56 protein-coding genes (2 of these 56 running past the window's edge) are annotated in these 57,671 nt (G+C 62.1%); 46 read left to right on the forward strand and 10 right to left on the reverse strand.

Features of this window, described 5'->3' with window-relative positions; genetic code table 11:
• The 9 genes from infB to ACBG85_RS12460 all read left to right on the forward strand — a co-directional run.
• Window positions 1-33 carry the 3' portion of a translation initiation factor IF-2 gene (infB, locus tag ACBG85_RS12420; protein ID WP_058038656.1) on the forward strand. The gene continues 2,922 nt to the left of window position 1, outside the view, so the window shows 33 of its 2,955 coding nt (coding positions 2,923-2,955); the start codon falls outside the window, past its left edge; its stop codon occupies window positions 31-33.
• A 113-nt stretch (window positions 34-146) separates the two neighbouring features.
• A complete protein-coding gene (locus tag ACBG85_RS12425; protein ID WP_003942205.1) occupies window positions 147-437 on the forward strand; it encodes a DUF503 domain-containing protein in 291 nt (96 codons plus the stop codon).
• 266 nt (window positions 438-703) lie between these two features.
• A complete protein-coding gene (gene rbfA, locus ACBG85_RS12430; RefSeq protein ID WP_003942248.1) occupies window positions 704-1,183 on the forward strand; it encodes a 30S ribosome-binding factor RbfA in 480 nt (159 codons plus the stop codon).
• A gap of 12 nt (window positions 1,184-1,195) precedes the next feature.
• A complete protein-coding gene (locus ACBG85_RS12435) occupies window positions 1,196-2,188 on the forward strand; it encodes a bifunctional oligoribonuclease/PAP phosphatase NrnA (protein ID WP_058038657.1) in 993 nt (330 codons plus the stop codon).
• 10 nt (window positions 2,189-2,198) lie between these two features.
• A complete protein-coding gene (locus ACBG85_RS12440; RefSeq protein ID WP_257216619.1) occupies window positions 2,199-3,602 on the forward strand; it encodes an MATE family efflux transporter in 1,404 nt (467 codons plus the stop codon).
• The gene (locus ACBG85_RS12445; protein ID WP_007735051.1) at window positions 3,587-4,510 is read left to right on the forward strand and encodes a metallophosphoesterase; all 924 of its coding nucleotides are present in this window, start codon (window positions 3,587-3,589) and stop codon (window positions 4,508-4,510) included. Before ACBG85_RS12440 ends, ACBG85_RS12445 begins: the two co-directional genes overlap by 16 nt.
• Window positions 4,511-4,523: 13 nt before the next feature.
• The gene (locus tag ACBG85_RS12450; protein ID WP_003942126.1) at window positions 4,524-5,183 is read left to right on the forward strand and encodes a 4'-phosphopantetheinyl transferase; all 660 of its coding nucleotides are present in this window, start codon (window positions 4,524-4,526) and stop codon (window positions 5,181-5,183) included.
• 24 nt (window positions 5,184-5,207) lie between these two features.
• Window positions 5,208-6,128, forward strand: a complete 921-nt coding sequence (truB, locus tag ACBG85_RS12455) for a tRNA pseudouridine(55) synthase TruB (protein WP_020907442.1) — start codon at window positions 5,208-5,210, stop codon at window positions 6,126-6,128.
• Window positions 6,125-6,601, forward strand: a complete 477-nt coding sequence (locus tag ACBG85_RS12460; RefSeq protein ID WP_372027608.1) for a GNAT family N-acetyltransferase — start codon at window positions 6,125-6,127, stop codon at window positions 6,599-6,601. The genes truB and ACBG85_RS12460 overlap by 4 nt, the downstream gene beginning before the upstream one ends.
• Before the next feature lie 9 nt (window positions 6,602-6,610).
• Here the strand turns inward: ACBG85_RS12460 and ACBG85_RS12465 are convergent, their stop codons facing one another.
• Complete coding sequence (locus tag ACBG85_RS12465) at window positions 6,611-7,357, reverse strand: metal-dependent transcriptional regulator (protein ID WP_030535607.1); 747 nt, start codon at window positions 7,355-7,357, stop codon at window positions 6,611-6,613.
• Window positions 7,358-7,474: 117 nt separating this feature from the next.
• Here ACBG85_RS12465 and ACBG85_RS12470 point away from each other — a divergent pair, with 117 nt between their 5' ends.
• The 23 genes from ACBG85_RS12470 to ACBG85_RS12580 all read left to right on the forward strand — a co-directional run bounded on the left by ACBG85_RS12470 (window position 7,475) and on the right by ACBG85_RS12580 (window position 32,426).
• Complete coding sequence (locus ACBG85_RS12470) at window positions 7,475-8,455, forward strand: bifunctional riboflavin kinase/FAD synthetase (protein ID WP_003942148.1); 981 nt, start codon at window positions 7,475-7,477, stop codon at window positions 8,453-8,455.
• A 159-nt stretch (window positions 8,456-8,614) separates the two neighbouring features.
• Window positions 8,615-8,884 carry a 30S ribosomal protein S15 gene (rpsO, locus tag ACBG85_RS12475; RefSeq protein WP_007735061.1) on the forward strand — a complete coding sequence of 90 codons (270 nt, stop codon included), beginning with the start codon at window positions 8,615-8,617 and terminating at the stop codon, window positions 8,882-8,884.
• 452 nt (window positions 8,885-9,336) lie between these two features.
• The gene (locus tag ACBG85_RS12480; RefSeq protein WP_003942275.1) at window positions 9,337-11,607 is read left to right on the forward strand and encodes a polyribonucleotide nucleotidyltransferase; all 2,271 of its coding nucleotides are present in this window, start codon (window positions 9,337-9,339) and stop codon (window positions 11,605-11,607) included.
• Between the two features lie 127 nt (window positions 11,608-11,734).
• Complete coding sequence (locus tag ACBG85_RS12485; RefSeq protein WP_063316552.1) at window positions 11,735-13,093, forward strand: pitrilysin family protein; 1,359 nt, start codon at window positions 11,735-11,737, stop codon at window positions 13,091-13,093.
• Window positions 13,094-13,121: 28 nt separating this feature from the next.
• A complete protein-coding gene (locus tag ACBG85_RS12490; protein ID WP_197487747.1) occupies window positions 13,122-14,234 on the forward strand; it encodes an alcohol dehydrogenase catalytic domain-containing protein in 1,113 nt (370 codons plus the stop codon).
• 181 nt (window positions 14,235-14,415) lie between these two features.
• Window positions 14,416-16,110, forward strand: coding sequence for a cutinase family protein (locus ACBG85_RS12495; RefSeq protein ID WP_063316550.1), 1,695 nt, complete (start codon window positions 14,416-14,418; stop codon window positions 16,108-16,110).
• 160 nt (window positions 16,111-16,270) lie between these two features.
• Complete coding sequence (gene hypA / locus ACBG85_RS12500; protein ID WP_073512368.1) at window positions 16,271-16,600, forward strand: hydrogenase maturation nickel metallochaperone HypA; 330 nt, start codon at window positions 16,271-16,273, stop codon at window positions 16,598-16,600.
• A 2-nt stretch (window positions 16,601-16,602) separates the two neighbouring features.
• The gene (gene hypB, locus ACBG85_RS12505) at window positions 16,603-17,415 is read left to right on the forward strand and encodes a hydrogenase nickel incorporation protein HypB (protein WP_058038664.1); all 813 of its coding nucleotides are present in this window, start codon (window positions 16,603-16,605) and stop codon (window positions 17,413-17,415) included.
• Between the two features lie 180 nt (window positions 17,416-17,595).
• Window positions 17,596-18,711 (forward strand): NiFe hydrogenase small subunit, encoded by a 1,116-nt coding sequence (locus ACBG85_RS12510; RefSeq protein WP_007735073.1) that lies wholly within the window; start codon window positions 17,596-17,598, stop codon window positions 18,709-18,711.
• Window positions 18,712-18,765: 54 nt separating this feature from the next.
• On the forward strand, window positions 18,766-20,559 hold the full coding sequence (locus ACBG85_RS12515) for a nickel-dependent hydrogenase large subunit (RefSeq protein WP_063316548.1): 1,794 nt from the start codon (window positions 18,766-18,768) through the stop codon (window positions 20,557-20,559).
• A 3-nt stretch (window positions 20,560-20,562) separates the two neighbouring features.
• Window positions 20,563-21,465, forward strand: coding sequence for a NifU family protein (locus ACBG85_RS12520; RefSeq protein ID WP_030535602.1), 903 nt, complete (start codon window positions 20,563-20,565; stop codon window positions 21,463-21,465).
• Window positions 21,466-21,484: 19 nt separating this feature from the next.
• Window positions 21,485-22,105 (forward strand): DUF5947 family protein, encoded by a 621-nt coding sequence (locus tag ACBG85_RS12525; protein WP_042922570.1) that lies wholly within the window; start codon window positions 21,485-21,487, stop codon window positions 22,103-22,105.
• Window positions 22,102-22,740: a DUF6084 family protein gene (locus ACBG85_RS12530; RefSeq protein WP_007735081.1), complete on the forward strand. Its 639-nt coding sequence runs from the start codon at window positions 22,102-22,104 to the stop codon at window positions 22,738-22,740. Before ACBG85_RS12525 ends, ACBG85_RS12530 begins: the two co-directional genes overlap by 4 nt.
• On the forward strand, window positions 22,737-24,098 hold the full coding sequence (locus ACBG85_RS12535) for a hypothetical protein (RefSeq protein WP_064444499.1): 1,362 nt from the start codon (window positions 22,737-22,739) through the stop codon (window positions 24,096-24,098). Before ACBG85_RS12530 ends, ACBG85_RS12535 begins: the two co-directional genes overlap by 4 nt.
• Window positions 24,099-24,146: 48 nt before the next feature.
• Window positions 24,147-24,266 (forward strand): hypothetical protein, encoded by a 120-nt coding sequence (locus ACBG85_RS12540; protein ID WP_003942178.1) that lies wholly within the window; start codon window positions 24,147-24,149, stop codon window positions 24,264-24,266.
• A 6-nt stretch (window positions 24,267-24,272) separates the two neighbouring features.
• Complete coding sequence (locus ACBG85_RS12545) at window positions 24,273-24,767, forward strand: hydrogenase maturation protease (RefSeq protein ID WP_047271381.1); 495 nt, start codon at window positions 24,273-24,275, stop codon at window positions 24,765-24,767.
• Window positions 24,768-24,770: 3 nt separating this feature from the next.
• Window positions 24,771-25,058, forward strand: coding sequence for a HypC/HybG/HupF family hydrogenase formation chaperone (locus ACBG85_RS12550; RefSeq protein WP_007735086.1), 288 nt, complete (start codon window positions 24,771-24,773; stop codon window positions 25,056-25,058).
• Window positions 25,055-27,343, forward strand: coding sequence for a carbamoyltransferase HypF (gene hypF / locus ACBG85_RS12555; protein ID WP_050655148.1), 2,289 nt, complete (start codon window positions 25,055-25,057; stop codon window positions 27,341-27,343). Before ACBG85_RS12550 ends, hypF begins: the two co-directional genes overlap by 4 nt.
• Window positions 27,344-27,359: 16 nt before the next feature.
• A complete protein-coding gene (locus tag ACBG85_RS12560) occupies window positions 27,360-27,659 on the forward strand; it encodes a HypC/HybG/HupF family hydrogenase formation chaperone (RefSeq protein ID WP_003942168.1) in 300 nt (99 codons plus the stop codon).
• On the forward strand, window positions 27,656-28,768 hold the full coding sequence (gene hypD / locus ACBG85_RS12565) for a hydrogenase formation protein HypD (RefSeq protein WP_042450712.1): 1,113 nt from the start codon (window positions 27,656-27,658) through the stop codon (window positions 28,766-28,768). The genes ACBG85_RS12560 and hypD overlap by 4 nt, the downstream gene beginning before the upstream one ends.
• The gene (gene hypE / locus ACBG85_RS12570) at window positions 28,758-29,828 is read left to right on the forward strand and encodes a hydrogenase expression/formation protein HypE (protein ID WP_058038669.1); all 1,071 of its coding nucleotides are present in this window, start codon (window positions 28,758-28,760) and stop codon (window positions 29,826-29,828) included. Before hypD ends, hypE begins: the two co-directional genes overlap by 11 nt.
• Complete coding sequence (locus tag ACBG85_RS12575) at window positions 29,828-30,577, forward strand: DUF6390 family protein (protein WP_372027615.1); 750 nt, start codon at window positions 29,828-29,830, stop codon at window positions 30,575-30,577. The genes hypE and ACBG85_RS12575 overlap by 1 nt, the downstream gene beginning before the upstream one ends.
• Window positions 30,578-30,608: 31 nt before the next feature.
• A complete protein-coding gene (locus ACBG85_RS12580) occupies window positions 30,609-32,426 on the forward strand; it encodes an ABC transporter ATP-binding protein/permease (RefSeq protein ID WP_372027617.1) in 1,818 nt (605 codons plus the stop codon).
• An 82-nt stretch (window positions 32,427-32,508) separates the two neighbouring features.
• On the opposite strand, the gene ACBG85_RS12585 is transcribed toward ACBG85_RS12580, so the two are convergent.
• A complete protein-coding gene (locus ACBG85_RS12585; protein ID WP_372027619.1) occupies window positions 32,509-34,914 on the reverse strand; it encodes a LuxR C-terminal-related transcriptional regulator in 2,406 nt (801 codons plus the stop codon).
• Window positions 34,915-35,067: 153 nt separating this feature from the next.
• Here ACBG85_RS12585 and ACBG85_RS12590 point away from each other — a divergent pair, with 153 nt between their 5' ends.
• From ACBG85_RS12590 to ACBG85_RS12600, 3 genes are all read left to right on the forward strand, one after another.
• Window positions 35,068-36,732 carry an alpha/beta-hydrolase family protein gene (locus tag ACBG85_RS12590; protein WP_063316543.1) on the forward strand — a complete coding sequence of 555 codons (1,665 nt, stop codon included), beginning with the start codon at window positions 35,068-35,070 and terminating at the stop codon, window positions 36,730-36,732.
• Window positions 36,733-36,835: 103 nt separating this feature from the next.
• Window positions 36,836-38,263: a hypothetical protein gene (locus tag ACBG85_RS12595; protein WP_372027621.1), complete on the forward strand. Its 1,428-nt coding sequence runs from the start codon at window positions 36,836-36,838 to the stop codon at window positions 38,261-38,263.
• Window positions 38,264-38,576: 313 nt separating this feature from the next.
• Window positions 38,577-39,239: a GAP family protein gene (locus ACBG85_RS12600; RefSeq protein ID WP_058038672.1), complete on the forward strand. Its 663-nt coding sequence runs from the start codon at window positions 38,577-38,579 to the stop codon at window positions 39,237-39,239.
• A 51-nt stretch (window positions 39,240-39,290) separates the two neighbouring features.
• Here the strand turns inward: ACBG85_RS12600 and ACBG85_RS12605 are convergent, their stop codons facing one another.
• A complete protein-coding gene (locus ACBG85_RS12605; RefSeq protein WP_065455650.1) occupies window positions 39,291-40,754 on the reverse strand; it encodes a glycoside hydrolase family 5 protein in 1,464 nt (487 codons plus the stop codon).
• A 176-nt stretch (window positions 40,755-40,930) separates the two neighbouring features.
• Between ACBG85_RS12605 and ACBG85_RS12610 the strand changes: the two genes are divergently transcribed.
• A complete protein-coding gene (locus tag ACBG85_RS12610; RefSeq protein ID WP_372027624.1) occupies window positions 40,931-41,851 on the forward strand; it encodes an alpha/beta hydrolase in 921 nt (306 codons plus the stop codon).
• 51 nt (window positions 41,852-41,902) lie between these two features.
• Here ACBG85_RS12610 and ACBG85_RS12615 read toward each other — a convergent pair whose 3' ends face one another.
• Window positions 41,903-43,066, reverse strand: a complete 1,164-nt coding sequence (locus tag ACBG85_RS12615) for a CdaR family transcriptional regulator (RefSeq protein WP_063316732.1) — start codon at window positions 43,064-43,066, stop codon at window positions 41,903-41,905.
• Window positions 43,067-43,262: 196 nt separating this feature from the next.
• Between ACBG85_RS12615 and ACBG85_RS12620 the strand changes: the two genes are divergently transcribed.
• The 5 genes from ACBG85_RS12620 (at window position 43,263) to ACBG85_RS12640 (ending at window position 47,827) form a co-directional block, all read left to right on the forward strand.
• Entirely contained in the window at window positions 43,263-43,520 is a 258-nt protein-coding gene (locus tag ACBG85_RS12620) for a DUF3311 domain-containing protein (RefSeq protein WP_372027628.1), read from the forward strand.
• Window positions 43,517-45,013, forward strand: coding sequence for a sodium:solute symporter (locus ACBG85_RS12625; protein WP_003942149.1), 1,497 nt, complete (start codon window positions 43,517-43,519; stop codon window positions 45,011-45,013). Before ACBG85_RS12620 ends, ACBG85_RS12625 begins: the two co-directional genes overlap by 4 nt.
• Complete coding sequence (locus ACBG85_RS12630; protein ID WP_063316540.1) at window positions 45,010-46,599, forward strand: amidohydrolase; 1,590 nt, start codon at window positions 45,010-45,012, stop codon at window positions 46,597-46,599. The genes ACBG85_RS12625 and ACBG85_RS12630 overlap by 4 nt, the downstream gene beginning before the upstream one ends.
• Before the next feature lie 50 nt (window positions 46,600-46,649).
• Complete coding sequence (locus ACBG85_RS12635) at window positions 46,650-46,805, forward strand: hypothetical protein (protein ID WP_155419219.1); 156 nt, start codon at window positions 46,650-46,652, stop codon at window positions 46,803-46,805.
• A 107-nt stretch (window positions 46,806-46,912) separates the two neighbouring features.
• Window positions 46,913-47,827: a tyrosine-protein phosphatase gene (locus tag ACBG85_RS12640; RefSeq protein WP_007735104.1), complete on the forward strand. Its 915-nt coding sequence runs from the start codon at window positions 46,913-46,915 to the stop codon at window positions 47,825-47,827.
• 174 nt (window positions 47,828-48,001) lie between these two features.
• Here the strand turns inward: ACBG85_RS12640 and ACBG85_RS12645 are convergent, their stop codons facing one another.
• The gene (locus tag ACBG85_RS12645; protein WP_030535586.1) at window positions 48,002-48,577 is read right to left on the reverse strand and encodes a TetR/AcrR family transcriptional regulator; all 576 of its coding nucleotides are present in this window, start codon (window positions 48,575-48,577) and stop codon (window positions 48,002-48,004) included.
• A 108-nt stretch (window positions 48,578-48,685) separates the two neighbouring features.
• On the opposite strand from ACBG85_RS12645, the gene ACBG85_RS12650 reads away from it, so the two are divergent.
• The 3 genes from ACBG85_RS12650 (at window position 48,686) to ACBG85_RS12660 (ending at window position 51,313) form a co-directional block, all read left to right on the forward strand.
• On the forward strand, window positions 48,686-49,867 hold the full coding sequence (locus tag ACBG85_RS12650; protein WP_030535585.1) for a GDSL-type esterase/lipase family protein: 1,182 nt from the start codon (window positions 48,686-48,688) through the stop codon (window positions 49,865-49,867).
• Between the two features lie 71 nt (window positions 49,868-49,938).
• Window positions 49,939-50,445: a glyoxalase/bleomycin resistance/dioxygenase family protein gene (locus tag ACBG85_RS12655; RefSeq protein ID WP_030535584.1), complete on the forward strand. Its 507-nt coding sequence runs from the start codon at window positions 49,939-49,941 to the stop codon at window positions 50,443-50,445.
• A 52-nt stretch (window positions 50,446-50,497) separates the two neighbouring features.
• Window positions 50,498-51,313 carry a MerR family transcriptional regulator gene (locus tag ACBG85_RS12660; protein ID WP_047271490.1) on the forward strand — a complete coding sequence of 272 codons (816 nt, stop codon included), beginning with the start codon at window positions 50,498-50,500 and terminating at the stop codon, window positions 51,311-51,313.
• 19 nt (window positions 51,314-51,332) lie between these two features.
• Here ACBG85_RS12660 and ACBG85_RS12665 read toward each other — a convergent pair whose 3' ends face one another.
• Window positions 51,333-51,488, reverse strand: coding sequence for a hypothetical protein (locus tag ACBG85_RS12665; RefSeq protein ID WP_165638325.1), 156 nt, complete (start codon window positions 51,486-51,488; stop codon window positions 51,333-51,335).
• 276 nt (window positions 51,489-51,764) lie between these two features.
• Between ACBG85_RS12665 and ACBG85_RS12670 the strand changes: the two genes are divergently transcribed.
• A complete protein-coding gene (locus tag ACBG85_RS12670; RefSeq protein ID WP_003942269.1) occupies window positions 51,765-52,814 on the forward strand; it encodes a biotin/lipoate A/B protein ligase family protein in 1,050 nt (349 codons plus the stop codon).
• A 45-nt stretch (window positions 52,815-52,859) separates the two neighbouring features.
• Here the strand turns inward: ACBG85_RS12670 and ACBG85_RS12675 are convergent, their stop codons facing one another.
• Entirely contained in the window at window positions 52,860-54,020 is a 1,161-nt protein-coding gene (locus ACBG85_RS12675) for a hypothetical protein (protein ID WP_058038677.1), read from the reverse strand.
• Window positions 54,020-54,967, reverse strand: a complete 948-nt coding sequence (locus ACBG85_RS12680) for a metal-dependent hydrolase (protein ID WP_030535581.1) — start codon at window positions 54,965-54,967, stop codon at window positions 54,020-54,022. Before ACBG85_RS12680 ends, ACBG85_RS12675 begins: the two co-directional genes overlap by 1 nt.
• 225 nt (window positions 54,968-55,192) lie before the next feature.
• Here ACBG85_RS12680 and ACBG85_RS12685 point away from each other — a divergent pair, with 225 nt between their 5' ends.
• The gene (locus ACBG85_RS12685) at window positions 55,193-55,849 is read left to right on the forward strand and encodes a TetR/AcrR family transcriptional regulator (RefSeq protein WP_007735111.1); all 657 of its coding nucleotides are present in this window, start codon (window positions 55,193-55,195) and stop codon (window positions 55,847-55,849) included.
• Here the strand turns inward: ACBG85_RS12685 and ACBG85_RS12690 are convergent.
• Window positions 55,815-56,549, reverse strand: a complete 735-nt coding sequence (locus tag ACBG85_RS12690; RefSeq protein ID WP_372027634.1) for an energy-coupling factor transporter transmembrane protein EcfT — start codon at window positions 56,547-56,549, stop codon at window positions 55,815-55,817. The two genes, ACBG85_RS12685 and ACBG85_RS12690, sit on opposite strands and share 35 nt — an antisense overlap.
• Window positions 56,546-57,671: the 3' portion of an ATP-binding cassette domain-containing protein gene (locus tag ACBG85_RS12695; protein WP_030535578.1), read on the reverse strand. 914 nt of this gene lie beyond the right edge of the window; the window shows 1,126 of its 2,040 coding nt (coding positions 915-2,040); its start codon lies off the right edge, out of view; the stop codon is at window positions 56,546-56,548. The genes ACBG85_RS12690 and ACBG85_RS12695 overlap by 4 nt, the downstream gene beginning before the upstream one ends.

Consider the following 57,671-nt stretch of genomic DNA (forward strand, 5'->3'; position numbering starts at 1 on the left):
TGCTACGAGCTTCGCGAGAAGCCGCGCGACTGATTATGTCGACACGGGCGTTGGGGCGGACGCACGTGAGTACTAGCTGACATGGACTCTCTCGGACTTGAACATACAAGTCCGAGAGAGTCCATTCGGCTCTGTATAGGGGGAAAATGTTTGTAGGGGCACTGGAGTTCGACATCCTTTTCGGCGATGTCCACTCACTCAAGGAAAAGCGTTCGATGCTGTCGCCGATCCTGACGGAACTCCGTCGATTCGGTGTGAGTGCAGCGGAGGCGGGGGAGCAGGGACGCCTGCGTCGTGCGCTCGTGGGCGTCGGTGTGGTCAGTTCGTCCGTCGATCACCTGCACGACGTTCTCGATCATTGTGAGCGGGCGGTCGCCGAGCGTCCGGAGATTCAGTTGCTGGCTGTGCGAAGGCGAATTTTCGGCCCGGAAGACTGAGCGTCATCGGGCGGTGTCGATGAGCCACTCTTCCAGACGCCGTAACGAATCGAGTTCGTCGGCAAGGGATTCGGTGGCTTCGGGACCAACTGTGGCGGTGTTTGTGCTCACGCTCGACACATGCGACAACTGATCTCTACCGATGGTGATTTGGTTGCCGGGTAGCCGATGGACGAGACTGTTGTCGGTAATAATTCTTGTTAACCAGAACTTTGATCGATCGAGTCACCTCGATTCGAGTGGCCAGGTAGAGGAGACTGACAGTCATGGTAGATCCAGCCCGGGCACGCAAGTTGGCAAAGCGTATTGGAACCATCGTCGCGACGGCGATCGATCACGAGATCAAGGATCCGCGACTCGCATTCGTGACCATCACGGACACCAAGGTCACCAACGATCTGCACGACGCGACGGTGTACTACACAGTCATGGGCGAGAAGGTCGATTCCGCACCCGATGTGGAAGCCGCCGCCGCAGGTCTCGAGAAGGCCAAGGGTGTTCTGCGCTCGAAGGTCGGTGCCGGAACCGGAGTTCGCTTCACACCGACTCTGACGTTTGTCGCCGATACCGTTCCCGACACCGCGCGTCATATGGAAGAACTGCTGGCCCGTGCCAAGGCCGCCGACGACGAGGTCGCCAAGGCGCGTGAGAATGCACAGCCGGCCGGAGATGCAGATCCGTACAAGGAGCCGCGAGTGGCTTCGGACGAAGACGAGGCGTCGCCAGATGTTCGTGAAGCCGACTGACGCGCACCGAGAATGACGATCACCGCACTTTCGGACGTCGACCCCTGCGAGGCGAAGTTCGCTCAGGTGGCCGAGGTTCTCGAATCGGCACACACGGTGACAATTCTCTGCCATGTGCAGCCGGATGCGGACACGATCGGCAGCGGACTTGCGCTCGGTCTCGTTCTCGAGCGTCGGGGCATTTCGGTGCAGGTCGCGTTCAGTCGGCCGTCGGCGCTGCCCGAGTCGATGCGCGATTTCCCCGGTCTCCACTTGCTCGTGGCGCCCACTGATGTTCGGGAAAGTGTCGATGTACTGGTGACGGTGGATGTCGGCAGCGAGGGCCGTCTCGGTGAGTTGTCGAGTCGACTCGCCGGCGCGAATCGCACGATCGTCCTTGATCACCATCGCTCCAATTCCGAATTCGGAAGCATCAACGTCGTCGACGAAACCGCGGCCTCGACGACGGCACTCATCGCACGATTCTTCGATGCGTGGGGAGTCGCGATCGATCGCGATATCGCGCACTGTCTCTATGCCGGACTGGTCACCGACACCGGCTCCTTCCGGTGGGGAGGTCCGCTTCCGCACGTGCTCGCGGCGCGTTTGCTGGCGACCGGCATCGACGGCGACGCGATTGCGCGAAAGCTGCTCGACACCCATCCATTCGGGTGGTTGCCGATGCTGGCTTCGGTACTCGGGTCCGCGGTGCTGGTCCCGGAAGCCGCGGACGGCCGTGGGCTGGTGTACGCGGTCATCCGACGCAGTGACATCGGCGATCTTCGCTCCGAGGAGATCGAGAGCGTCGTCGATATCGTGCGAACCACTTCGGAAGCCGAAGTTGCCGCAGTACTCAAAGAGTCGGTTTCCGGAAGCTGGTCGATCTCGTTGCGTGCAAAGTCGGCGATCGACGTGTCGGCGGTCGCTGAAAGTCTTGGTGGCGGCGGACATCGGCTGTCGGCCGGATACACGTCGACCAGTTCCAGCGACGAGATTGTTGCCGCGCTCGTCGCGGCACTCGGCTGAATCCGCGGCATTGAGCGAATCTGACGCCACATCGGCGGGATCTTCGGCAGCTGATTTCGACGTCACTGGGCGACGAATCTTTTCCCTGGCGTTTCCGGCACTCGGGGTGCTGGCAGCCGAACCCCTCTATCTGTTGTTCGACATCGCCGTGGTCGGCCGACTCGGGGCACTCCCGCTGGCCGGGTTGGCAGTCGGTGGTCTGATCCTGTCGTTGGTGAGTACGCAGCTGACCTTCTTGTCGTACGGCACCACGGCGCGGGCCGCACGGCTTCACGGGGCGGGCCGCGAGCGTGATGCGGTGGGCGAGGGTGTTCAGGCGACCTGGCTGGCGGCCGCGATCGGCTTGGCCTTGGTCGTGATCGTGCAGGTGATCGCCGGCCCGCTGACTTCGGCGGTGGCCGGGACTCCCGACATCGCCGCGGCTGCGGAAAGTTGGCTCCGGATAGCGGTGTTGGGTGTTCCGCTCATCCTGGTGGCCCTGGCCGGCAACGGCTGGATGCGCGGGGTTCAGAACACGGTGCGACCGCTGCGGTTCGTCCTTGTCGGCCTGGGTATTTCGGCGGTGTTGTGTCCGATTCTGGTGCACGGCTTGCTCGGTGCTCCGCGTCTGGAACTCGAAGGATCAGCTGTTGCGAATCTGGTGGGCCAGAGTGTTTCGGGTGTGCTGTTCGCCTGGGCGCTCTTTCGTGAACCGGTTTCGGCTCGACCACATTTTGCGATCATGCGGGCGCAGATGCTGATGGGCCGTGACCTGATTCTGCGCAGCCTCGCATTCCAAGCGTGTTTCGTTTCCGCGGCTGCAGTGGCGTCGAGGTTCGGTGCGGCTGTAGTCGGTGCCCACCAAGTTGTCCTCCAACTGTGGAACCTGGTTTCGCTCCTTCTCGATTCCTTGGCGATCGCAGCTCAGACGCTGATCGGAGCGGCGCTAGGCGGTGGATTCGCAGCCGCGGCGAAAAAGATGACCTGGCGGATCACCGCTTGGTCGACGGTATTTGCCGTGGTGCTCGCGATCTTCTTCGCCGCCGGCCACTCCGTGGTCCCCGGACTCTTCACGTCCGACGCCGAGGTGCTCGGTCAGATGTCGATCGCATGGTGGTTCTTCGTCGCGATCATGCCGGTGGCGGGAATCGTCTTCGCACTCGACGGTGTTCTACTCGGCGCCGGGGACGTGGTGTTTCTGCGCAACGCGACCATGCTGTGCGCAGTTCTCGGGTTTCTGCCCGCGATCTGGCTCTCTCTCGCCTACGACTGGGGGCTCGCCGGAATTTGGGCAGGGCTTACCGTGTTCGTAGTACTTCGGATGGTCGCGGTGTCGTGGCGAGCGTTTTCCGGCAAGTGGGCAGTGACAGGTCCGGCGACGGCGAAGCGCGGAAGTTCAACTGAGGAAGCAGAGGGATCGTGGCAGCAAAGCTGATGGCGGTGAGCGACATTCATGTCGGTCACAACGGCAACAAGCCGATGACGGAGGAACTGTTCCCGGATTCGCCTGACGACTGGCTCATTCTCGCCGGAGATGTTTCCGAGAAAACTGACGACATTCGGTGGGCGTTGAAGCTCCTTCGCAGCCGATTCGCAAAGGTCATCTGGATTCCGGGCAATCACGAACTGTGGACGACCGCCAAGGATCCGGTTCAGATTCACGGAGCGCCGCGCTACGAGTACCTGGTCAACATGTGCCGCGAACTCGACGTCATCACACCCGAGGACCCGTTCCCGGTGTGGGAGGGAGACGAGGGACCGGTCACGGTCGTCCCGATGTTTCTTCTCTACGACTACTCCTTCCTGCCGGAAGGTGCGCGAGACAAGGAACACGGGCTCGAGATCGCGCGTGACAAGAACGTCGTCGCCACCGACGAGTTCCTACTCTCACCGCAGCCGTATGCGACGCGCGACGCATGGTGCCGGGCGAGGATCGAGTACACCCAGGCGCGGTTGGATGCGCTTCCCGAAGGCACAAGAACCGTTCTCGTGAACCATTTCCCGATGGTCCGGCAGCCGACGGACGTGCTCATGTATCCGGAGTTCGCACTGTGGTGCGGAACCACCGCTACCGCCGACTGGCACGTGAAGTACAACGCGGTGTGCTCGGTGTACGGGCACCTGCACATCCCTCGAACCACGTACTACGACGGCGTCCGCTTCGAGGAAGTCTCACTCGGATACCCGCGCGAGTGGCGTCGGCGTGGACTGCCGGAGAAGTTGTTGCGTCAGATTCTTCCCGTTCCGGAGTACCCGCCGGGAACGCTCAACAAGTGGGGTGGCCACTTCAAGGTCACGCCGGAGCAGGAAGCCGAAGTCGAGCGCATGCGCGCCGCACGCTGAGAGGTATCGCTACGTGATCGAACAGATTCTTCCCGGTGGAGTTGCGACGGCCGAGGCCTTCGTCGATCCGCCCGGTCTGGTTCCGCACCCCAGTGAGGAAGCGTTGATCGGCCGCGCGGTCGAGAAGCGTCGTCGTGAGTTCGTGACCACCCGGCACCTTGCGCGTCAGGCGATGGGCAAGCTCGGTGTTCCGTCTGCCGCTGTCATGCGCGGTGAGCGTGGTGCGCCGCTCTGGCCGCAGGGAGTGGTCGGGAGCCTCGCCCATTGCGACGGCTACCGCGGCGCTGTCCTGGCGTACTCCATGCAGGTCCGCTCACTCGGTATCGACGCCGAACCGCACGGCCCGCTGCCGGACGGGGTATTGCCCGCGGTCAGCATCGAGGCGGAACGAACGTGGTTGGACACTCAGGAAACCGGCGGTCCGGTGCACTGGGATCGAGTGCTCTTCTGCGCGAAGGAAGCCACGTACAAGGCGTGGTTTCCACTCACCGGGCGCTGGTTGGGTTTCGAGGACGCCCACATCACGTTCGAGGCGGAGTCGGAAACGTCCGGCACTTTCAACTCGCGTCTGCTGGTCCCCGGTGAGGCGACGTCCGGTCCGCCGCTCACCTCTTTCGACGGCAGGTGGTTGGTGTCGGACGGACTCATCCTGACGGCAATTTCGGTGCAGTGAGCGCGACTGGCAGAATCGGCACACGTGTCAGCTCGTGAAAAGCCTTCCTCCGGTCTTGTCGGCGCCGGAATTCTGATTGTCGACAAAGAGGCGGGTATCACCAGCCACGACGTGGTCGCTCGGTGCCGCAAGTTGTTGAACACCCGGAAGGTGGGACACGCCGGGACGCTGGATCCCATGGCGACCGGTGTTCTCGTTCTCGGCGTCGAGCGTGCGACCAAGTTGCTCGGACTCCTGGCGCTGACAACCAAGGCGTACTCGGCGACCATTCGCCTCGGGGCAGCGACGGACACGGACGATGCCGAGGGGGAGGTCCTGACCTCCGCAGACGCTTCGCAGGTGACGGACGCGGAGATCGCGGCGATCGTGGCCACGCTGACCGGGGACATCAAGCAGATCCCGGCAAGCGTGAGCGCTATCAAGGTGGACGGTCAGCGCGCACATGCTCTGGTGCGTGCGGGAGAAACCGTCGAGCTGGCGCCGCGCCCGGTAACGGTGTCGACTTTCGAGGTTCTGGCTCGGCGAGATGTCCCGGGTGGCTTCGTCGATCTGGACGTCGACGTGGAGTGCTCGTCCGGTACGTACATCCGCTCGCTTGCCCGCGACCTCGGTCGTGAATTGGGCGTCGGCGGTCATTTGACGGCATTGCGCCGCACCCGCGTCGGGCCGTTCACTCTCGAACATGCGCGCACGCTCGAAGATCTCGCGGATCAGCCGGGTGTGAGCCTCGACATCGATCAGGCCGCGCAGACAGCCTTTCCGCATCGGCAGATCACGGCGGAGGAAGCCGAGGCGATCAGCCAAGGGCGCTGGCTCGAGCCGATCGGGATGAAAGGGATCTGTGCGGCGATCGATCCCACCGGTCACACGATTGCGCTCCTGCAGGAAAAGGGTCGACGCGCCAGTTCGGTGATGGTCGTGCGACCGGCAACGCTTCGCGGGTGATCGTCCGTGAGCGTGTCGACGGCGACCTCGACGGGTGCGTCGATGCGCTGGTACAGGTCCACGAGTGCGACGGATATCCGAACACGTGGCCGGAACACCCGCGCCGCTGGCTCAGTTCGCCCACGGTGGTGAAGGCGTGGGTCGGTGAGAGTGACGATCGTGTTGTCGGTCATGTGGCCGTCGACATCGAGGTCGCAGGTGCGCCCAGAACCGCGGGATCGATAGCCGTGTCGCGATTGTTCGTTCATCCTGGCTCACGTGGAAACGGCCTCAGCGATGCGCTACTCGACGCCGTGACGGATTTCGCAGCCGAGAGTCGGTTGGAACTGGTGCTCGACGTCGTCGACGACGCTCTGCCGGCGATCGCACTGTACGAGCGTCGAGGGTGGGTGTACGTCGACGAGAGGCTCGCCGACTGGACCCGGACCGACGGCGTCCGGCCCGTGGAACGCCGATACCGACTGCCGCTTTGACTACCTCGGCTAGACGAGCCAAATTGCTTGAGCGACTGGACTTCCCAAGTCGATGGTGTTGGGGCTGTCGCCGAGTCGAACGGACACTGTCCCGGCGAAATCGCGGCGCTCCTCGACGGTGATCTCGACATCGAGACTGACGCCGACGGAATCGAAGTACCGGAGCATTTCGGGATCGGAATCGGAGATCCGGGCAACGCGGCCCCGCTCACCGTTGGCGAAGTCGCTGAGCTGGCGGGCCGGGGGAGTCGGCACCGAACCGTCGGTGGCGGGAATGGGATCACCGTGCGGGTCACGTTCGGGGAAGCCCAGTTTGGCGTCCATCCGCGAGATCATCAGATCGGAAACGGCGTGTTCGAGGACTTCGGCCTCGTCGTGGACTTCGTCCCAGCCGTATCCGAGTTCCTGAACCAGATAGGTCTCGATCAACCGGTGGCGCCGGACCATGGAGACGGCGGCGGCGCGGCCGCTGTCGGTCAGGGCGATGGATCCGTAGCGGGCGTGATCGACCAGGCCCTGGTCCGAGAGTTTGCGGATCGCCTCGGAGACCGTCGAGGCCGAGACGCTCATTTTCTCGGACAGGAGCTTGGTGGAAACCCGCTCGTGGGACCATTCCTGGATAGTCCAGATGACCTTGAGGTAGTCCTGGGCCACCGACGAGAGTGCGAGCGTGTCGATTGCCGCGTCGTGCGCCGAAGTGCTGTCGCCGTCCGACGTCGATGATGCTTCCGAGGTTCCGGTCTTGTGAGCTGCCACAACGCTTAGCTTAGGCTACGAAATCCGGAACTTCCGTACGTGAGCGGCAGCACAGCGGTGATTCGCTGGGCGGGTCCGAACGTGACCCGCCGCCGGTGGACCCGTAGGCTGCCAATCGTGCTGAGATGGCGTGGTCTCGACGAAGTTCCGGCCGATTGGGGTCGTTGTGTGCTCACTATCGGTGTGTTCGACGGTGTGCATCGTGGGCATGCCCAATTGATAGCGAGAGCGGTTACCGCTGCCCGCAAACGTGGTGTTCCGAGCGTGTTGATGACGTTCGACCCGCATCCCATGGAGGTTGTGCGGCCGGGTAGTCATCCAGCCCAGTTGACGACGCTGCAACGGCGTGCGGAATTGGCTCAGGATCTGGGCATCGACGTGTTCTGCGTGATGCCGTTCACCGCTGATTTCATGAAGCTGACGCCGGAGCGCTACGTCCACGAGATTCTCGTCGAACGTCTACATGTCGCCGAGGTCGTGGTGGGGGACAACTTCACCTTCGGCAAGAAGGCGCTCGGCAATGTCGATCTTCTTCGTGAAATGGGCGCTCGCTTCGGCTTTGCCGTCGACGGCGTCCAGCTGCTCGCCGAGCATGCGGTGACGTTCTCGTCGACCTACATCCGCTCGTGCGTCGACGCAGGCGACATGGAAGCGGCTACCGAAGCTCTGGGCCGTCCACATCGTGTCGAAGGTGTGGTCGTCCACGGTGACAAGCGTGGACGCGAGTTGGGGTTCCCGACGGCCAACGTTGCACCGCCGATGTTTTCGGCGATTCCGGCCGACGGCGTGTACGCGGCGTGGTTCACGGTGCTCGGTGCCGGCGAGGAACTCGGAACCGTCGTTCCCGGTCGCCGATACCAAGCCGCGGTATCTGTGGGTACCAATCCGACCTTCTCCGGCCGGACCCGAACCGTCGAGGCATACGTTCTCGACACCGAAGCAGACCTGTACGGACAACACGTCGCGGTCGACCTGGTTTCGCGGATTCGCGGTATGGAGAAGTTCGACTCGATCGAGTCGCTCATCACGGCGATGAACCGAGATGTCGAACGCGCACGCCGGATTCTGAGTGAGGATGCAGAACGTAGCGTCGGTTGAGTTCCTCCTGTGTCAGTGGCGGCCGCCACATTCGCTCCAGGTGGGCGAGAGCGCCTCATTGCTGCTGGTAGGATCTTCTCTCGGTGCGTGCTGCGGTTTGCGGTGGCCGCGCCCGATCTAGTTCCTTTCACGCAAACGTCATCACAGGAGTGAATGCAAGTGGCATTGACCACGGAAGAAAAGAAGGCCGTTCTCGGCGAGTACGGCTTGCACGAGACCGACACGGGATCGCCTGAAGCTCAGGTGGCAATGCTCACCAAGCGCATCACCGATCTCACCGAGCACCTCAAGACCCACAAGCATGACCACCACTCGCGTCGTGGACTGCTCTTGATGGTCGGTCGCCGTCGTCGTCTGCTGAAGTACGTGGCAAAGACCGACGTCGCTCGCTACCGCACGCTCATCGAGCGTCTCGGCCTGCGTCGCTAGATTTTTCTCACGACGCTGATCGAAAGCAACACGGCATGCTTCGGTTTGCCGAACACTCCGTCAGCCGGCGAAGCCACGCATATACTGGGCTTCGCTGGCTTTCGGCGTTAGCTGCCGCAAGGCAGTTTCCGCTGTCGGCGCTATGCACAGTTGTCTATGCGCAGTTGTTTATGCGCAGTTGTGCAGTGCGCAGCCAGCACACCGTATGCACCAGAGAACGTGGTGTCGGTTGTCGGTAGTGGTTCTCCGGAACGGGCAAGTGCCCGAAAGCTCCGGCGGACTTCGATCGACGGCCGCCCGAACGTCGTGACGTCCCGAAGCAGAAATCGCTCGCATCGCAAGGAGCGTCTGCAATTCAAGAGGGGGACGTCCCTCGGTGCGCAGTTTCCACCAGGAGGGTGGAAGCGCCCGCGCGGGTACGGCGAAGACGAGAGGGAAGTGAAGAGAAAAGAATGACAGAGAATTCCGTAGTAGAGGTCGACGAAGGCGTGTTCGAATCCACCGCCGTGATCGACAACGGGTCCTTCGGTACCCGCACCATCCGTTTCGAGACCGGACGCCTTGCTCAGCAGGCCGCCGGCGCCGTCGTTGCTTACCTGGACGACGAGACCATGCTGCTGTCCGCCACGAGCGCCAGCAAGCACCCCAAGGAGCACTTCGACTTCTTCCCCCTGACGGTGGACGTCGAAGAGCGTATGTACGCAGCGGGCCGCATCCCCGGTTCGTTCTTCCGTCGTGAGGGACGCCCCTCCACCGACGCGATCCTGACTTGCCGCCTCATCGACCGGCCGCTGCGCCCGTCCTTCGTCGACGGTCTCCGTAACGAGATCCAGGTCGTCGTCACGGTCATGAGCCTCAACCCGCAGGATCTGTACGACGTCGTGGCCATCAACGCCGCTTCCGCGTCGACGCAGATCGCGGGCCTGCCGTTCTCCGGACCCGTCGGTGGCGTGCGCGTTGCACTCATCGTCTCGGACGAGAACAAGACCGGCCAGTGGGTTGCATTCCCGACGGTCGATCAGCTCGAGAACGCCGTCTTCGACATGGTCGTCGCCGGCCGCGTCGTTTCCGGTAGCGGTGACAACGCCGACGTCGCGATCATGATGGTCGAGGCCGAGGCCACCGACAACGTCATCGCGAAGATCGCCGACGGCGCTCAGGCACCGACCGAGGCCATTGTCGCCGAGGGCCTCGAGGCCGCCAAGCCGTTCATCGCACGCCTGTGCGCTGCACAGGCAGCACTTGCATCCAAGGCTGCAAAGCCCACGGGTGACTACCCGGTCTTCCCGGCGTACCAGGACGACGTTTTTGCTGCCGTCGAGGCTGCTGCGTCCGAAAAGCTCAATGCCGCACTGACAATCGCCGGCAAGCAGGAACGCGACGACAAGACCGACGAGGTCAAGGTCGAGGTTCTCGAGCAGGTTGCACCCAACTTCGAAGGCCGCGAGAAGGAACTGGGAGCAGCGTTCCGCTCGCTCACCAAGAAGCTGGTTCGCCAGCGCATCCTGCGCGATCAGTTCCGCATCGACGGCCGCGGCGTCACGGACATCCGTTCGCTGTCCGCCGAGGTTGCGATCATCCCGCGCGCACACGGCTCCGCACTGTTCGAGCGTGGCGAGACCCAGATCCTGGGTGTGACCACTCTCGACATGGTGAAGATGGCTCAGCAGGTCGACTCGCTCGGTCCCGAGACCACCAAGCGCTACATGCATCATTACAACTTCCCGCCGTACTCCACCGGTGAGACGGGCCGCGTCGGTTCGCCGAAGCGTCGCGAAATCGGTCACGGTGCACTCGCCGAGCGCGCTCTCATGCCGGTTCTGCCCAGCGTCGAAGAGTTCCCTTACGCGATTCGCCAGGTCTCCGAGGCTCTGAGCTCCAACGGTTCCACCTCGATGGGCTCGGTGTGCGCGTCCACGCTCGCACTGCTCAACGCCGGTGTGCCGCTTCGCGCTCCGGTTGCCGGTATCGCCATGGGTCTGGTTTCCGACCAGGTCGACGGCGAAACCCGCTACGTCGCGCTGACCGACATCCTCGGCGCCGAAGACGCCTTCGGCGACATGGACTTCAAGGTCGCAGGTACCAAGGACTTCGTCACGGCCCTGCAGCTGGACACGAAGCTCGACGGCATCCCGTCGCAGGTCCTTGCCGGTGCACTCTCGCAGGCCAAGGACGCACGGACCACGATCCTCGAGGTCATGGCGGAAGCCATCGACACCCCGGACGAGATGAGCCCGTTCGCTCCCCGCGTGACGGCCATCAAGGTCCCCGTCGACAAGATCGGTGAGGTCATCGGCCCCAAGGGCAAGATGATCAACTCCATCACCGAGCAGACCGGTGCCAACATCTCCATCGAAGACGACGGCACCGTGTTCGTCGGCGCCACCGATGGACCGTCTGCACAGGCCGCGATCGACATGATCAACGCCATTGCCAACCCGCAGCTCCCCAAGGTCGGCGAGCGGTTCCTGGGCACGGTCGTCAAGACCACCGCCTTCGGTGCCTTCGTTTCGCTCCTGCCGGGACGCGACGGACTGGTGCACATCTCGAAGCTGGGCAGCGGTAAGCGCATTGCCAAGGTCGAAGACGTGGTCAACGTCGGATCCAAGATCCGCGTCGAGATCGCCGACATCGATGCTCGCGGCAAGATCTCGCTGATCCCGGTCGAAGAGGGCAACGACGAGGCTGCCGCTCCGGCCGCCGACGAGGCTGCTTCCGAGTAGATCTCACTTCGTACTCTGATGCGGCCCCGCGCGGATTTCCGTGCGGGGCCGCATCTGTACTGTCTGTAGACACAGAGCCTGTAGATACCTGATTGACCACTTGCACCGAGGACTGCTGAACCTTTTCATGGCAAAGACCACTCCCAACACCACGCGCAGCCGCAGCGCTGTGCTGAAATCGCCGATCGATGCGACTCCCGAATCCGGAGTACAGCGTACGGTCCTTCCCGGCGGCCTGCGCGTCGTCACCGAGTTCATTCCCGGTGTGCGTTCCGCCTCCGTCGGTGTGTGGGTCGGAGTCGGCTCGCGCGACGAGCAGCCGAGTGTGGCCGGTGCCGCGCATTTTCTCGAGCACCTGCTGTTCAAGTCGACGCCGTCACGGACGGCGTTGGACATCGCGCAGGTAATGGATGGTGTGGGCGGCGAACTCAATGCATTCACGTCGAAGGAACACACCTGTTTCTACGCGCACGTGATCGACGACGACCTTCCGATGGCGGTTGACCTTGTCGCCGACGTCGTGCTGCGAGGGCGTTGCAGAACCGCGGACGTCGATGTCGAGCGGCAAGTAGTGCTCGAAGAGATCGCGATGCGTGACGACGATCCGGAAGACTTGCTCGGCGACGCGTTCCTGACCGCGTTGTTCGGCGATCATCCTGTCGGCCGTCCGATCATCGGTAGCGTCGAATCGATCGAGTCGATGTCGCGCAATCAGTTGCATTCCTTCCATGTTCGGCGTTACACACCGCAGCGGATGGTGCTGGCCGTAGCGGGAAACGTCGACCACAAGCAGGTTGTGACGCTCGCTCGCCGTGCATTTGCCGGACATCTCGAGCGCGGGGTCAAGCCGGCGCCGCGGCGCGAAGGCACTCTGCGTTTGCGAACGATGCCTGAACTGAGCTTGACCCACCGCGACAGCGAGCAGGTCCACCTTGCGCTCGGGGTACGCGCGTTCGGCCGGCACGAGGGCCATCGCTGGGCGCTGTCGGTGCTCAACGCCGCAGTGGGCGGTGGGCTGAGTTCTCGTCTGTTCCAAGAGATTCGGGAGAAGCGCGGGCTGGCGTACTCCGTCTATTCCGGCGTCGACACCTTCGCGGACAGCGGAGCGTTCTCCGTGTATGCAGGTTGCCAGCCGGAGAACCTCGGGGAGGTTGCCACGGTTATCCGCGAGGTACTCGCGAACGTGGCGACGGACGGAATCACCGATGCCGAGATCGCCCGCGCCAAGGGATCGCTGCGCGGCGGATTGGTTCTGGCACTGGAAGATTCAGGCTCACGCATGAACCGTATCGGTCGCAGCGAACTGAACTACGGCAACCATCGCAGTGTTGCGCAGACGCTCGCGACCATCGACGCAGTCACCTCCGAAGAGGTGCTCGAGGTGGCGCAGGTGCTCTTGACGAGGCCGTTTGCAGCCGCCGTCGTGGGTCCGTACAAGCGGGTTCGTGACCTCCCCGCGTCGGTACGCGGGATCGTGGGCAAGTAGTTCGAACTATCGAAATCGGGGTGTGCAGTTGAAGATCCGTGGTGCAGTGCTCGAAGAGATCGGCCGGAAGCGTCCCTTCGCAGAGTCGACTCCGATTTCGATTTCGGAACTCGACCTCGAATCCCCGGGCCCGGGTGAGATCCTGGTCAAGATCGAAGCTGCCGGGCTTTGTCACTCCGACCTCTCCGTGGTCGACGGCAATCGGGTACGACCCGTGCCGATGTTGTTGGGCCATGAGGCGGCAGGTCGAATCATCGAACTCGGCGACGGAGTTGATTCGTTGTCGGTGGGCACCCGCGTCGTGATGACTTTTCTTCCGCGGTGCGGTGAATGTGCGGGATGCGCCACTGACGGCCGGATGCCTTGCACGGTGGGTAGCGCTGCCAACAACGACGGCAGTTTGCTCGGCGGCGCGCATCGACTGCGGCGCTCCGGCGAGAACGTCAAACATCATCTCGGTGTTTCGGGTTTCGCGACGCATGCTGTGGTCAACGCCAAGTCGGTTGTTCCCGTCGACGACGACATCCCGGCCGAAATTGCAGCCGTACTCGGTTGTGCGGTGTTGACCGGTGGGGGAGCGCTCCTCAACGCGGCGAAGCCTCGCCCGGCAGACACCGTGATGGTGGTCGGCTTGGGTGGCGTCGGGATGGCCGCAATCCTGACGGCGAGGGCACTCGGGGTCGAGAACGTCATCGGTGTCGACGCACTGGAATCCAAGCTGGCTCAGGCGCTGGAACGGGGCGCGACCGAGGTCTTCACACCGTCCGGCCTGTCCGAGAGTGGCGTTCGCGCAGACATCGTCGTCGAGGCCGCGGGAAATGCTCGGGCCTTCGAGACAGCGGTGGCTGCGACGGCAGCGGGTGGCACGACCGTCACGGTCGGGTTGCCGGCGCCTGACGCGCGCTCGTCGATCTCACCTCTCGGACTGGTCGCCGAAGCGCGGACCATTATCGGCAGCTACCTGGGATCTGCGGTCCCGTCCCGCGACATCCCGATCTACGCGCAGTTGTGGCGCGACGGGAAGCTGCCGGTCGAGAAGCTCATTTCCTCGCGAATCGAATTGGCCGACATCAATTCGGGTATGGACGAACTCGCCGACGGAAAAGCAATCCGACAGGTCATTATCTTCGACGCGGAGTAGGAGCACGTCGGTGTTATGCAGCGGAAATGAGGCGTTTGCGCTCCCGATTCCCTCCCGAGTCGCCACGGAAAATCGTTACCCGTTGTAACGCTCCTCTCGTACTGGACGACTACTCGAATGACGTTGCGTGACGCCCCGGGGGTCGGTCGTACGTTTTCCAAAAGCTGATTGGGGAGAAGATATGCCGGTTCGTGGGTTCTTTTCGCGACATCGAATACTGGCGGGTGCAGTAGCGCCCGCAGCGCTCGGCGTGGCCGCACTGGTCGCGGTTGCGGTCGCTGTGGACTCTCCGGAGTCACGCACGATCGAGACACAATTGACGTCGTCGGTCACCGAGTGTCACGACATGGTCAGCATCGCGGTTGCCGGTCGACACGACACACCGGACGCTTCGACGGTGAAGATGTTGCTGGGAGCCGACGGGAAGCCGCTGCCGGCCGCCCTGTCCGGTGACTACAAGAGTGAACGCGTCGACCAGGTGATCAACCCGGCAGGCTCCGTCAACGCGAACAAGCCCGGCTCGTACGCGGCTGTGTACATCGCGTACCCGGCCAACATGGCGTCCTACGAGGATGCCGTCGCTGCCGGCGCTGCAAATACGCAGTCCGTGATGAGTGCCATCGCCAAGGAATGCCCGAAGACTCAGTTCTCGATCGTCGGGTACAGCGAAGGCGCCGATGTGGTGCGTCGCGTCGCGATGGACATCGGTACGCAGGAGAACAACGAGTTCGGGGTCGACCCGGACAAGGTTGTCGGTGTGGTCATGCTGGCGGATGCAGGCCGTGAAGCGGGCGACGGTACGTTCCTCGGTGCCAAGAATCCGTTCACGAACCCGGATAACTTCAATACGAAGTACCAGAACGGCACCTCCGCGACACCTGGCGAAGGTGTACTCCCCGGCACTGCCGGAGGTTTCGGCAAGCTGAACGGCAAGGTCGCGTCCTTCTGCTCGGACGGTGACTTCACCTGCTCGGCTCCCAGCAACATCTCTCTGTTGATCTTGGCGGCAAATGTCGGTCGGCAGTTGAACATCGACCAACTCGAAGCGCAGGGTCTGAACCCGGCCACCGGTCAGGACGTCGCGGTGGTGTTCGGCCAGATCGTCTTCGAGGCGTTCGCAGACATTTCGTCCAATCCCAACTGGATGCAGAGTGACGAGACATTCCTTCAGGTGATGCTCAAGGTCTCGGATCCGGAGTACAAGCCCGGAAAAACACCCGCGCCGGCGCCGGTAGCCGAGGGCGAGACGGTGTCCACCGACAAGGTGTCTCCGCTGGCATATCTGCCGCAGAAGCTTTTCAAGGAGATCGTCGGTCTGATTGCTACCAACCAGAACACGATTCCCGTGATCTTGAGCGACCCCTACCAGCAGACACTCGCTCCAGACGTCGGACACCACTTCGATTACTGGCGAGATGCGGATGCGGCCAACGGCAAGCCGTTGACTTCAGCTGAGTACGCAGCGGCCTGGCTCACCTACCTCGCCCAGCAGGCGAAGGAAGGAAAGCCCGTCGACACAACTGCGAAGCCGACCCCGGAACAGATCAGTGCTGCTGTCGATGCCTACATGGCTGACGGCAATGCTGAGGGCGACGCCGCGGTGGCTGAAGGCACCGGAACCGGTCAGGCACCGGCCGGGACCACTGGCTCCACGGGATCTGCTGGAGCGCCCGCAACCACGTCACAGGTGCCTGCGGCAGGATCGGCGTCGGTCACATCGGGAGCGGTTGCCACTCCGACGGGTTCGGCGGCAGTGACGCCGACGTCGACAGTTCCGACCACACCGGTAGCGGGAACGGATGCAACGACGGCGCCCCCGACTACGACAGTGACGTCGACGACCACGACGACGAAGGTGCCGGTTCCGAACCCGTAATCCTTCTCGCCGGCGTTCGTCACACGAATAACGCTGTCACAGGCTGCGATCCGCAATTAGTTGCGGATCGCAGCCTGTTTTCGTGTACGGGTTACGCACAGCGACCGTTGGTGCTTATCGTGGAAGGGAGGTTTCCGGATCACGAATCGTGGGTTTCACCGTGCACGAGCTGTCCATTGCGCAGAGTGTGGTCGAAGCCGTGTGTGAGCGTGCCGGCGAGCGACGAGTATCGAGCGTGCGGCTTGAAGTAGGGCAACTCTGCGCGGTGGTTCCACACTCTCTGCTGTTCTGCTTCGACGTCGTCACCGCGGGTACTCACGCCGAAGGTGCCAGCTTGCACATCGATGAGATTGCAACCAGCGCGCGATGCAAAAGCTGCGGCGTGATGTTCTCGCCGCCCGACATGTTCTTGCTGTGTGAATGCGGCAGTGCTGATGTCGAGGTGCTTGCCGGCCGAGAGTTACGGATCCTGTCGATGGAAGTGAGCTGAGCATGTGCGCGACGTGTGGGTGCGGGGACACCACAGGACCTCGGGTGTCGGTAGTCGCAGACGGAGAACACGAGCAGGAACACGACGATCATGGGCACGGTCATGGGCACGGTCACGAGCATGACCATGAGCGCGGCCACCCCGACCACACCGTGATTCTCGAGCAGCAGGTGCTCGCCAAGAACGACGGCATTGCGGTTCACAATCGTCAGTGGATGCGGAACCGCCGAATCACGGCGCTCAACATCATGAGTTCCCCCGGCGCGGGGAAGACGACATTGCTGGCGCGAACTATCCGGGAGCTCGGATGTCAGCGACCGATAGCCGTGATCGAAGGTGACCAGGAAACCCGGCTCGACGCCGAGCGGATCCGAGATACCGGCGCGTCGGTGGTGCAGGTGAATACCGGGGCCGGATGTCACCTCGATGCCGCGATGATCGACCGCGCACTGCGCGCCTTGGATCCCGCTGAAGAATCGCTGCTTCTGATCGAAAACGTCGGAAACCTGGTGTGCCCCGCGCTCTTCGACCTCGGCGAGGAAGGCAAGGTTGTCCTAATTTCGACGCCGGAGGGGGCAGACAAGCCGAAAAAGTACCCACACATCTTCGCTGTCGCGGACCTCGTGGTGATCAACAAGATCGACTTGCTCCCGTACGTCGAGTTCGACGTCGATGCCTGCGTCGAGCAGGCGAGAATACTCAATCCTGCTGTGCGCGTTGTTGTTTTGTCTGCCACGACAGGTGAGGGCATGGACGAGTGGTACGAGTGGATCGGTAGTCGTTCGGCGATTTCTCCGGTGGCCGTTGACAACTGATCTGCTCGGGTAGTTAATGAAATGAGTGGGTGCCACGCAAGTGGGCCGAGGTTCGACTCCGGTGGCGTCAGCGTTTCGGTGCCGCGGCAATTCGAGGCCACAGAGTCTTGAGGCCATAGCGTGTCAGGCCGGTGGCGGCGCCGAGAATCAGGCGCAAGTGCACCCGTGAAAGCGGCTGACATGGACACACAAAAATCGACTGCTGGCACCACGGCGGAACCTGCCTCCGAAAGCGCAGCTACCCCCGCAAGCGCAGCGGCCAAAGCGGAAGAAACTCTGATCCACGTGCTGTGGATCAATGCCGGTCTCAGTTGCGACGGAGATTCGGTGGCGCTCACTGCAGCCACACAACCCAGTATCGAGGAGATCGCGCTCGGCGCGTTGCCCGGCCTGCCTCAGGTAGCGGTTCATTGGCCGCTCATCGACTTCGAATGCGGACCGCAGGGTGGCGCTGACGATTTCCTGGAGTGGTTTTGGAAAGCCGACCGCGGAGAACTGGAACCCTTTGTTCTTGTCGTCGAAGGATCGATACCGAACGAGAAACTTCACGACGAGGGGTATTGGTGCGGCTTCGGGAACAATCGCGAAACCGGCCAACCGGTCACCACGAGCGAATGGCTCGACAAGCTGGCACCGAAAGCCACTGCGGTAGTTGCGGTCGGTACGTGTGCGACCTACGGCGGCATACATGCGATGGCCGGCAATCCGACCGGTGCGATGGGTGTGCCGGACTATCTCGGGTGGACCTGGAAATCGAAGGCGGGCATCCCGATCGTCTGCGTTCCCGGGTGTCCCATTCAGCCGGACAACCTCTCCGAGACCCTGACTTATCTTCTGTACATGGCCACTGACCAGGCGCCGATGATTCCCTTGGACGAATCCCTGCGCCCGCAGTGGCTTTTCGGTGCCACCGTTCACGAGGGCTGTGACCGTGGTGGGTACTACGAGCAGGGTGAGTTCGCGACGGAGTACGGGTCACCGAAGTGCATCGTCAAACTCGGATGTTGGGGACCGGTCGTGAAATGCAATGTCCCCAAACGTGGTTGGATCAACGGAGTCGGCGGGTGTCCCAACGTCGGCGGGATCTGTATCGGGTGCACGATGCCGGGGTTCCCCGACAAGTTCATGCCGTTCATGGATGAACCACCTGGCGGCAAACTCTCCACCAATGCGGTGGGAATGTACGGGTCCGTGATTCACAGTCTGCGCCGGATCACCGGTCACACGTTGGACAAGGAACCGCACTGGCGCGAGCGCGGGTCGAAATTACTCACCGGTGCAACGCGTACGTGGTGACCGACCGGATACATTCAAATCAGTTCGTGAGCAACGTCTCTGGGAGGCACTGCAATGACGGCCATCGTTCCCGAACCCACCTCGACTGCAGACCGCGACGGTCTTGTCGAGATGGCGTGGGACCCCATCACCCGAATCGTCGGCAGTCTGGGCATCTACACCAAGATCGACTTCGCCAATCGCGAAGTGGTGGAGTGCCACAGCACGTCGTCGATCTTTCGCGGGTATTCCCTGTTCATGAAGGGGAAGGACCCGCGCGACGCGCATTTCATCACCAGTCGTATCTGCGGCATCTGCGGTGACAATCACGCCACATGCTCGTGCTACGCACAGAACATGGCGTACGGCGTCAAGCCGCCGCATCTGGGCGAGTGGATCGTCAATCTCGGTGAGGCCGCCGAGTACATGTTCGACCACAACATCTTTCAAGAGAATCTTGTCGCCGTCGACTACTGCGAGAAGATGGTCTCCGAGACGAATCCCGGTGTGCTGGCGCAGGCAGAGAACACGCGCTGCCCGCACGAGGAGCAGCACGGGTATCGCACGATCGCGGACATCATGCGGACTCTCAATCCGTTCACGGGTGAGTTCTATCGCGAAGCGTTGCAAGTCTCGCGTTCGACTCGCGAAATGTTCTGCTTGATGGAGGGCAGGCACGTTCACCCGTCGACGCTCTATCCCGGCGGCGTCGGCACCGTCGCGACGATCGAACTGATGACGGACTACATGTCGCGGCTGATGCGGTACGTCGAATTCATGAAGAAGGTCGTGCCGATGCACGACGACCTGTTCGACTTCTTCTACCAGGCGCTGCCGGGTTACGAACAGGTTGGCCTGCGGCGGACCCTGCTGGGTTGTTGGGGATCGTTCCAAGACCCCGAGTACTGCAATTTCTCCTACAAGGACATGACCGACTGGGGCCGGAAGATGTTTGTCACTCCCGGTGTGGTTGTCGACGGAAAGTTGGTCACCACGGATCTGGTGGACATCAACCTCGGTATCCGAATCATGCTGGGCTCCTCGTATTACGAGGACTGGAGTGATCAGGAGATGTTCGTCAAAACCGATCCGCTGGGTAACCCGGTCGATCGCCGGCACCCGTGGAATCAGCACACCAACCCTCACCCGCAGAAGCGGAACCTCGAGGACAAGTACAGCTGGGTCATGTCACCGCGATGGTTCGACGGAAACGACAACCTTGCTCTGGATACGGGCGGGGGAGCATTGGCTCGTCTGTGGAGCACCGCTCTGGCCGGCCTGGTCGACATCGGATACCTGGAGTCGACCGGACACAGTGTGAAGATCAATCTTCCGAAAACAGCACTGAAGGGTCCTGTCTCGCTCGAGTGGAAGATTCCCGAACATGGCAGCAATACCCTCGAAAGAAACCGCGCGCGAACGTATTTCCAGGCATACGCAGCCGCGGCTGCCCTTCATTTCGCCGAGAAGGCGCTTGTCGAGATCCGGGCCGGCCGGACCAAGACGTGGGAGTCGTTCGAGGTCCCGGACGAGGGTATCGGTTGCGGATTCACCGAAGCCGTCCGCGGAGTTCTCTCACACCACATGGTGATTCGTGACGGAAAAATCGCGAACTATCACCCGTACCCACCGACACCGTGGAATGCGAGCCCGCGCGACAGCTACGGAACCCCCGGTCCGTACGAGGATGCCGTGCAGGGTCAGCCGATCTTCGAGGAGAACGATCGAGACCACTTCAAGGGCATCGACATCATGCGGACCGTGCGTAGTTTCGATCCCTGCCTGCCGTGTGGTGTTCACATGTATCTCGGCGGTGGCAAGACCCTGGAGAAGTTGCACTCTCCGACGCAGTCCGTGACCGGGGAGTGATCGATGGAGCAATCGGCCGACTACTGGCGCGGAGCAGGTGAGCGCATCGAGACGTTGTTGCAGGCCAATGCCGGCGCAGGCCCGGTGGCGAGAGATCGCGCCGAGCAACTGGTGCGTGAAGTCGTGCAGTTGTACGGCGCAGCACTCGAACGCACCGTCGCTCTGGCGGATCCGGCCACGATGGATGCGATGGTTCGCGACGATCTGGTGTCCAGCCTGCTACTGGTGCACGGACTTCACCCGCACGACGTGGAGACCCGCGTCCGCACTGCGCTCGACAGCGTGCGTCCGTACCTCGGTTCGCACGGAGGCGACGTCGAACTGATCGAGGTGGCGGACGGCGTGGTGCGACTACGGCTTCTCGGAAGCTGTAACAGTTGCCCTTCGTCCTCGGTGACCCTCGAAACCGCGGTCCAGGACGCGGTGCAGGCGGCGGCACCCGAGACCACCGGAATCGACGTCGAAACACCGGATTCGCACGAGCTGAAGTCGGGTGTGATTTCGGTCGAGTCCCTGTTCTCGCACGTTCACGCCGACGGGGGAGGTACGCACTGGGTGGAGGTCCCCGAATTCGCCGAAGTCGAGGTGGGAGAGGTCGCGGGCTTCCGCGTGTCGGGCACCGATCTGTTGGTCTGCCGCTCCGGTGACGATCTGTACGCGTATCGCGACCATTGTCCGGTGTGTGAGCACTCGATGGCGGGGGCTGTGCTCGAACGCATGATGGGCCGTCCTGCCCGAGACGCCGCTGTCCTCACCTGTCCGACGTGCTCTGCCCACTTCAGTGTGTACGGGGCGGGAGCGCGGGTGGGCACCGGCTCCGAGCACCTGGCGCCTGTGCCGGTGCTGATTCGCGACGGAGTGCTCTCGGTCGCGCTTGCTGACGAGTCTGTGATACCGGTGACCTAGCCGTGAACGCAGCCCCGTCATGAAAGTCACTGTGGGAGAGGTGCTCACACGAATCGCCTCGTCGCGTGTCGTTCCGACCGGACCGAGGTGTGAGATGTGTGCGGCGGGCATAGGCGACGAACACCAGCACGTCGTGGACGTACAGGTCCGGAGCCTGATGTGCGTGTGCCGACCGTGCTATCTACTCTTTGCGCCGGTCGACGCGGACCTTCGATACAAAGCGGTTCCCGATCGGTACCTCGAGTTTCCGGACTTCGACCTCGGCCCTGGCCGGTGGGAGTCTCTGGAAATCCCCGTCGGCCTGGCATTCTTCTTCCGCAACTCACTCCTCGACAAGTACATAGTCTTCTATCCGGGACCGGCCGGAGCTACCGAATCCGAGTTGCCCATCGACTCGTTCGAGACTGTGCTCGAGGAGAATCCGGGGCTCGCGCAGATGCGGGCCGACGTCGAGGCGTTGATCGTGTCGGTGCCCACGTCAGGACAATCGCCGAGATGCTTCGTTGTTCCCATCGACGCCTGTTACGAACTGGTGGGACGATTGCGCACCGTGTGGCGCGGATTCGACGGTGGCCAGGATGCCGCACGCGCAGTGGACGAGTTCTTCGGGCGCGTCGAGGCGCGAAGCAGGTCGGCATGACTGTTCTCGACTTCTCGATCGACAACATGGAGGTGGAACCGTACGCGGTTACGCCGAATCTGACGGTGAGATTGAGAATGTCGGAATCCACCGGCACGACCGTCCGTGCGGTGGCTCTGCGCGCGCAGGTACGAATCGAACCACACCGCCGACCGTACTCCGACGCCGAAGGCGAAGGTCTGCGCGATCTCTTCGGTCCGCGGGAGCGTTGGTCGAGTACGCTGCGCACCTTCCTGTGGATGGAATGTTCCACGGTCGTTCAAGGATTCACCGGAACAACGGTCGCGGCCTTGCCCATGGCGTGTACGTACGACTTCTCGGTGACGGCGTCGAAGTACATGCACGCACTCGGAGACGGAACGATTCCGATCGTGGTTCTACTGAGCGGCACGGTATTCACCGACGGACCGCGTGGTTTCTCCGTGCAGCAGATCCCGTGGGACAGATCTGCTGCCTACGAATTGCCGGTCGACGTGTGGAAACAGCTGATGGCTGCGCATTATCCGGCGTCTGGTTGGGTACGCCTCGACCATGAGACGATTGCCGATCTCGTGCGGTTCAAGGCAGCGCACGGCCTCACGGACCTCGATTCAGCCGTGCGGCAGTTGCTGACGGCGAGCCAGGTGCCGCGATGACTCGAACGGGGATGGATCACGACGTTCGGGCCGTGGCCGACGCCGTCCTGTACGAGGGATATCTTCTCTATCCCTACCGGGCCGGCTCGGCGAAGAATCAATCCCGTTGGCAGTTCGGGGTTCTCGGACCGCCCGGCGCCGCCGAGGTCGGAGTCGGCGAGGAACCGTCGATGTCCGCGCAATGTCTGCTCGGCGAATTCGAGCGGAACGGCGTCGAGGTTTCTGCGACTGTGAGATTTCTGCACCACCAGTCGCGGACGGTTGAACGACTCGGCGCCGGCGGGGCGTGGATCCCGGTCGATCGGTTGGTAGTCGGCGAGCGGGAGTCGATCTCGTGGGACGAAGCCACCGAGTCCGAGATCGTGTTGGGTCCGTGGGGTCTGGACGAACTCGAGGCCGGCGTCGAAGAAACCTTCTGTGCGGCCGGAGTTGTCGAAGGAGAGACTTTGTCGGACTCTCGGGGCAGGGTGGTCGGACGGATCGTTCGGACACGGCTTCCGGTGAATGGCCTCTTGGCAGTGAGCGCCTCCGCCGGGGACGGACGCACGGTGATTTCCGTGACGATCATGAACGCCACGAGCGTCGACGCACGGGACAAGGGCACGGCCACCGCGCAATCGATGCTGGGGACTCACGTCATTGTGAACTGCACAGGCTCGAGGTTCCTGTCGTTGTTCGAAGAAGCAGATCACTCGGAGCAGTTGCGGCAAAATCGCTGTTATCCGGTGCTTGCGGGGACCGAGGACCCCACTCACCCTGGCACATCTCCCACCGTTCTGGTGTCACCGATCATCCTGTACGACTTTCCCGAGATTGCGCCGCAGAGCGAGGGATCTCTCTTCGACTCGACCGAGATCGACGAAATTCTCACCCTGAGAATCCTTGCCATGACCGACGAGGAAAAGGCGCGGGCGCGAGCTACCGACTCCAGAGCTGCCGACATCATCGACCGATGTGAGCGATTGACGGACGACGATCTAGCCGGCCTGCACGGTGTGCTGCGAAATCCGCACGCCGGTTCTGATCTGATACCCGAGGTGCCTGACGGTGTGGACTGGTGGACCCCGGAAGCCGACACCAGTGTCCAACCACGCACCGACGCAGTTCTGATCAACGGCGTCCGTGTCTCTGGTGGAAGTACAGTTCGGCTCCACCCCTCACGCCGCGCTGATGCTCAGGACCTGTTCTTCGACGGCCGGATCGCCCACGTCGCCACCATTCATGAAGACGTGGACGGCGACATTCATGTTGGGGTGACACTGTTGGACGATCCGGCCGCCGATCTGCACAACTGGTACGGCCGCTACCTGTACTTCGCGCCGGACGAGATAGAGCCGATGCCGCGCGACAGCGCGTGACGTACTCACAGCTATCGAACTTCACAGCTATCGAGAGGAGAACTCGCCATGAGGAGCATGGGATTGCTGTCGACGGCACTTCTCGGCGCCACCGCGATCGCAGCCGCGATCGTCCTGGTGGTGTCGATGCCGGACATCCAGCGCTATCTGCGAATGCGAAAGATGTAAAGCGCTGTGCGCGTGCTGATTGCAGGTGTCGGAAACATATTTCTCGAAGACGACGGATTCGGCCCCGAAGTTGTTCGGGCGCTGCAGCATGAGAATCTCCCATCGGGAGCTCACCTGGTCGACTACGGGATTCGGGGCGTGCATCTGGCGTACGACTTGTTGGAGTCGTGGGACGCCCTGGTCCTGATCGATGCCTTACCGGCGACCGGAGTCCCGGGCAAGCTCGCGATCATCGAAGTGGACCCCGAAAGTGAAGGCCCGCAAGGAGGTTTCGACGCGCACTCGATGCATCCGAGTTCGGTGTTTGCCAGCCTGCAGGCCCTCGGCGGAACACTCCCGCGGACGTTCGTGGTGGGGGCACATGCGAAATCGATCGGCGACGGAATCGGATTGAGTGCGGAGATGCGTGATTCGGTAAGGCAAGCCGCTTCTGCGGTGCTGGCACTCGTCCGGTCCATCGACGTGGACTGTGATGCCACCACACTGGGGCCGGAGGTGTGAGTCATGTGTCTGGGGATTCCGGGACGGGTACGCGAACTACTGGACGGATACGGAGGTCAACTCGCTCTCGTCGACGTGGAGGGGGCACCACGCAAGGTCAACATCGGAATGCTCGACGAAGGCACCGTCACGGCAGGTGACTGGGTGGTGATCCACATGGGCTTTGCAGTCGAGAAGGTCGACGAGCAGGGAGCTCGCCATGCTCGGGCCGGCCTCGAACTGATGGGCCGTGGTGGCCACGACGGTGAGGTAGTCGACTCCGATACTGGTAACGGCGAGGTCGGGACATGAAGATCGCCTGCCGTGTCATCGTTCGTGGCGTAGTCCAGGGGGTGGGCTTCCGGCCGTTCGTCCATGCGACCGCCACCGAACTGGGACTGTCGGGTTCGGTGGGAAATTCTGCTCTCGGTGTCGTGATCGACGTCGAAGGCGACGGAGAGACAATCGATGCATTTGTCGCTCGGGTGCGAAACCGCCCCCCACCGCTGGCACGGGTGGAGTCGGTAGAGCGCGAGGACTCGCGGCCGGTTGGTCGTGAGGGGTTTCGCATAGTCGAGACGGATGCGGGGTCGGTCGGGCGAACCTTGGCGCCGGCGGATGTCGGGATCTGCGACGACTGCCTCCGGGAACTGACTGATCCGAGCGATCGGCGATATCGTCATCCATTCATCACCTGCACCAACTGCGGTCCGCGATTCACGATCATCGAATCGCTGCCCTACGACCGGGCCGCTACGACGATGAAGCGATTCCCGTTGTGCGCGAACTGTGCGGCGGAGTACGTGGATCCCGCCGACCGCCGGTTTCATGCGCAACCGATTGCCTGCCCGCAGTGCGGTCCAACGCTATCGTTCGTGGAAGGGGACGCGCCCGCCGTGACCGGTGAGGGTGCACTGCTACGAGCCCGATCCCTACTGCGAGACGGGAAGATTCTTGCTGTCAAGGGAATCGGAGGATTTCACCTGGCTTGTGATGCCCGCGACGACCGCGCGGTTCACGAGTTGCGTGAACGCAAGCATCGAGCAAGCAAGCCGTTGGCGGTGATGGTGCGCGATGTGCCAGAAGCCAGAGAGTTGGGTGTGGTCGGTGATGCCGAGGCTGATGCCATGTCCTCGCGCGAGCGCCCGATTGTGCTGGTTGCCAAAGCGTCTGGATACGCGCTTTCCCCCTTGATTGCCCCCGGCATTCCGGATATCGGAATCATGCTGGCCTACAACCCGATTCAGCATCTTCTTCTGGGTTTGGCCGGAGAAGAGGCGGGCCCAGCGGTGTTGGTCATGACATCGGCGAACATCGGCGGTGAGCCGATTCTGTACTCCGACAACGATCTCGAACGATTGGGTGACCTGGCCGACGGGGTATTGACCCACAACCGTCCGATCTTGATGCCGTGTGACGACTCGGTGATGCGAATAGTCGGCAGTGGAAGACAGTTGCTTCGTCGCTCGCGCGGATATGCTCCGCTGCCCGTCACCGCGCCGTTCGACGTACCGCCTACCTTGGCGGTCGGGGCCGACCTGAAGAACACCTTCTGTCTTGCCGAGGACGGATATGTGTGGCCGAGTCAGCACATCGGAGACATGGGCGACCTCGCTGTCATCGACAGTTTTGCTGCGTCGGAGAGTCACTTCGAATCGATCACGGGGGTGGTGCCGCACCAGATCGCCTGTGACGAGCATCCTCGGTATCGCTCGTCCTCGTGGGCTCGCAGTCGTAGTGGTGACCGACCGGTGCGCATCGTCGGGCATCACCACGCACATGTGGCTTCCGTGATGGGGGAGAACGGCCGGGACGGGAGCGAACCAGTTCTCGGAATAGCGTTCGACGGCACCGGCTACGGGGCGGACGGCGCAGTGTGGGGAGGGGAACTACTGCTGGCGACGTACAAGGGTTATCGCCGTCTCGCGCATCTGGGATACGTACTGCTGCCCGGTGGCGATGCCGGAGTGGAACGGCCGTACCGAATGGCGCTCGCCCACCTGTGGCATGCCGGGTTGGACTGGGAATCCGACCTCGCGCCCGTGGCAGCCTGTCCGCCCCGAGAGCAGTCGGTCCTACTTCACCAGATGGAAACCGGTTTCGGGTGCGTGGACACCTCGAGCATGGGGCGGTTGTTCGACGCAGTCTCCTCGCTGACCGGGGTCCGTCAGAGGGTCGACTACGAAGCGCAGGCTGCCATCGAGTTGGAGGGGGTGTCGAGGGGAGTCGACAGCGCCGGTTCGCGGTACACCTTCGATTGGACGCAGTCGGACGACGATTCGTGGACAGCAGATCCGCGGTCGGTCATTCGGGCTGTTGTCCGCGATCTCCGGGAGAAGTTGCCCGCTGAAGTGATCGGCGCCCGTTTCCACGAATCCGTAGCGCACCTGGTGCTCGAGTGGGCAATTCGTGGCCGGGAACTGGCGGGAGTGGACGAGGTAGTACTCACCGGAGGTGTCTTTCAGAACCCTCTACTGCTCGTTCGGGCGTGTGCTCTGCTCTCAGACGCTGGATTCACGCCGTTGACAGGACTGGAGTTGCCGCCGAACGACGGCGGTCTCGCCTACGGCCAAGTGCTGGTGGGGAGTTCGTCATGAGGTCAGGAGTTGTGTCATGTGCCTAGCCGTACCGGGACGTATCGAGTCCCTGGAGGAACGCGACGGAACGACGATGTCGGTGGTGAACTTCGGTGGCGTCCGAAAAGAAGTGTGCCTCGAGTACATTCCGGGCGCCCAAGTCGGCGAGTACGTCGTGGTGCACGTCGGATTTGCCATCCAGCGACTCGACGAGGAATCCGCTCGCAGCACGCTGGCGGAATTCGAGCACCTCGGCGTACTGGAAGAGGAATTCGGTGACGGGTTCGAAAGGGCTGCCCGGGCCGCGGGGATCGAACCGAAGGAGACGGAATCATGAAATATCTGGACGAGTTCTCCGATCCGGAACTGGCCGGCAAACTGCTGGATCAGATCCGTGCGCTGGCCACACGGCGATGGGCGATCATGGAAGTGTGTGGTGGTCAGACACATTCGATCATCAGACACGGCATCGATCAATTACTTCCCCAACAGATCGAGATGATCCACGGACCCGGATGCCCGGTCTGTGTCACCCCGCTCGAGATCATCGACAAAGCTCTCGAAATCGCGGCACGACCCGATGTCATTTTCTGCTCCTTCGGGGACATGTTGCGAGTTCCGGGGAGTTCGTCGGATCTGTTCCGCATCAAGAGCGCCGGCGGTGACGTGCGGGTGGTGTACTCACCGTTGGATGCACTGACTATCGCCAAGGAGAATCCGGACCGGCAAGTGGTGTTCTTCGGGATCGGATTCGAGACCACCGCGCCGGCCAACGCCATGACCGTCTATCAGGCCAATCGCCTGGGTATCGAGAACTTCTCGCTACTCGTCTCGCACGTTCTGGTCCCGCCGGCGATGGCCGCGATCATGGATTCGCCAGAGTGCCGCGTGCAGGCATTTCTGGCGGCCGGGCATGTGTGCAGTGTGATGGGAACGTCGGAGTACCCGGCGCTGGCCGAGAAGTACAAGGTCCCGATCGTCGTCACCGGATTCGAGCCGCTGGATCTGCTGGAGGGCATCCGAAAGACGGTGCTGCAGTTGGAATCGGGTCGATACGAGGTCGAAAATGCCTACGCCCGTGCCGTCACCGCGCAGGGCAACACCGCAGCGAAAGCGATGCTCGAGGATGTGTTCGCCGTGTCGGACCGGACGTGGCGCGGCATCGGATCGATCCCGGACAGCGGTTGGCAGCTGGCACCGAAGTATGCGTATTTTGATGCCGAAGAGCGTTTTTCGGTGACCGATATCCACACTGACGAGTCGAGCGTCTGCCGTTCCGGAGAAGTGTTGCAAGGTTTGATCAAGCCACACGAGTGCAGTGCCTTCGGGAAGGAATGCACTCCGCGGAATCCGCTCGGTGCCACGATGGTGTCGTCCGAGGGGGCGTGCGCCGCGTACTACCTGTACCGGCGCCTGGAACTTCAGGAGGCGGGTCATGCCGGCTGAGGAGACCGCTGTCGTGGACTTGTCGGCGTGGGTCTGCCCACTGCCGCTGCGTGATTCGCCGAACATCGTCATGGGGCACGGTGGTGGAGGAGCGATGTCCGCCGAGCTCATCGAGCACCTGTTCCTGCCCTCGTTCGGAAGCGCTGCCGATGCAGAACTCGGTGACTCGGCCGTATTCGACGTCGGCGGGGTGCGACTCGCGTTCTCGACCGACTCGTATGTCGTCAAACCCATGGTGTTTCCCGGCGGAACTATCGGCGATCTCGCTGTCAACGGAACGGTGAACGACCTGGCGATGACTGGAGCGCAGCCATTGGTGATGTCGACGGCATTCATCCTGGAAGAAGGGACGGCACTGACCGACATCGCGGGAATCGCGAAGGCGCTCGGTGAGGCCGCGCACGTTGCCGGCGTTCGGCTGGTGACAGGTGATACCAAGGTCGTCGATGCCGGTCACGGCGACGGAGTCTTCATCAACACCGCAGGAATCGGGATTGTCGCAGACGGGGTGGACATCAGCCCCACTCGCGCACAAGTGGGTGACGTCGTGATCGTCAGCGGCGACATCGGCGTTCACGGCGTGGCCGTGATGAGTTGTCGCGAAGGTCTCGAATTCGGGACCGAAGTGCGCAGTGATTGTGCGGCCCTGAACGGCGTGGTGGCCGACATGATTGCCACCGGTGTCGACATCCACGTCCTGCGCGACCCTACGCGGGGCGGAGTCGCCGCGACCCTCAACGAGATCGCTCAGGCGTCGAACATCGGGGTTGCGCTGGTGGAGCGAGATCTGCCGATTCCCGCTGACGTGCGCGACGCCTGTGGGCTACTCGGCTTGGATCCGTTGTACGTCGCAAACGAGGGCAAGTTGATCGCTTTCGTTCCACGCGAAGATGCCGCCCTGGTTCTGGAAGCGATGCACGGCAATCCACTGAGTGTGGGAGCCGCCGTGATCGGGGAGTGCGTGGCCGAACATCGCACAATGGTGGTGGCGCGTACGGCATTGGGAGGCAATCGGGTAGTGGATTTGCCGGCAGGTGAACAACTTCCTCGGATCTGCTGATGACTGCCGTCGGTATGAACGGGCCGGCGTTGTTTGCCCGCTACGCGTATCCGCCGAACGAGTTGGGTTACTGCGGACCCGACGATCCTTCAGTGCTGCTTCGTCTGGCCAGCGGCAACTCGGGCAGCGGCGACCGTGATCACGCTCGTCAATTCGACGGTGCGTGGCCGTACCTCGAGGCATTGGCTGTAGGAGCGGGCATCGACGACCCCCTGGATTCGCGAGTGATCGAAGCCTATTGGGTGGGAGGTGATCTCCTCGACTCTCTCGATTCGGGGAAGTTGTTACAGCACTTGAGGGGGGCATTCGGTGAACGCGAGAACACCGGGTTCCTCCCCGTCCTCGGGGGTCGGGACCGCGCGCTCGCGCACCACAGTTTTCACGTATTTCTGGTGTATCCGTGGGTCAAGCTTCTTCGGAAGCGCGGTGCGGTCCCACTGTCCGTCCTCCAGAACTGCCGGATCAGATGGGGAGTGGTCGAGGACGTCGGCGAGGAGCATGCATTGGTGGTTTCGTCCCCGCTCGAGTTCGACGGTGAGCAACTCGCACGCGGCCGACCGGCAAGGCAGAGAGTGCGGTGGAGGGTCGAGGGCAACGCGCTTGCGGCGATGCCCGTCCCCGGCGCTGTGGTGACGATGCACTGGGATTGGGTGTGCGACAGGATAACGGCAGAGCAATCACGTGCATTGGATGCCGCGGAAGACTCGGGATTGCGGATCGCGAACCGAATGCTGTCGACCGATATGTGATCGTCAGTTCCCCTCCAGGACGGAGGCTACGGTGAATTGGGGTAGCGCGGTAACGGACAGCGCACTGTGGTTGGCAGAGGCATATGCGATCACGGTAGTGGTTCTCGTCGTCACCGCGCTGCTGCTTGCTCGGTATACCGTCTGGGGCAACCAGTTTCGGCGAATGGCTTGGCCCTACTTCGATCCCCGGCGCACCGTCATTCCGCTGTCGATTCTCGCGTTACTGCTGCTGCTCACGATATTCGGTGTCCGCGTGACGGTGTTGTTCTCGTACTGGTACAAGGATTTCTACGACGCCATTCAGAACCTCGACGAAACCGCTTTCTGGCACTACCTGCGAGTGTTCGCGATATTGGCCGCAGTCCACGTCGCTAGCTCACTCGTCGTCTACCTGGTAGGCCAAACACTCTATATCAATTGGCGCAGTTGGCTCAATGACACATTGACCGACGATTGGCTCGACGGCCGCGCCTACTATCGCGGAAACTTCCTGGAGAACCCGGTCGACAATCCGGACCAACGTATTCAGGCAGACATCACCGCATTCGCGACGTCGTCCCGCACGTTGTCCATGGGCGCCGTCGCCGCAATGGTCTCGATCGTCAGCTTCACCAAGATCCTGTGGGATCTGTCCGGTCCCTTGACTGTTTTCGGTGCCGAGATTCCGCGAGCGATGATCTTTCTCGTCTACATCTACGTGTTGGTGACCACGGCACTCGCGTTCTGGATCGGCCGGCCTTTGATCATGCTGAACTTCTTGAACGAGAAACTCGGCGCCAGCTTCCGGTACGCGTTGGTTCGACTACGGGAGTACGGCGAAAGCATCGCCTTCTATCGCGGAGAGAACGTCGAACGACGCACGCTCGGACTACGTTTTGCTGCAGTGATCCGCAATATGTGGGCGATCGTCTTCCGGACGCTCAAGTTCAGTGGCTTCAATCTGGCAGTGGATCAGACAGCGGTGGTGTTTCCGTTTCTGGTCCAGGGATCTCGATTGTTCAGCGGGCAGATCACTTTCGGCGACGTGATGCAAACTGCTCAAGCATCCGGCCAGGTGCACAATTCGTTGTCGTTCTTTCGAGAGTCCTATGCCGATTTTGCAAGTTTCCGGGCCACACTGATCCGTTTGACCGGGCTCGCCGATGCCAATCGACGTGCCCGCGCACTTCCCGTGCTCGACGCGTTCTCCGCTGGCAGTCATTTGGTTGTTCGGGGACTCGACGTGCGCACGCCGGTTGGTGAGGCGTTGATCTCCGAACGCGACATGTCACTGGGGCCCGGCGATGCACTGCTGGTGAAGGGTCCGTCGGGTAGCGGCAAAACCACGCTGCTCCGCAGCATCGCGCAGTTGTGGCCGTACACAAACGGTTCCGTGACCACCCCGGTCGGAGACGTCCTGTTCCTCTCACAACGGCCATACCTACCATTGGGTTCTCTGCGCGCGGGTTTGGCATATCCGGACCAGTTGCCCTCAGGTCAGCCGAACACCGGGCGCTCGAACTTCGACGACCGCAGGCTCCACGACGCGCTCGCCGAGGTGCATCTCGCACATTTGATCGGTCGGCTCGACGAGCCGGCTGATTGGACTCGAATTCTGTCGCCGGGCGAACAACAACGGTTGGCGTTCGCCCGAGTCCTCCTGATCCGACCGCGAACCGCATTTCTCGACGAGGCGACATCCGGAATCGACGAAGGCCTCGAGTACACGCTCTACGACATCCTTCGCCGTGAACTGCCCGACAGCATCATTGTCAGCGTCGGGCATCGCAGCACTCTCGACGTTTTTCACAATCGACAACTCGAACTGCGCGGTGCGGGACACTGGACTCTCGCTGATCACGAAGGCTGAGAAAACTTTCGACGGTCGGATTCTTGCGACAGGATTCGGCCGGGTTACCCGCCGCGCCGCGATCGATCGAAGACACCGACCGTCACGAGGTCGAAGGGTTGCGGAAGTCGTTTGTGTGCTGGAGCACCCAGGCCGCAATCCTGGTGCGCGAGTCGTACCCCAGTTTGTTCAGTATGTGATCGACGTGGCCGTCGACAGTGCGCTGAGAAATGACCAGCTTGTCCGCGATTGCTCGGTTGGTCAGGCCCTGTGCGACGAGTTCGGCCACCTGCTGCTCCCGCGGAGTCAGCACTTCGTCGGCCGCCGATTTCGGTGATCCACCGGGCGGTTGCTCTCTCAGCGCGCGGGCCGCTGCGTCGTCGAGAGTCAGAGCTCGTCCATGATCGAATGCTGTTTGAAACACCCTGTCTCCGATCCGGTTACGAGCCTCGGTCAAGCTGTTTTCGTGGTACGGGACCATGCTCCTGAAGGTGTCCATCGGGCTGCCCGTGGCGGTGAACAGCGTGTCGGCAGCTCCCATCAGTGTGGCTGCCAGCTTTGCGTCCCGGTCGACAAGCGTCCACGCGATTTCCTCGAGGCACCATGCACATCCGAACTGGTTACCCAGCCCTCGAAGCAATCGGAGAGAATCTTCGAGTAGCTCGATACCGCGAGCGTGGTTGCCATGACGCCACAGGGCGGATCCGTAGTCCGACATCGTCATCGACCGCCACAAGATTTCGCCGCGCGATTCGGTGAGGGCCAACTCCTCCTCGTAAATGCTTGCAGCCTGGTCGGTTTCGCCGAGTGCGTCGACGACGAAGGCGAACCAGTAGAGTGCGGGTACCAGACGGGCGATGTCGTCGTTTGCCCGGAATGCTGCGACAGCCTGCTCCAGGTACTCGGCGCCGCGCACGAGATCGCCGTCGGCGACCGCGACGAATCCGAGCGTGTACCGCGCCAGTATGCGTCCGTCGTCGTTCCGCTGCATCTCGGCCTGTCGCCGAGCCTCTTCGGCAATGCTTGTCGCCGAAGCGATATCTCGTTGGAGGGCTGCCAGCAGTGCGCCTGTCGCGGCGGCCTCGACTACCGCGTCACCGAGAGTGCCCTCGGTCAGTTCGGGCACCTCGGCCAGGGCGCGACCCAACCAGTAGCGACCTTCGTTGAATCGACCACGTGCAAGCCAGTAATCATGCAGAGCACTTGCGGTACGCAATGTGGCTTCGACCGAGTCGGGTTCGGTCAGACCGAATTCCAACGCGGTGCGCACGTTGGGTAAGTCGCGGTCGATCCGCGTCATCCAGTCGATTTGGTGCGGCCCCGTCCAGTCGACTCCGGCGCGGAAGACGAGTTGCCTGAACCACTCACTGTGCCTGCGCTGCAGCGAGACCCACTCGTCGACTGACACCAGTTCACGCCCGTAGTCGCGAAGAGTCTCGAGTAGGCGGTAGCGGACGTACGAGCCGTTTTGTTCACGGATGAGGATCGACTTGTCGACAAGGGACATCACGAGATCGCCCAAGTCGTCGTTCTGTGCTTCGTCGGCGAGAATTCCTTCGACGGACCCGAGATCGAAGCTACCCGCAAATACGCTCGAGTTCGCCCACAACGACTTCTCCGGCGGCGTACACAGATCGAAGCTCCAGTCGATACTCTGTGCAAGCGTCTGTTGACGCGCTGGAGCGTTCCGGCTGCCCCGCGTCAGCAGTTGGAAGCGGTCGTCGAGTTTTTGCAGGATCTGATCGACCGACATCGCCCTCAGTCGGGCAGCCGCCAACTCGATCGGCAGCGGTAGTCCTTCCAACCGGCGGACGATCTTCTCCACAGCCGCGCTGTTCTCGCTGGTGATGCGGAAGTCCGTCACGGAGGAACGTGCCCGCTGCTCGAACAGCATCATCGCATCACCATCACGGGTGTCGGTTGGCGACGGCGCCTCGGTGGGAAATCGCAGAGGCGGCACCCGTAATACCATCTCGCCGGGAATGTCGAGCGGTTCTCGGCTGGTCGCCAGAAGTGCCAATCGGGCACAGCACCGGAGGAGTTCGGCGGCGGTGTCGGCCACCCAGCCGATGAGGTGTTCGCAATTGTCCAGAACAAGCAGGACACGTTCGTCGACGAGACGGCCGATCAGTACCGATCGCGGTGACCGCGTAGATCGGTCTTGTACTCCGAGTGCGGCAAGAATCGTCTGATCGAGAAGTGCCGGCTCCCGCAGTTCGCTGAAGTCGACGAACCAGACGCCCCCGGGGAACGCACGGGAGGAATCATCGGCGGCACGGAGCGCCAAGCGGGTTTTGCCGACCCCACCCAGGCCCGTAAGGGTCACGAGCCGGTAGTCCGACAGCAGGCGTCGGACTTCTTTGGCCTCGGACCGGCGACCGACGAAACTGCTCAGTTCGATCGGTAGGTTTCCTCGTTTTGCCGCCATGAGAATCGCGCCGAATTTGTACGTGCTGAGTGGATTGACCCCACACAGTGTACGCGGAATCGCGTGTGTGAAATCTGTCAACGCACCACCGGTGTTCGCCCGTGATTGCCGTTGGGTCGAAGCTTTTCGGTGCATGACGCGGAATAGCGAACACTTTCCACCGACGTAGTTCGCGCCTCATTCGAAAGGGATGAGAGGCGCATTTCATCTTTCTGGCGCACTTACGATTCGGGCATGAAACGTGTGTGGGAAGGTGTGCGGCGCTACGGCAAGACACTGCACTCGGTCGGGTTGTCGTTCGGTCTGGTGTTTTTCGTCCTCTCGATGAGCCCGTCCCTCTTACCGCGCGCGTGGTACCTGCAGGGCGTGGCAACCGGTATTTCCGTCGCCACCGGGTACGGCATCGGTGTGAGCGTGGCGTGGATGATCCGCAAATGCGGAGTCGAACCGAGATGGTCGGACCGGACCAAGCGGATCGGTTGGGCCGTACTCGCCGTACTGGCAGTGATATTGGTGCCTCTTTTTCTGATCTTGGGTTCGTGGTGGCAGCAGATCGTCCGTGATCTGGTCGAGGCGCCTCGCGTGAACCGGGCGAACTATCTTCTGGTGCTGCTGATTTCGCTGGTGGTGTGGTTGATCTTGTTGGAGGTGGGTCGCGGTCTGCGGCATCTCACCAGAGGACTCGCTGCCGTTGCTCTGCGGTTTGTTCCCAAGGAAGCAGCGAAAGTCGCGAGCTTGGTCGTCGTCTTCGCGTTGGCGATCTTCGTCGTCAACGGTGCCCTCTACAACGGGCTCATCGCTTTTGCGAACTGGAGTTTCTCCGGCGCGGACAACGACACGCCCGATGGTATCGACCAGCCTCTGATCGCCGAACGCAGTGGTTCACCCATGTCTGCCGAGGCATGGGATTCGCTGGGCAAGGAGGGTCGCACCTTCATGGGTAGCGGGCCGTCTGCGGTGCAGATTTCCGCGCTGACCGGGCTGGACGCGAAGCAACCCATCCGCGTGTACGCCGGCCGTGAGTCGTCGGATTCCGTCGACGGTGTCGCGCAGCGGGTCGTCAACGAACTCGAGCGCACCGGCGGCTTCGACCGTGCCGTCCTGGCAGTAGTGACCACCACCGGCCGCGGCTGGGTGAACGACGACGTGGCGTCCGCTTTCGAATACGTCCAGGGCGGCGACACCGCCATCGCGGCGATGCAGTACTCGTTCCTTCCCAGCCCTTTGGCATTCATCGCCGATCGCGAAACCCCGATGGCCGCAGGCCGGGCGCTGTTCAACTCTGTCTATGCGAAGTGGATCGATCTGCCGCTCGACAAGCGCCCCAAGCTTGTCGTTTTCGGCGAGAGCCTCGGATCGTACGGGGGACAGGCCGCGTTCGCGGGAGCACAGGACATGGCGACGCGGGTGGATGGGGCGTTGTGGTCGGGGACTCCGAACTTCACCGCTCAATGGCAGGAGATCACCAGCAGTCGTGACTCCGGCTCACGGGAAGCCGTGCCGGTGATCGACGACGGGCAGTCGATTCGTTTCGCTGCCTATCCGGAGGATCTCGAACTGGATGCGCCGTGGAACGACTCACGCGTCGTGTACTGGCAGCACGCCAGCGACCCAATTGTCTGGTGGTCTTTCGACCTGCTTCTGAACAAGCCGGACTGGCTTGCCGAGCCTCTCGGCCGTGATGTCGATCCGGGAATGACGTGGATACCGTTCGTGACATTCTGGCAGGTGACACTCGACATGGTCTTCTCGGCGGACGTTCCGCCAGGTCACGGGCACAACTACGGTGCCGAGGCGGCGGACATGTGGGCGCGGATCCTGCACCCCGACAACTGGTCTCAGTCGGACACCGACGCGATTCGCGGCGCTCTGACGAACGACTTTCAACCCACCAAGTAGTAGTGCGGAGTGCGGACCTCGTGACGGTCTCTCGTCGTTGGACCGGGAGTACTCGCTCTAGATCGTTCTATCACTGTTTGTCAGCTATCTAACAAGGAGCGCGATGCATTCATCAAGAACACTCGTAGCTGCGGTGGCGCTGAGCGCGATCACTGTATTTGCCGGGGCTGGGTCCGCGGTCGCCGCGCCGGCGGTCGGATCTGTCGATTTCGGTTCGTCGAGCGGATCCGGATCAGGAACCGGTTCGGCTAGCGGATCCGAATCTGGTTCTGTCGATTTCGGATCCGGCGGACCGGACGTCGAGCATCCGGTGTCGACCTGCTTCTGGTCCGTGCCGATCAATCCCGAGCGCGCGGACCCACAGCTCAACTACGCCTTTCCTGACACTGCGGCGATTTACTGGGCTGCGCAGTTCACAATCCCCGAGAACGCCGAGTTGGTTATCCGAGGGCAGTATGCGCATGCTCGCTATCAGTCGTTGAACTCGTACAACGCGGCAACCGCGATGCCGACCGCCGTCCTCAATGACATTTCGACTGCTCCGGACGCAGGCTCGCGCAATACCTATCTTCCCGGTGCCGATCGAGCGAACGAAGGTGCCAGGTCGTACACGGCTTCCGTCCTCAACGAGGCCTCACCTGCTGAGCCGAAACCCAACACCTTGTATGCCGGTGTGCCAGGTCAGGACCGGATAAGCCTGCTTTATCGCATCTACCTGCCGGACACTGGGCGTGATCTCACCGGCGGCGTAGGACTGCCTGAGCCAGAGCTGCACCTTCCCGGTGGTCAAGTGCTGCGGGGGCAGGATCTGTGTTCAGCGGTCGGTGCGGACAACGGAATCTTGAAGCCGGCTTCGCTGCCGTTAGACACGTACAAGGCATTGCGTGACCAACCGGGCAAGCCTGCGACATTCCCTTCCGAGCAGGCACCAGTCTGGCGGGCGTACTACAGCGCCGAGTTCACGCTCGGCTGTACCTATCTCGGCAAATGCGATGGCACACCCCAGCGGGTGGGCGGGCAGTACTCCAACATCGACAACAGCTACGTCACAGCCGAAGTCAACCGTGGGTTCGGCGAAGTTCTAGTACTTCGGGGAGAGTTGCCGAGGACTCCGAAGACTACAGGCGGCGCAAAGAATCTCGACAGCGCGGTCGACATGCGGTTCTGGTCGATGTGCAGCAATGAATCGCTGGCAACGACGAAGGTAGCGACGTGTCTGTTCGACGAGCAGATGGCCACTGATGCGGATGGTCGCTACACGATTGTCGCGTCGCTCCCTGAAGACCGACCCGCAAACGCTACGAAGGAATGTGGGGTGTCATGGCTTTCGCTCTCGCCGGCCGGTGACGGCGCAGGGCATCCCGACGATTCCCTCTTGATCATGCGGAACATGCTGCCGGCCAAGGACTTCAGCCACGCTGCACACGATACCAAGACGCCCGGCGACGAGAAGGCCGTGATGGGAGAGTATTTGCCGGACGGGCAATATACGTCCAAGCTCGTGTTCGAGGGCAGTGGCTGCGCGAAGTAACCCGTCTTTACGCGTGAGGTCACTACTCGAGATTGTGTCTGGTGATCCTCCTCGATGATGTCGGCTGCGCTCTGCTGCGAGCGCAGCCGACACACCGTTAGCCAAGTCTTTTCGCGATCTTCGGTGGGGAATCGAGGCCTGCGGTTCAGGCACTCATCCCTTTCGAATGAGGCATCAACTACGCAGGCGCTCGCAGTGTCAGCATTGTCGCGCAGCGGTATCAGCTGTGCTCTGTTGTCCGCCGTGGCGGACAGGGGCGCCTTTTCTCGCCTACCGCCTATCCTGCTTGCTGCAATCAGAAATGAGTTTTGACATGGGTTCCGTTGTCGGAGAACTTCTCCCATTGGCCGTCGGTGTCGCCGTGTCGCCGGTGGCCGTCATCGCCACTATCTTGATGTTGCTCTCCAAGCGAGCGGGTAGCACCAGCGCCGGGTTCGCGGTGGGCTGGTTACTCGGAATCTTCATCGCTACAGTTCTTTTCGTCATCTTGTCCAGTGCCGTCAGCACGTCAGACGACGGACCGTCCGCCACGGTTTCGTGGATCAAACTAGCTCTCGGTGTCCTCCTGTTGGCCGTCGGGGTCAAGCAGTGGCGGGGGCGCAGCGGCGAGCACGAAACACCGAAGTGGATGCAAGCCGTCGACGAGATGACCGCGGTCAAGGGATTGGGCCTTGGATTCGCGCTCGCCGCGATCAACCCGAAGAACCTGCTCATGTGCATCGCGGCCGGAGTGTCGATCGGCTCGGCGTCGTTGGCGACCAGCGGAGCGATCACCTCGATTCTCGTATTCACGGTCATCGCCAGTTCAACTGTCGCGATCCCGGTCATCGGATACCTGGTGGCTGCTGATCGCCTGCGAAAGCCATTGGCCTATCTCAAAGTCTGGCTCGAGGACAACAACACCACGGTGATGAGTGTGTTGATCTTGGTCGTCGGAGTTGTTCTGATCGGCAAGGGAATTGGCGGAATCTTCTGATACCCGCTCTTTCGCGTGGTGTGAACGCGCGATTCCCGGATGATCGTTCGATCAGGCGCGCTTGACCGCGTAGTCGCCGTCGGCGTGACCGATCAGTTGCCATCCGCCCTCGATCGGGGACAGTCGGACGTCGGAGAGATTCGTGGTCTCGAGCTGTGGCCGGTCGGTGCCGGGGTACCAGGCCTCGACCCGTCCGGTGCCGCTCCCGTCAAACCCGTCACGCGATACCTCCGTCAGCGAGCCGGGCGCTGCCCGCGGATACGCTCGCGAGAGTGGCGCGGCGAATCCCTCTACGAGCCCGAGTGATTCACCGGACGGGCAGTCGATGCGATTCAGATTTCCCTGCGGCTGGTGGGTATTGCCGTCGCGAACCGGGTGGGGGTCACCGCACGCTTGTGTCCACGACCACCACGCGCCGCCCATCCGGTACCTGTCGGTGGCATCGACGAAGCGGTCGACGTCTGCTCTCTGCTCGTCGGCGTCGCCGAACCAACCCCATTCACCTGTCCACAACGGTGCGTCGTACCAGGCGGCAGCGAGGTCGGCGATCTTGAATCCGTCTTCGATTCCGGGAAATTCGCTACTGACCGTTATCGATTCGCTGTAGAGATGTGGCGAGAAGACCACCAGGGGATCGGTCAGGTAATGGCGTGGAGGCAGCGCGTCGAGGCCGAAAGCCGACCAGATCGCGCTGGGCTCGAAGAACACGAGGTGTGGAAATCCTCCTGCTTCGGCCTGTCTGATGGCGTCGGTGGCCCGCTTGTAGAACTGCCCGATCTGATCAGCTGCCGTGAATGGATCGCGCAGGCCGGGGTTCGGTTCGTTCAACAGGTCGTATCCGGCTACAGCTGGTTCGTCTTTGAACTCGGCAGCCAACCGCGCCCACGTCGCGACGAGGCGACTCTGGATTCCTTGCTCGTCGTCGTAGAACGCCTGGAAGGCATGGGCGATCGCGGGTGCGGCTTCCCTGAGTCCACCGATGTTGCAGGTTGTCCATCCGCCGGTCAGGGTTGCCCACTCGGGTGCGCCGTCCCAGCCGACTCCCGGCCGCATGAATGACGGGCACGACTGGTCGCTCGGAGTGCCGACGTACGGGCCCCATGCATCCTGATGCATGTCGAGAACGGTGTAGATGCCGTGGTCTTTTGCATCCTCGACCGCTACTCGAACGCGGTCGACGTACGCAGTGTCGAATGCACCGCGGGTCGGTTCCAGGAGGGACCACGCGACGTTGAGCCGGACGACGTTGAAGCCCAGCGCTGCCATCTGCGCGAAGTCCGTTCTTCCCAGCGGCGTAACGGTGGGTAGACCGGTGCCGTTGGTTGCGTAGTCATTGAGACCGTTGGCGTTCGCGCCGCGGAGCAACACCGTTCGTCCGTCGACGTCCTTGATCGTTCGATCTGCGACGGTCAGTTGGGGGAGAGTCCAGCCCGGATCCGGTGGTGCAGCGTTCGCCGCCGGAGTTGCAATCTGGAGGACCAGGATTGCGAGGGTGGCAAGCAACAGCGCACGCATCCATCGACCTTTCTAGACAAACGTCCAATTCCGAGTTGAGGCTAGCGTGAGAAGACCTCTTTCCGGCGCGGTTTGCTCATACCTGTCACGGCCCCGCGTTGCCGAGAACACGTCGGACACGTGCTCCTGCTGGAGGTGTCATCATTGTCGACAAGTCTCGACCCGAGGGAGCCCTGGTGAAGCTTGCATTGACTGATCTGATCGAACAAATGCCTCGTGACGATTTGGCGAGTACGCGAGCGTTCTATGCGTCGCGGCCTGCCGGTGTCGGTCCGAGTTCCCTGCAGGAACTGCTTGTGGTGCGAGCATCCAGGGTGGTTGATCCCACGGCGAGCCGGGCTGTTGAACACACACTCGACATCGAGGGCCGATCCGTTTCGGTACGCGTAGTCACTCCGAAAGACGGCGATGTCAACGGGGTCTATCTGTATCTTCCGGGTGGGGGTTTCTACATGAGTTCAGCGGCCAGCGTTGACGCCCGAAGCATGAGACTTGCCGACGAGGTCGGGGTGGTAGTGGTTACCGTCGATTACCGGCTTGCACCGGAATTCCCTTGGCCGGCAGCGCCGGACGATTGTGAGGCAGTCGCCTTGTGGCTGCTTGAGGTCGCTGCCGAACGGTTCGGGACGACCAGGCTCGCCATCGGTGGCATGTCGGCGGGAGCAACCTTGGTGACGACGACGTTGCTGCGCCTTCGTGATCGAGGTCTGGCCAAGGCATTTTCGGGTGCGGTGCTGGAAGCGGGCACGTACGACGTCAGTGCCCAGACTCCCGCGGGCCGCACCATCAGCGACGAATACTTCATCGAAGCCTACGTCGGCCATGTCGATGATCGCACTCTTCCGGATATTTCTCCGACATTCGGCGACCTCAGCGGCCTGCCGCCGACCCTCGTTGTCGTTGGATCAGAAGACGTGGTCCTGGCAGAGAACCTTGCCATGGTGGCGCGACTGTCGGCGGCCGGAAACGACGTCGACTTGCGTCTCTATCCTGATGTCCCGCATGGATTTACAAACCATCCAACGCCTGTTGCCCGGCGTGCTGCGCTAGATATGGGTGCTTGGCTTCGGAATCGACTCGACTCCGACCCCGCGTGACAAGCACGGGCGCGGTTCAGTGTGCCGAGGAAAAGCGGACTGTGTTCGGTGTCAGATCTTGGCGAGCGTTTTACGATGAAACAATTCGAGGCTCACCATGGATTTCATCAGGCCGTCGAGGGTTCGCGCATCCCATCCAGTCAGATGCTGCCAGCGGTCGAGTCGATAGGTGACAGAGTTCGCATGTAGGTGGATGTCACGGGCGGCGGCGCTGACAGAGAACCCGCTTCGCGCGAAGGCGCGGACGGCGTCCATCAGATGTGAGTGCTCTTCGGCCACAGATGCCCCGGCCTGTAGAAGCGGCAGCAGCTCGTCCTGGTGGGTGGCAAGAGTGGCGATGAGCCATTCGTCGGCAAAACTGACCGTCGTGCCCGGCGCTGTCGCCAACTGCAATGTGCGCTCGGCGTCGGTGATGCTTTGAGCTGCGCCGACGAGCCCGACCCGGGGCATCCCGATACCTAGTGACGTTCGTGGATGATCTCGCATGATTGCGTGGATGACTTCGGTTGGTTCGCCCTGACACATCACGATTACTCGGGAGCCATGTCGACTGCAATGCGCGACAACATGCACGGAATCCAGGGTTCGTTGCAGGTGTTCCACTTGTGCTTCTGACCATTCGTCCTCGACGGCCGACAGTGCTTGGAACGATTTCTGTGTATCGAATCCGAGGGTTTGTGCCAGCTCTCGGGCGTTGCTCAGTTCCATATCCGTTGCACTGTGCAGTGTTTCGAAGAATCGGTATCGAACGCCGGCGCGGATGGCCTGCTCGCTGCGCGTTGCCTCGGAGTGTCCGACTGCGACTGCGCTCGTCGCGGCGTGAACGAGGTCCCAAAGTTTGCCGCCTGCTTGCAGCAGCTCGTGTGTTGGTTTCGTGGACCGCTGGACCATCGTGTCCCAGAGCTCACGAGATGCAATGTGATAGGTCTCGATGACATCGGAGAGGGGGAGCCCTTGCATCGCGCGACGGCGCCCGAGTTCGCGGTTTCGGTCGGTGTCTTCTGTGGTGATCGTTTCGTTCTCGGCGACGGCACACAGCATTGCGGACAACTGTTTGCGGATGTAGTTGCCTTGCTCGGCCACTGGTACCGCGGAGTAGGCCGGGAGTTCGCTGCGAATCTGTTGTACCGCGCGCTCGGTGAGCGCTTCGAGCTCGTCGGAAACCTCGCGACACAACCGTCGGATCGTGTCTTCTTCGACGTCGGTTACGTCCACGGGGTTACTCCTTTGTGCGTGCTTGGTCTTGCGTCCCGTGAATTTCACGAACGAGCGTCGTGGATTCCGGGGTTCACCCATGGTCCCGCCATAGTGACGGGAGGCACACTCAACGCTAGACCGGACGACGATTCGACGGCAAAACGCCCCTCGCCTCATCTGCTCCGGATCGATCAACGGCTAAGGAGCCACAATCATGTCCAACGAGGCGAAGAGTGCCTTGCTCGCAATCGGAGTTCCGTTCGTCGGGGTGATGGGCGGGATAGTTGCGCTCTCCGGATCCGAACTGACTGTTCTCGGATTTCCCATTTTGTTCGCGTGGCTTTTCCTGTGGATGCCGCTGACCTCGTTGTGTCTCCACATGGCATGGAAGTTCTTTGACCGCAAGGACTTCGAGGAAGCGGAACGAAACGAACTGGCTCAGGCCAAGACCGAGATCGGGGATCCGACATGATCGCTGCAACATTTACGCTCGTGCTACTCCTCGCGCTCGGCGCCGGAGTGCTTTCACGCCGTGGAAGCAAAAAAGAGATCTCCGACTACCTCGTGGGCGGGCGGTCTTTCGGTCCCGTGCTGGTTTTCATCCTGGGAGCAGGTGAGGCCTACAGCATCGGCACGCTCATTGGATTTCCCGGGGGTGTGTACGCCCACGGGGCAAGCTACGGCGTCTGGTTCATCGGATACATCTTGCTTGCCTACCCGATCGGATACTTCTTTGCGCCCTATCTCTGGCGGGCAGGCAAGCGGTATAACGCGATGACGCTGCCCGATGTGGCAGGGCGGCACTTTCGGTCGCGCGGGTTGGAACTGACAATCGCGATTGCCTCGGTAGTCTTCCTCATTCCCTGGGGGCAGTTGCAGCTTGCCGGCCTCCAGGTCGCACTGAGCGGACTTGGCATCACCATCAACCCGACGGTGGCGGTTTTCGTCGGCGCTGCGCTTGCTCTGCTCTTCCTCCTGCTTTCGGGTGTGCGTGCACCGGCGTTCGTGTCTTACGTCAAGGACGCAGCTCTGCTGTTGGGAGCGATCCTGATCGGACTGGCCGCCACGGCCAAATCGGGCGGTATCACGAAGCTCTTTGCCGATGCGGCATCCCATGGGGCCGGGCAGGCCTCGCAATCCACCGTCACCGGTTCGTCGCTGACCTTCGTTCTCACCACAATTGTGTTCCAGTCACTCGGTTTTTTCGTTTTCCCCTTCATCGTGCAAGCGGTGCTATCGGCGAAGTCCGAGGCAACCCTCAAGCGAGTCGCCCGATTCAACCCGCTGTACATGCTCATGTATCCCTTCCTCGTCGCTGCTGCCTTCGGCGCAATTTCATTGCTGCCCAACAAGCTCGAGGGCGCAGAGTCCAATGAGGTCCTCCTGCAACTGTCCCGCCTCGTGCTCCCGGACTGGCTGACCGGAGTGGTGGCGGGCGGTGCGGCACTGTGCGCGATCGTTGTTCTGTGTGGCTCGGCGCTGGGAATCGGCTCGATCGTCTCGCGAAACATCGTTCCTGGAATACCCGAATCACGTCAGAGAGTGTGGGTGCGCGGGGTCATAGTCGCCTACCTCGGCCTCTCGCTGATCCTCACCCTCGCCGCACCCCAATTGCTGCTGACGCTGGTGAATACCGCGTATTACGGGGTGACCCAGGCCGTGGTGGTGTTCGCGACGATGATCTTCGGATGGAAGCTGCGACCGGCAGCGCTCGCGATGGGCGTGGTGCTCGGCGACGTGCTGGTGCTCTGGCTGTACCTCGACACACACGGCACGGTATCGATGTGGTTGGCGGACAAAGGCATGAACATCGGTGCCGCAGCCCTTGTTCTGAACGTGTTGTTCGTGTCCGCCACCCGGGTGATGTGGCCTCCTGTCGAAGCGGTTTCGGGCCTCCGTGCAGAAAATCGATCGGCACCAGTGCCTTGCCCCGCAGTCCCGACCGCGAAGGCGGATATCCGATGACTCGGACACTACTCACCGCAGATGCAATCCTCACCCAAGACGCAGCGTCACCCCAGGTTGAGGCGCTCGTCCTCGATGGAGGCCTGGTTGTCGCCACCGGAAGTCGAAAGGACATGGGGGAGTACGCCGGACCGGAAACTCGTCGGCTCGATCTCGCCGGCGCTACTGTGATCCCGGGGCTGATCGAGTCGCACATTCACCCGACCTACTCCGGCTTGACTGACGGATGGGCCGATTGCCGGACGCCACCGTGCGCCTCGATCACGGATATCCAAGGGGCTCTGCGGAACTCCACTCCCACTCACGGCTGGATACGTGGATGGGGGTACGACGACACACAACTTCGAGAAGGTCGCCATCTCACACGCGATGACCTCGACGCAGTCTGCACCGACCGCCCGATCATCGTTCTGCATATCTCGGGGCACTTTGCGGTGGCAAACACTGTTGCGCTTGCAACTGCAGGCATCGACGAATCGACGGTGGATCCCGGGGACTCGCAGTTTCCGCGTGGGGCGGACGGGAGGCTCACAGGGATGGCCTGGGAAATCGACGCCGTGGCACGGTTGAGTGGCGCGATACCAGACCTGACACAGGCAGAGGTGCAGACCGCGTTGCTGCGTAGCTTGACACTGGCGCGTTCGCGAGGAATCACGACCGTCCACGATCTAGGGGTCGGCCTGTCGGCGGGCATGCAGGAGTTGGCCGCCTATCGTGCCCTGGACACCATGGGCGAGATGCCCGTGCACACGGTTGGCTTCCTTCGGGGTGATCTCGCGATCGCAGAACTGGAGGAAAGGAACATCGCTTTCACGGCTGCACCGGCCCCAGGGTCACGCTTCCGCCTGGCCGGCGCCAAATTCTGGGCGGATGGGTCCATTCAAGGATTGTCTGCAGCCTTGCGAACTCCGTATACCTGCAGCCCGAACCATCACGGTGATCTGCTCTATCCGCAGGAGCAACTCGACGACATGGTTCTCCAGGTGCACCGCGAGGGAGGTCAGGTCGCGGTGCACGCCAACGGCGATGCGGCTGTAGCCGCCGCCATCGCGGCGCTGCGCAGTGCGCACCGCAGTGACGGACGTCGAGCGCGGCACCGTATCGAGCACTGCCAGGTGAGTGGGCCTGCGGATCTCGAGGCGATACGTGATGCCGAGATCGGGGTGAGCTTTTTCGTCAACCATGTTTTTCATTGGGGCGATCGTCACCGTGACCGTTTCCTCGGTCCTGAGAGAGCCGGCAACCTGGACCCGCTGGCGTGCGCCGATGACATCGGCTTGAAATTCGGGCTGCACTCGGATTGCCCGATAACGCCGATGGATCCCCTCCAGACGATTAGGACTGCTGTGAATCGGCTGACCATGGGCGGTGCCGTGCTTGGCGCCCACCAACGGATCGGAGTGCAGCGTGCAGTGCAGGCCATGACTGTGGACAGTGCGTACTTGGTCCATGACGAAGGACGGGTGGGGATCTTGGCGCCGGGTCGTCGTGCGGACCTTGTCGCGCTCGACGGCACTCTTGCTGCTCTCGCAGACGCTTCGTCCGACATTCCTCAGCCTGCACTGGTCATGGTCGACGGCCGGTAGCGCATGAGATTGATTTCGTCCCAACGGATACCAGCTCGAGGTGGAGATTCGTGCAGTTGCTCGACAGTGAAGTTGTTCGGCGCTGTGCAGTTACGGCTGCCGCCGCGGCCGCGGTCTGTCGTTCGATCGGGCCCGGCGTGGTCGATGGCGACGCAGTGACGGGCAAGAGTTTCTTCCTGCAGGATGGCGGCTGGCCGGGCACCTGAACACATGTCCGGTTTCTGGAGCAAAGTCGGGACGAGGAGCGTGCCACCCTTGTAATCTCGCACGGGAGTTTGCGGGGCGCGGGGTATCCCGCACAGCGAATGAGAGGATGAAGGTGACAACTGTCTACACGCGCCGCCGAGGGGCGCGCCCTTTCGGAATCGCCCTCGCTGCGCTGGTCGCTATGGGTGCGGCCCTGACAGGCCCCACACTCGCCTCCGCTTCGAGCGGCGACCTGCAATTGGGTTCGAGTCAGTTCGGATCGTCCGGGGAGCAACCGCCGCTGCCGGAGATCCCACCGCCGTCCGCGGCCGAGATCAGGCTCGACGAGGCGCGGAACTTCCGCGATATCGGCGGGTATCGGACTACCGACGGCAGGACCGTCCGGACAGGCCTGGTGTTCCGTTCCAACAAGCTCAGCTCGCTCAATGAGACTGATCTGGCAAAACTCACCGCCGCGAACCTGACCCTCGACGTCGACCTGCGCAACGCCTCCGAACGTGCGGAGGATCCCGATCGGATCCCCGCCGGGGTCACCTACCAGGTCGCCGACGTCGTCAGTATCGAACACGGCATCGCGTTCCACGAGTTCGTTCCCTTGACCCTCGGTCGCGCGTTGATCGACGGCGCAGTCAAGGGAACCTCGAACATCGGCCAGAGCATCGGCTACCCGTTCATGGTCAACTACCGTGGTTCCGATGTCGCCTTCCGTGACCTGCTGACTGCGATCGCGAACAACTCCGACGGCGCAACCGTCTACCACTGCAGTGCAGGGAAGGACCGCACCGGTTGGGGTACCGCGATCCTGCTGACCATTCTGGGTGTCCCGCGTGAGTTCATCAGTGCCGATTTCATGGCGTCGAACACGTACCTGGGCCGGGACGACGCGGTGGACCTGTCGTGGCTCGATGCGGCGTATGCACAGGTGGACCGGCTCTACGGCGGTATGGATACTTACGTACGGGAGGGCCTCGGCGTCGACCAGGGCACTGTCGACTCTCTGCGCGCCAAGCTTCTCCTCTAAGCGGAGCTCCACGCCCGGCTTCTTGCCTACTCGGACCTTCTTCTGTCCCAGTGCGACCTGTGGTTGCGGGAGCGCGCGATTGTGTGGCGCCGCTCCTGGGGTGGGCCCGAGGTTTCTTGGCCGTGTGCGATCACCAAGTGGCGCAAGAACTTGGCGCGCAAGAATCACGACTGGTCATGGACTCGACGCTGGCCAATTGGTCAGCATCGAATCGAGAGCCTCGAGGATTCTTGCCCAGCTTTCGGCGCTGTCCGGTGCACTGTGGCTGAACGATCCACCCAGCTCGAGGCTGGCGTACCCATGAAAAACGCTGCCGAGCAACCGAACTGCGTGGGTCTGATCGAGATCGGTGAGGTTGTACCCGCGCAGAATCGATCGCATCATCTGCGAGTGTCTGAAACCCGCGCTCGCGGCCGCGGCCTCCGGGGTGAGGCGCATCTGTGACGCGGCGTACCGACCAGGGTGTGACCTCGCGTAGTTGCGGTACACGTTCGCGAAGGCGGTCAAGGCGTCGCGGCCGGACCGACCGGCCACGGCGTCGGCAGCCTGGTCGGCCATCTCTTCCAAGGCAAGCAGCGCGATTCTGGTTTTGAGGTCGTTCGAACTTTTCACGTGCGAGTACAGGCTTGCGACCTTGACGTCGAACGCTCTGGCGACCGCCGATACGGTCACCTGCTCGAAGCCCACCTCGTCGGCCAATTCGGCGCCCGCCACGGCGAGGCGTTCGGGTGTCAGTCCTGCGCGAGGCATGTCCGTTGGTCCTGTTCGTCGAGAAGTGAAACCGCTTGCCTAAATAGTATAGGCAAATTACTGTGTGCTGTAGTTAAAACCTTCGCAACTTATCTACAGGTGAATGAGATGAACAGCCAGAGCAGCTGGATTACTACCGTAATTTCCGAGGACATCGTGCGCGGAGCCCTCGAGCTCGAGCGGACCGAACGCGGTGTGCTGACACACCGTCTGCCTGCCAGAGCTCGCACGCAATTCGCTGACGGGCAGATGGCAATGGCGCAATCACAACCGTCCGGAGTGCGGCTGGTGTTCCGAACCAGCGCTACGGCCATCGAACTCGACACTCTGCCCACGAAAATGATCTACATCGGTGCTCCGCCGAGGCCGCAAGGGGTGTACGACCTGATCGTCGACGGCGAACCAACCGGGCACGCAATCGCTGAGGGTGGCAACACGGTGACGATCGACATGGCGACCGGTACCGCTCAGAGACAATCCGGACCCGTCAGCACCATCCGCTTCGCGGACTTGCCCGCGCGATCCAAGACCGTCGAGATCTGGTTGCCGCACAACGAAACCACCGAACTTGTCGCATTGCGAACCGACGCCCCGCTCGAACTCGCAGTCGGCACGAAGCGTGATGTGTGGCTCCATCACGGAAGCTCGATCAGTCAAGGCTCCGGCGCTGAAAGTCCCTCCCGCACTTGGCCTGCTCTCGCAGCCTCCCTCGGCGGCGTGGATCTGATCAACCTCGGGTTCAGCGGCAGCGCTCTGCTGGACCAGTACGTCGCCCGCGCTATGCGAGACACTCCTGCCGACCTCATCAGCATCAAGATGGGCATCAATCTGGTCAACTCCGACGTGATGCGCCTGCGGGCCTTCACGTCGGCAATGCACGGCTTCCTCGACACGGTCCGCGACGGTCATCCAGTGGCTCCACTGCTGGTCGTCTCGCCTGTCTATTGCCCGATTCACGAAGACACGCCTGGACCTGGTGCATTCGATTTCGACGCGCTTGCCAGAGGCGAAATGCGATTCGTTGCTACCGGCGATCCCGCCGAGCGCGCAGCCGGAAAGCTGACGCTGCGCTCTATTCGGGAAGAGTTGGCGCGCATCGTAACCCAGCGATCGGCGGATGATCCCAATCTGCATTACGTCGACGGGTGCGATCTCTATGGTGCGGCCGAGAACGAAGAGTTGCCGCTTCCCGATCAGCTCCATCCGGACGCTGCGACGCACCGTCTCATCGGCGAACGCTTTGCCCAACGGGTATTCGCAGACGACGGCGCATTCGCACGCACGGTGTGATCGCGCAATCTGGTTCGATCGGATTTCACACGATTTGACCCTGACGTAGCGTGAGGGCTCACGATGGCTTCATGACCGATACTTACCCGGCATTCGACATCAGCCCCGTCCCTGTCCCCGCTACAGACGCCGTGCCTCCGGAACAGTTCCGAGGTCTCTACGGAATGCCCATGTTCGTGTCGGTTCCGACATCGGATCTGGCCGAATCTGCCGACTTCTGGATCCGTGGGCTCGGTTTCTTCGACCTCTTTTCGGTACCGGATCGACTGACGCACCTGCGACGCTGGGCATTTCAAGACGTTCTGCTCGTGCCCGGCGAATGTGCAGATTCACCACCGTCCGTCAGTGTGAGCTTTGCGTGTGTGCTGAGTCAGATGGACCAGATAGCACAGGCGTGTGAGGAATTGCGGCCCGGATGCACCAGCGGTCCACATCTGAAGCCGTGGAATTCACTGGAGTTGGAGATTGTGACACCGGAGAACGCGCGCGTGATCATGACGGCCGCTCGTCCGTACGACCCGAACAGTGCCGAGGCCGAGCATCTGCGAGGCATGGGAATTGACGGACCCGACGACTGAACCGAGGTCTGACGCTGTGGCCTCCCGAACCGCGTCTGTCAGACTGGATCACGTGACGGACCAACTCTTCGGAGACGAGGCAGACAGTGCTCTCACTGTCGGTGCTGCCGCATCACGACTAGGCATAACCGTACGTACCCTCCATCATTGGGACGCAATCGGTTTGGTGCGTCCGTCCGGGCGCAGTGACGGGGGCTACCGGCTGTACACCGACGCGGACCTCGGTCGCATCGGCCGGGTGCTTGTCTACCGTGACGTGGGTTTGTCGCTCGACGAGATCGGGATATTGCTCGATGCGCCCGCAGCCCACGTGGACGAGACGCTGCGTGGGCAGCGCGCCGAGTTGCGGCAACGGATAGCCGACTTGGAGGAACTGGGCGAGTCCTTGGATCGCATCATCGATGCCAGGAAGTCGGGTGTGCTGTTGCCGGCACACGAGCAGGTCTCGATCTTCGGCCGACACTGGCAGCCGTCATGGGGACCTGAGGCGCACGAGCGTTGGGGTGACAGTGCGCAGTGGGCGCAGCACGCGGAACGGTCGGCGGGTAGGACCGCTGAGGATTGGCAGAAGATCGCCGACTGCGTCGAGACGCTCAACGAAGATCTGGCGCTGGCCTGCCGATCCGGTGTCGAACCGGGAAGCGGCGAGGCGAATTTGCTGGCAGAACGGCACCGAGCGTCGATCGGGGTTTACTTCGACTGCACACATTCGATGCAGGTGTGTCTGGGACGGATGTACGTGGCCGATCCGGGATTCACCGCGTTCTACGAGCAGGTCGAGACCGGTCTGACAGTGTGGCTCCGCGCTGTCATCGATGCGAATGCTCGGGCCAACGGGGTTGCCCCCGAATCGGCGACGTGGGTGTGAGTGAGCTGGTGGTCGCTCGTCAGTCCAAAGACGCACACGCAGTGCACCACGGTCGGCCGTCGACTCCGTGGGCACGATGGGACACTGCGATGCGCGCGGCCAAAATGCAGCTTTCGTTGTCGTGATAGACGTCGAGATCCGAAGGAACCGTCGAGTGGAACGCCGGGACCTTCATGTCTACCTCCGTTGTGGCTCGCCAGGGAGTTGGCTCGTTGCGGCAATCCTCCCACCACAGAGATCATCTCGCCTGTCGGCAGAAGCAGGGCCGTTGCTCGGCCAAATTGCCAGGGGTCGACACGTGCGGTCCCGTCCGCGCGATTGTGCAGCCCCGCAGCGACTTACAGGTGTGGTTACTTGATCGCCCTGCCTTCCGAACAGATGCGCACTGCGCGCGGGGTGTGATCTTCGACGGCGCTCACCGCAGAGAATCCCGCAGGGATAGGCTGGACGGATGCGTGGAGAGTACAAGGTTCCTGGTGGAAAACTGGTCGCGGTCGACGTCGAGGTGGCGGACGGTCGGCTGTCCGAAGTCGCAGTCTCGGGGGACTTCTTCCTCGAGCCCGACAGCGCGCTCGACGACATCAACGCGGCGTTGCGCGGAATGCCCGCCGACTCGGATGCAGAACAGTTGGCGCATGCCATCTCCACTGCGCTCGACGAGTCCGTCTCGATGATCGGCTTCACGCCGCAGTCGGTCGGCATCGCGATCCGGCGCGCACTCGGCCACGCCACGAGCTGGGCGGATCACACCTTCGACCTCATCCCGCCGGTGGTTCTCGATCCCGCGATGCACGTCGCGCTGGACGAGGTCATCGCGCGTGAGGTCGCATCGGGTGAGCGTCCGCCGACATTGCGTTTCTGGGACTGGGACTCGCCCTTGGTCGTGATCGGATCGTTCCAGTCCGTGCGTAACGAGGTCGACTCCGAGGCGGCTGCGCGGTACGGCATCGGGGTGGTGCGCCGAATCTCCGGTGGCGGCGCGATGTTCATGGAACCGGGCAACTGCATCACGTACTCGTTGGCAGTACCGGCGTCATTGGTCGAGGGTTTGAGTTTCGAGCAGTCCTACGCGTTTCTCGATCAGTGGGTCATGGGAGCGCTTGCCGAGGTCGGTATCAACGCTCGGTATGTGCCGCTCAACGATATCGCCTCGGACAAGGGCAAGATCGCCGGCGCCGCTCAGAAGCGATTCGCGTCCGGCACTGTGCTCCATCACGTGACCATGGCCTACGACATCGACGCTGAGAAGATGACGCAGGTGTTGCGAATCGGACGAGAGAAGATGTCGGACAAGGGAACCAAGAGTGCGGCCAAGCGCGTCGATCCGCTGCGTTCGCAGACCGGAATGACGCGTGCAGCAATCCTGGAGTCGTTTGCGCAGCACTTTCGAGGTCAATACGACACCCACGACAGCGATTACACGGACTCGGAGTTGGAGCAGGCGCGCAAGCTGGTGGACACGAAGTTCAGAACCGAAGAGTGGACTCACCGCGTCCCCTGAAACCGAGAAACCGGGACGAGACCCGAGCGGTCTCGTCCCGGTCGCCTAGGTAGCCGGAGTCGCTGAGTTTGCCCCGAGGAGCTCGGCGTCGGCCGTCCCGGAGTTCCGCTTCGGAATGGTGAAAGTTGCGCTCACGCACAGGATTGCGATGACGAAGCACGCCACTGTGTACCAGAGGTTCCCGATGGGATCTCCAGCGCTGGTGGAACCGTCGACCGCGTCGAAGAAGTCGGGAAGCGCACTCGCCCACAGGACGGCCATGACAACCAGGTACACCACGCTGTAGATCTGCACGAACCTGTTGGTGTGTGCAGGAGTGTTCGATTCTGCCGAGCGCAGGTGCGTCCATTGGCGGACGAGAACCACGATCGCGACCACTGTGAGGACTGCAAGTTCAGCGGCGTAGAGGAACCCGCGGACAGTGTCGCTTCCCATACCGAAGACCGTCGCCGGGAGCGGGAGAATGAACGTACCCAGCGAGGCCAGCAGGCCGATCACGATGGTGCGCCATACCAATTGAAGTCCGGAGAAGTGCTTGCCGGCATCGACGTGCCGTCCGACGAAGTACTGGACGCAGAATGCCAACGACATCGGCCACAGCGCGGCGAAGACGACCACGCTGGGAAGTGGAACCGCGTTGAACATGGGTTGGTTGATCGGGTTCGACGTCGACCACTCCCACCACCGCAACTGGGGCCCCAGGTGGTCGAAGATTTCGTAGAACGCATGGTGGACGAAGCCGACGCAGACAGCGCCCAGTAGTGGACCGTATCTGCGGAAAACGCCGAGCATTCTGACTATTTCGAAGGCCAACGTCGCCATCAGTGGATAGATGGCAACGATGTACAGCGGCAGTCGACCCCACATGAAGTCGACGGTGAACACGTTGTGCGCGAACATCGTGTCCACTTGTTCTTCGATGCCGAACGCCGCCGGGAAGTACAGCGGAGGCTCGATGATGAACAGGTAGGCGGTGGCGCCGAACCAGAGAACCAGATTGGTGGGGTCGCCGTTGCGGCGCAACCGCACGATCGCCAGGACCAGTGCGAGCACCGAGCCGACGATGATGGTCCATTCGAGGACGGGCAGGGTCCAGTTCTCCAGCGCCGCCGGGTTACGGAACTCGACGAGTCCACCTGCTTCCTGACAGGAGAAACCGAGTTCTGTTGCGAGCTGGGAAAACGTGGGGGAGCAGTGTTCTGCCATCAGTTGGCCCCTGACGTGATCGACTCGGCTTGTGCCTGAGATTCGGCGGTGTACCAGCGTGTGCAGTCGTAGCCGTCGTCGTAACGCTTGAACCACTGGTCGGCGAGTGCGGGGAGTTTCTCGTGGTCCGGGTTGTGATTGGGCATCTGGCTGCGGAAGACACCGCCGAGTGCAACGAGTTGTTCTCCGAGTTGAAGGTGATCGAAGGCGCGAGGCATCGTGCCCTTGGTCAGATACGGAGCGAACGACGTCAGAATCTTCTGCTTGGTGCGGTGGGTGGCGAACATCGACAGTGAGTCGACTTGCCGCTCGGAGAGCGGAACGTGCTGGTTGAAGCCTGCGCAGGCGATACGAATCACCTTCATCACGTGCGCGAAGATCGACGGTGCCATCCGCATCCGGTAAAGCTCGCTTCCGACAACGGAATTGAAGATGATCAGAGCCGAGCTGCGATGCTCGACCTCCTCGACGAAGTGCCAGATGAACAGCGACGCGACGCGGTCGTCTCCCGGGCGGAACAAGGTCGCCTCGTTGTCGAGCATCAGCTTGAACACCGGAGTGAAGGTCGCCTCCAGGTCCGCGGTGTATGCAAGCCGGTAGTTCAGCGAGGTCGCCTCGGTCAGTAGATCGAATTCACCGATCACAGCGTCGAGCGTGTTCTGTAGTCCGGGGTAGCGCCTGATCAGAGCCTTCACATGCTGGCGGTGCGCGGTCGAGTGATGGCCTTCCTGACGCATGAACGCCACGGCTTCCTCGGCCACTTCAGGATCGCTGATCCGCGACTTGGTCTGCATGATCATCTTCACGATCATCTTCTCGAAACCGATGGCCAGGAACGAGACCGCGTTGGACATGCTCGACCAGGCCGGATTCTCCGGGTTCCACAGGAAGGGAACGTCCTGATCCTCGAATCCGAAGTCCATTTTTCGGGGTTGAAGGTTGGTCACTTGTCGAACCTCGTCTTTCGGAGGGGCTGGTCAGGTGGCCGCTCTGGCACTCGAAGCCACGTGTGGCGGTAATCATACATATTGGTGTGCAGTTGTATGTTCACTTTCGGCGAGGGGAGTGAATTCGAGGGGCGCAGATGCAAAACCTGCCTGTGTTAGCCTGTGGCTCTTGGACTTCGAGCGCAAAGACATGGTTCGAGCCTCGTTCGAGCGAGGAAGTGGGCAGTGGCACGAAGGCGTGGGTGGGGCGGCAATCCACCGGACAGTGACGAAGATGCGTCTCGTCGCATTGTCGAGGCCGCGGTCGAGTTGATCGGACGGACGAGTTCGGAAATCAGCATCGGCGACGTCGCCGAGTCACTGGGCGTGATCCGGCAGACCGTGTATCGATACTTCCCCAGCGCTGACGCTCTGATGCGGGCAGCTGCAATCGCGTCGGTCGACGGCTACCTCGATCGGCTCACCACACACGTGAGCGGCATCGAAGATCCCGTCGAGGCGATGACCGAGGGTGTCGTCTACACCCTGACCCAGGTCCACCGAACGCCGCATCTCGGCATTCTGCTCACCAGCACGAATTCGAGTCTTCATCCCGAAGGTCTGACCTCTCAGGAGGCGCAGGCCTTCGGAATGGCGATGATCACCCGCTTCGACGTGGACTGGGTGCGTTTCGGATACGACGACGCATCACTTCAGGAACTGGTCGAATACGTCCTGCGGACGATGCAGTCGTTTTTCCTCGCGCCCGGCGACCCGAAGCGGAGCGACGAGGAACTGCGGCGATACCTACGGCGCTGGATGGGTTCTGCGATCATCGCCCAGGGAAATTCTGTCAGCGGTGATCCGATCAGCGCAGAACCAGAGTCAAAACAACCGCGCTGACGCACGCGGCGATGACGACGATCAGCGCGAACAGGTCGGCGAGCTGAGGGCGCTTGGGGTACGCCGCGATCAAACCGGTGCCCCCGCGAGCGGAGATCGCTTCACCCATCTCGGCAGAGCGCCGAATTGCCACCGACATGGTCGTGGTGATCAGATCGACTATCGAATTGTCGGCAGCGCTGTTCACCACAGCTTTCGGGCGTAGTCGTCGCGCCGCCACCAGGGTGAGCATCTCGTCGATCAAGAGCGGAAGTGAACGAATGCAGAGGGCCGTCGCGATCGCCCACTCGTCGACCGGGATCTTGAGGAATCGCAGCGGTCTACCGAGCGTTGCCAGTGCCGGCGCCACATCGCTCATCGACGTGGTCCATGCCAACATCAGTGAGACGCAGAGCAATACAAGACCGAACGTCACAGCTTGCAGGTAGATGAAGACTGCGTCGAGGCCGATCGGAAGATTGATCAACGCGCCGAGCAGGATCAGCGCCCACAACCACCACGGAGGTCGCGGAACTGCAGTCGGGGGGATGCGTCCGATCACCGCGGTCAGCAACAACAATCCGAGTACGACGCCGATCGCCGGCCAGGACGGAGCGGTCACGACCACGATGCTGACGAGAACGACGGCAACGATCTTCGTTCCGGCCCACAATCGGTGGATCGGCGATGAAGTCGGGACTTCGAGCAGAAGTGTTGTCACGTCGTCGATCCTTCCAAGGCGCTGCTGGCGGCAGGGTCGAGGATGCGACCCTCCGACAGTCGAATTGTTCTGCTGCACACGGCGTCCATGCCGTCGACATCGTGGGAGATGACGACTACTGCGGTTCCGTTCCGACGAATCCACCTGAGTACGTTCAGGATTTCGTGTCGACCGGGTGGATCGAGACCGGCCAACGGTTCGTCGAGGATGAGTACCCGCGGTTGGCGCACGAGGAGACCGGCCAGGACGACGCGTCGCATCTGTCCGCCGCTCAACTCGTCGATGCTGCGGCCGGCGATGTGACGGTCGAGTCCGACGGCGTCGAGCGCCCACGAGACTTGCACCGATCCGATCTCCGGACCTCCGGCGGCCTCGATGTCTTCGGCGACGGTTCGGCGTTGCAGCTGCAGTCGCGAATGCTGGAACGTGAGACCGACGGTGCCGAGTTGGCGTGAGACGGGTTTGCCGTCGAAGACTGCGGTTCCCTTGCTCGGTGCGATCAAGCCCGCCATGATCCAGGCCAGAGTCGATTTACCGGAACCGTTGCCGCCCAGAACCAGCAGCCCGTCGCCGTCGCCGATTGTGAGATTGACGTCCGACAAGGCGCGCCGCGACCACGGAGTCCGGTCGTTGTACGTGTGGGTGACATCGGTGAGTTGGAGGACAGCTCGAGTGCTGACCGGCCACGGCGCAGACGGAGGACCCCCGAACGTCGACGTCATCCAACCTGGTTGGTGATCGATCTGCCGTCCGCGTTGTAGTTGAATCACCCGATCTGCGTTGCGGGTGTCGGCGTGGTGATGGGTGACCAGTACCACGGCCATCGGGTGGCGTCGCGGAAGTTCGGCAAGGAGCGAGACCAATTCCTCCCGGCCGGCCTGATCGACCATCGCGGTGGCTTCGTCCGCGATCAGCAGAGCGGGGCGCCGCGCCAGCGCGGCTGCAACAGCCAGACGTTGCATCTCGCCACCGGACAGCCCGGAGGTCTCACGCATACCCATGCCCGCGAGTCCCACCTCGGCCAGCAGTGCATCGACGTCGGGATGCGACTCGGGGGGGAGCCCCCAGACGACGTCGTCCGCGACGCGGGTTCCGAGGATCTGGCTTTCGGGTCGTTGGAGG

Source organism: Rhodococcus sp. NyZ502 (genome assembly GCF_041464245.1).
Lineage (GTDB): Bacteria > Actinomycetota > Actinomycetes > Mycobacteriales > Mycobacteriaceae > Rhodococcus_F > Rhodococcus_F qingshengii.

What these genes read in the sequence shown, in the direction of transcription:
- ACBG85_RS12425 (WP_003942205.1), top strand. Translation starts at nt 147, where the DNA reads ATGTTTGTAGGGGCACTGGAGTTCGACATCCTTTTCGGCGATGTCCAC.
- rbfA (WP_003942248.1), top strand. Translation starts at nt 704, where the DNA reads ATGGTAGATCCAGCCCGGGCACGCAAGTTGGCAAAGCGTATTGGAACC.
- ACBG85_RS12435 (WP_058038657.1), top strand. Translation starts at nt 1,196, where the DNA reads ATGACGATCACCGCACTTTCGGACGTCGACCCCTGCGAGGCGAAGTTC.
- ACBG85_RS12480 (WP_003942275.1), top strand. Translation starts at nt 9,337, where the DNA reads ATGACAGAGAATTCCGTAGTAGAGGTCGACGAAGGCGTGTTCGAATCC.
- ACBG85_RS12485 (WP_063316552.1), top strand. Translation starts at nt 11,735, where the DNA reads ATGGCAAAGACCACTCCCAACACCACGCGCAGCCGCAGCGCTGTGCTG.
- ACBG85_RS12495 (WP_063316550.1), top strand. Translation starts at nt 14,416, where the DNA reads ATGCCGGTTCGTGGGTTCTTTTCGCGACATCGAATACTGGCGGGTGCA.
- hypB (WP_058038664.1), top strand. Translation starts at nt 16,603, where the DNA reads ATGTGCGCGACGTGTGGGTGCGGGGACACCACAGGACCTCGGGTGTCG.
- ACBG85_RS12510 (WP_007735073.1), top strand. Translation starts at nt 17,596, where the DNA reads ATGGACACACAAAAATCGACTGCTGGCACCACGGCGGAACCTGCCTCC.
- ACBG85_RS12515 (WP_063316548.1), top strand. Translation starts at nt 18,766, where the DNA reads ATGACGGCCATCGTTCCCGAACCCACCTCGACTGCAGACCGCGACGGT.
- ACBG85_RS12520 (WP_030535602.1), top strand. Translation starts at nt 20,563, where the DNA reads ATGGAGCAATCGGCCGACTACTGGCGCGGAGCAGGTGAGCGCATCGAG.
- ACBG85_RS12525 (WP_042922570.1), top strand. Translation starts at nt 21,485, where the DNA reads ATGAAAGTCACTGTGGGAGAGGTGCTCACACGAATCGCCTCGTCGCGT.
- ACBG85_RS12530 (WP_007735081.1), top strand. Translation starts at nt 22,102, where the DNA reads ATGACTGTTCTCGACTTCTCGATCGACAACATGGAGGTGGAACCGTAC.
- ACBG85_RS12535 (WP_064444499.1), top strand. Translation starts at nt 22,737, where the DNA reads ATGACTCGAACGGGGATGGATCACGACGTTCGGGCCGTGGCCGACGCC.
- ACBG85_RS12540 (WP_003942178.1), top strand. Translation starts at nt 24,147, where the DNA reads ATGAGGAGCATGGGATTGCTGTCGACGGCACTTCTCGGCGCCACCGCG.
- ACBG85_RS12550 (WP_007735086.1), top strand. Translation starts at nt 24,771, where the DNA reads ATGTGTCTGGGGATTCCGGGACGGGTACGCGAACTACTGGACGGATAC.
- hypF (WP_050655148.1), top strand. Translation starts at nt 25,055, where the DNA reads ATGAAGATCGCCTGCCGTGTCATCGTTCGTGGCGTAGTCCAGGGGGTG.
- ACBG85_RS12560 (WP_003942168.1), top strand. Translation starts at nt 27,360, where the DNA reads ATGTGCCTAGCCGTACCGGGACGTATCGAGTCCCTGGAGGAACGCGAC.
- hypD (WP_042450712.1), top strand. Translation starts at nt 27,656, where the DNA reads ATGAAATATCTGGACGAGTTCTCCGATCCGGAACTGGCCGGCAAACTG.
- hypE (WP_058038669.1), top strand. Translation starts at nt 28,758, where the DNA reads ATGCCGGCTGAGGAGACCGCTGTCGTGGACTTGTCGGCGTGGGTCTGC.
- ACBG85_RS12575 (WP_372027615.1), top strand. Translation starts at nt 29,828, where the DNA reads ATGACTGCCGTCGGTATGAACGGGCCGGCGTTGTTTGCCCGCTACGCG.
- ACBG85_RS12590 (WP_063316543.1), top strand. Translation starts at nt 35,068, where the DNA reads ATGAAACGTGTGTGGGAAGGTGTGCGGCGCTACGGCAAGACACTGCAC.
- ACBG85_RS12595 (WP_372027621.1), top strand. Translation starts at nt 36,836, where the DNA reads ATGCATTCATCAAGAACACTCGTAGCTGCGGTGGCGCTGAGCGCGATC.
- ACBG85_RS12600 (WP_058038672.1), top strand. Translation starts at nt 38,577, where the DNA reads ATGGGTTCCGTTGTCGGAGAACTTCTCCCATTGGCCGTCGGTGTCGCC.
- ACBG85_RS12605 (WP_065455650.1), bottom strand. Translation starts at nt 40,754, where the DNA reads ATGCGTGCGCTGTTGCTTGCCACCCTCGCAATCCTGGTCCTCCAGATT.
- ACBG85_RS12620 (WP_372027628.1), top strand. Translation starts at nt 43,263, where the DNA reads ATGTCCAACGAGGCGAAGAGTGCCTTGCTCGCAATCGGAGTTCCGTTC.
- ACBG85_RS12625 (WP_003942149.1), top strand. Translation starts at nt 43,517, where the DNA reads ATGATCGCTGCAACATTTACGCTCGTGCTACTCCTCGCGCTCGGCGCC.
- ACBG85_RS12630 (WP_063316540.1), top strand. Translation starts at nt 45,010, where the DNA reads ATGACTCGGACACTACTCACCGCAGATGCAATCCTCACCCAAGACGCA.
- ACBG85_RS12640 (WP_007735104.1), top strand. Translation starts at nt 46,913, where the DNA reads ATGAAGGTGACAACTGTCTACACGCGCCGCCGAGGGGCGCGCCCTTTC.
- ACBG85_RS12645 (WP_030535586.1), bottom strand. Translation starts at nt 48,577, where the DNA reads ATGCCTCGCGCAGGACTGACACCCGAACGCCTCGCCGTGGCGGGCGCC.
- ACBG85_RS12650 (WP_030535585.1), top strand. Translation starts at nt 48,686, where the DNA reads ATGAACAGCCAGAGCAGCTGGATTACTACCGTAATTTCCGAGGACATC.
- ACBG85_RS12655 (WP_030535584.1), top strand. Translation starts at nt 49,939, where the DNA reads ATGACCGATACTTACCCGGCATTCGACATCAGCCCCGTCCCTGTCCCC.
- ACBG85_RS12665 (WP_165638325.1), bottom strand. Translation starts at nt 51,488, where the DNA reads ATGAAGGTCCCGGCGTTCCACTCGACGGTTCCTTCGGATCTCGACGTC.
- ACBG85_RS12670 (WP_003942269.1), top strand. Translation starts at nt 51,765, where the DNA reads ATGCGTGGAGAGTACAAGGTTCCTGGTGGAAAACTGGTCGCGGTCGAC.
- ACBG85_RS12675 (WP_058038677.1), bottom strand. Translation starts at nt 54,020, where the DNA reads ATGGCAGAACACTGCTCCCCCACGTTTTCCCAGCTCGCAACAGAACTC.